Genomic DNA, 57,671 nt, shown 5'->3' on the forward strand with positions numbered 1-57,671 from the left:
GCAGACGCAGGTGATCAACCAGCAGTGGCAAGCGATCAGGCAGCAATATCAACAGCAGCAACGCCCATAAAGCGAACGGGGTAGTCGTCATGTTTTTCCGTGGCCGTGAACGTAAATTCGCTGAGGAGCTGAGTCGGCAACTGGCCGACCTGTGTGCCGGGCAGCCAACATCCTCCGTGCAAAGCACCCTGCAGGATTACCCACCGCTTGGCGTTGCGCTCGAGCAGGTGGCGAAGGTGCTACGCAGTGGCCGCGACGAGGTCGCCGTGCTGCAGCAGCAAATCCAGGCGCTGACGGCGCAGCGGGATCAGGCGTTGTTGCGTGAGCAGCAGGCGCTCGATGAGCTGTATCAGCAGCAGTTCGATGTGCAGAGCGCGCAGCAGCAGCTCGAACAGCAGGCGCAGGCCTTGAGTGCGTGCCAGCTCGAGGCGCGCGTCTGGGAGGTTGCCCAATCGACGCTGACCGAGGGGTATTGGGACTTCTCGATAGCCAACGGCAGGCTCGATGACCCGGCCAGCATGCTGCGCCTGTCCAGCCAATTTCGGGTGCTGGTCGGCTACAGCTACGCCGAACTGCCGGATGGCATGGAGAGCCAATCGAGTCTTGTTCATCCCGACTACCTGAACGCGATGGCGAGCATCTTCGAGCGGGAGATCGTCGACCCGGCGGGCAGCGGCGAGTACGTGATCGAGTACCTGATGCGCCACAAGGTGCGTGGCTATATCTGGTTTCGCGAACGTGGTCGGGCGGTGCGCGACGAGCAGGGGCGGCTGTATCGGGCGATCGGTGCGGTGCGCGACATCTCCGATGAGCGCAGCGCCCGCGCCGCCCATGAGCAGATGCTCAAGCACAACGAAGAGACGTATGGGCAGATCGCCCAGGTTGTCAGCGTCATCAAGGGCATCGCCGAGCAGACCAACCTGCTGGCCTTGAATGCGGCCATCGAAGCCGCCCGCGCCGGCGAAGTAGGTCGCGGCTTCTCGGTGGTCGCCGATGAGGTGAAGAAGCTGGCGCAGAGCACACGCCAGGCGACCCACGAAATCCAGGCGATGCTCGGCGGCGCCAAGGCGCGGGCGCAAAGCGTCGAACTGCAGGGCAAGGGCTAGGATCAGTATCGGCGCGGTAGGCACCGGGCGCGTCTTGTTCAGGTGGTTGCGCGGTTGGATTGTTTTGGGGTTGTTGCGGATTGGTGAGATTCTGCTTCGGCTATTAGTTGGCATCAGGCGAAACGCCACTGATCCTGCCGGATAAAACAAAAGCCCGATGCCAAACAGCATCGTGCTTCGCCTTTCAGGGCGGCACAATAGCCAGCTCTGTCCGCGCTTCCACCCCTATCTGCAGCCTGATGACGCTACGGCACCTGCCCCGCTTACTCATTTTTGTTTAGGGGGTTGGGTGTTCGACTGCTGGCAACCAGGTCAGCGGTGGTTCGGCAGGCTCACCGATTCGATGAGTGTGCCCGCTGGACTCTTGATGATTCGCAATATGGCAATGCCGCCCCTGTCAGGCATCGAGTTGTACTGCTCTCGGCTTATGCAGAGGTGCAGCCCAAACGCCTGATGATTTTCGGTCTTGATCTGGTAATCGCAGGTGCGATACCTGCCATATTCCGTTTCCCTGGCCTTGATCGCCTCGCTGATGACCATCTCCGTGCCGAATAGCGACGTGTAGATTCTAGGGATCACGATGTACACGTGGAGAAGGGCATACAAGTAAAACACCAGGGGAAGCAGCCAGAGTACCCATTTTTCCTTCCTGCTTTCTGGTCGCTTGGCGAGCACCCAAGAGCCGCTTTTGAACTTGCTGTAGAAAATCGCGAAAACAACGCCTGTAAGCACTGCCGTTACTATCACCGAGGGCCAATACAACTCTGGATTTGGCGCGAAATCGTGGTAGACGATGAAGTACAGGGTTCCTGTTATCGCGGGGAGCGCTGCCAGTAATACGGCAAATTTCTGATGGCGGCTGACGGGTTTTGTCATCGGGGCGAGGAGCCTGCGCAGTACGAAGCGCGCGGTAATTGGGGCACGCATTATTCCATGGCAGATTGCCTAGTGGGATAGCCACAGCCCTCGATAAGCGGCAGCGCCATCATGCGCCGCACGAACATCCTGGTGCCAGATAAAGCCAAGCCCCGATGCTGAGAGACATCGGGGCTTGATGGTGTAGTCACCGGAGCGGTTGGCGGTAGCCGGTTTTCAGCGCCTCACGCCAGATCAGCAGCCTGGTGCCGCTCGGGCACCTGCTCGGCTTCGTCGCCCCAGGTGCGATTGACCCGGCGGCCGCGTTTGACCGCTTCACGTTCGGCGATCTCGTTAGCCCAGCGTAGAACGTGGGTGTATTCGTGGGCGGAGAGGAATTCGGCGGCGCCGTACACATTGTTGCGCACCACTTCGCCATACCAGGGCCACACGGCGATATCGGCGATGGTGTAGCTGTCGCCGGCCAGATAACGATTGTCGGCGAGGCGCTGGTTGAGCACGTCCAGTTGGCGCTTGGCTTCCATGGTGAAGCGGTTGATGGCGTATTCGAACTTCTCCGGCGCGTACACGTAGAAGTGCCCGAAGCCGCCGCCCAGATAGGGCGCCGAGCCCATCTGCCAGAACAGCCAGTTGAGGGTTTCGGTGCGGCCAGCCGGGTCCTTGGGCAGGAACTCGCCGAACTTTTCCGCCAGGTACAAGAGGATCGAGCCGGACTCGAACACGCGGATCGGTGTATCGCCGCTGCGGTCGAGCAGGGCCGGAATCTTCGAGTTCGGGTTGACGCCCACGAAGCCGCTGGAGAACTGGTCGCCTTCGCCAATGCGGATCAGCCAGGCGTCGTACTCGGCGCCGCTGTGCCCCAGGGCCAGCAGCTCTTCGAGCAGGATGGTCACCTTCACACCGTTGGGCGTTGCCAGGGAGTAGAGCTGCAGGGGGTGCTTGCCGACCGGCAGTTCCTTGGCGTGGGTCGCGCCGGCAGTGGGGCGATTGGTCTTGGAGAACTGGCCGCCGGAAGCTTCCAGGTGCTGCCATACCTTTGGCGGGACATAGGTTGATTGGGTCATCGAATCCTCGCTAGCGCGTGATGGGGCAATGCATATGAACGCGAGGCTAGCCCGATTACGCCCCTTATTCGAGTACCCGCGGCGCATGGTGGGTATCGACCAGGTTGATACGTTGATGTCCAGCGCGGGACTCTTTCGTTTCGCTCGTTAGAAGCGTGAAAAGCCAGGAGTTGGACAGAAAGTTGTACAGGAATCGTCAAGTTATACCTAAAGCCGCCGACACTCGTGGGAGTGCAGCGTTTTCTGGCTAGTGCCTCGGCTGTCCAGACGCTTTCCTGTCGCTACGGCTGGCGAAATATTTTGTTGCAACGATTTCCAGAGGCAATAGTCACAGCAATACACAAATAGTGGCGTATTGCCATTTCTGGTGTGGCGACCTTTCTGCGAAGGCGCATCGAGACAGTACGAGCACAAGGCTGGTTGAAACACGAGCCGCTGTGAGCGCCATAAAACACCAAGCCGATCCTATGAGATCAGTGAGAAAACCATGATGATCCTTGCCCCTGCCATGCACCTGACCAGTCGGCTTCGCTTTCCCGTCAAGTTCGCGATTCTCGCCATAATCGTGCTAATTCCGCTTGCCCTGCTTGGGCTGCGCGTTGTCAATCAGATCAACGCCAGCATCGACAATATCCGCCATGAGCAGGTCGGCCAGCGCTACCTACTGGATGTCACGCCCATATTGCGCCTTTCGATGCTGCAGCGCGCGCTGACCAATCGTCTGCTTAGTGGCGATGCCACCGCCCAAGGCGATTTCGCCACAAACCAGTCGAAATTGCAGGAGGCGTTCACCAAGCTGGAGGCTACTGATCGTGAGTTGGGAACGGCCCTGGAAACTGGCGACCGCGTTGCTCGTTTGCGCGCAGACAGCCAGCAGCTGATTGACCAGGCCAAGGGGACTGCTGAGCAGACGGCCATGTTCGACGCATGGAACGAGCAGCTCGGTAAGGTGTTGAATTTCGTTTATCTGATCAGTGCCACCTCCGGCATGGTGCTGGACGAGGACTACGACTCGCTGTTCATGATCGACCAAAGCACCCTGCGCCTGCCGCGGCAGATCAACGTCGTCGGCCAGTTGCGCGGTCTGGCCAGCGGGCTGCGTGAAGGCCAGCCGCTGAGCGTCGGCACGCGCTCGTCCATGCGGGTCTTGCTCAAGCAGGAGTTGCAGATTCGCCAGGAGCTGCTGCAGAGCCTGACGCTGTTGCGCCGCAACGCGCCTGCGCTGACCGACCGCCTGCAAGCGCCGATCAACAGCGCATTGCAGTCACTGGACAGCTTTCGCGCGGATCTCGACCGGGTACTGGCTGAGACCGACAGCACAATCAGCGGTGTGCAGAGCCTGGCGGCCAAGGGTAATGCTGTGGTGGCCGATCTGTACAAGGCCCAGGACGTGCTGCAGCAAGAGTTGGCCGACGTCCTGGCTAATCGCACCGATGAACGGGTATCCGATCGGACGCTGATCCTGGTGATGTTCGTGTGCATGGGCTTGCTGTTGGCCTATGTGTTCGCCGGTATCTATGGCTCGATGCGCAACGCTATCGACCAGGTGCTCGCTGCTACCCGGCTAATCGCCCAGGGCGACCTCACCGCTCAGGTGCAGGTGCGCGGCAAGGATGAAATGGCCGACGTGAGTAATGGCTTCAACCACATGGTGCAAGCCTTCCGCACCTCTCTGACCCAGGTTGAGCACAGCTCCCACGCGGTGTCCGAGGCGTCGGTGCGCCTGGGGGCGTCCATCGAGCGGGCCAAACAGTCGATGAATGGCCAGCAGGGCGAGACCGAGCAGGTGGCTACCGCCATCAACGAGATGACTGCCAGCGTCGCCGATGTGGCGCAGAACACCGAAGGCGCTGCACGGGCGGCCGGGCAGGCCAGTCAGGCCTCAGCCAATGGTCTGGCGGTGATGCAGAACACGCGCATGACCATCGAAGCGCTGGCTGGCGAGGTGGAACTAAGCGCGCAGAATGTATCGGCCCTGGCAGTGCACAGCCAGGAGATCGGCGGGGTCATCGAGGTGATCCGCAATATTGCCGACCAGACCAACCTGCTGGCGCTCAACGCCGCTATCGAAGCGGCGCGCGCTGGTGAGCAGGGCCGCGGCTTCGCCGTGGTGGCCGATGAGGTGCGCACCCTGGCATCACGTACCCAGGGCTCGACCGAGGAAATCCGCCGCATCATCCAGGAGCTGCAGAGCGCCATGTCGGCTGCCGTGGAGCAGATGAAGACCGGCCAGGACAAGGCTCAGGCCTGCGTGCAGTCGGCGGATCAGGCGGCCAAGAGCTTGGGGGTGATCAACGACGAGGTCGAGCAGATCGTCGGCATGAATACCCAGATCGCCAGCGCGGCGGTGCAGCAACACGCCGTCTCCGAGGACATCAACCGCAACGTCATCGAGATTCGTAACGGCAGTGTGGTGCTGATCGACGGCATCGAGGAGAACGCTCAGACTGCCGACGAACTGTCGCGTCTGGCCGGTGAGCTGCGCACGGTGGTGTCGCGCTTCAAGATCTGACCGGCTTCGGCCATCGCGGCGCGCTCGGCAGATCAGGTGAGCGCTGCCCGCTGGCCGTGGTCTGCTCTGCACAAGGCGTAGCGAGCGCGCGCCGTTGAGGGAGAGCAGCGACGGTGACTGAAAGACGCATCAGCGCACAGCAATTGGGCTTGGCGATGGGCCTTGCTGTGGCCGACGAGAAAGCACTGTTCAAATGGTTGCTGGCGAGTTTTTTGTTCGGCAAACCTATCCAGCAATCGGTGGCCGAACGGGCCTATCGGGTTCTCGTGGAGCAGCACGGTCTGGATTCGCCTGCCAGGCTCGCCCGCTGCAGCCAGCAGGAGCTGGTGCGGCTGCTCGGTCAGGCGCGTTACGTGCGCTACGACATCTCCACTGCCGACCGCTTGCTCAGACTCAGCCGTAAGCTACTGGCCGAGTATGACGGCAGCGTTATCGCCATCTGCCGGCAAAGTTCTAACCAGCATGATTTCGCAATGCGCCTGCTGGCCTTCGAAGGCATAGGCCCAAAGACGGTGGAGATCTTTATGCGCGAGGCCGAAGTCGGGCTTTACGGACAGAGCTGATCGAGACAGTCAGGCGCGGGTGCTGCGCACATTCTTTTTCTGCAGTATTTCCGAGGCCTCGTTGTAGGCTGCCTGGAAGGTCTCGCTGCCGATCCATTGGACCGCCGCGTCTTCGCTCTCGTTGTGGAACAGGCCGCGATACACGATCAAAAGGCCCATCATGAAGTCGGTCGCCGCTTCCGGATCTTCCTCGGCGACCACCAGCTCCAGCACCGGGTACTGCAAAAACACCAGGCACAGGGCGAGCAGGCTGATGGCCTCGGCCTTGTGCATGGCCTGGAACAGGTCGTCGAAGTGTGCCGGGTCGAAGCCGTTTTCCTCGATGTCCTTGAAGTCGAAGGTGCTGAGGTCGATCTCCACGTCATCGAAGGGCTCGTCGATCAGCGGGTTGGCCAGCACCGGATGGATGACCGGCGCCTTGGGCTTGCCCATACGGTTCTGCTTGGCCTTGGTCTTGGCCCGCTGGGCGCGTTTCTTCTGCTTGTCGGGGGAGGCCATGGTGGCGCAGTCCTTGTGTGAAGCTGAAAGCGGATGCGCATTGTATGCAGTCTTGCCTGTTCCGTTGCGCAACTTTTACAGAGGCCAATATGGCGCGGTTCGCAGATAGGCGAAAGACATTGCGGGTGACTCTTGGCAAAGCCATCGCCCGGCTCTAGATTGCCGGCAGCGCAACCCGCGCTTGGCAAAGGGATTTATTCGCCATGCTCACTCGCCAGATACTTGCGATGCTCCTGCTGTGCAGCCTGTCTGCCCAGGCCTTGAGCCAGGTGTACACCTGGGTGGACGAGAACGGCCAGAAGCATTTCGGCAGCCAGCCACCGGCTGCCCAACAGGCCGAGGCGGTGACGATCAAGCCGGCATACGCCGGTGAAACGCGAGCTGCCAGCCCTGCCGTCCCCGCTCAGGCAGCATCAGCTGAGGCTGTCCCTGCCAAGACGTCGAAGCGCGAAATGTGCCAGAGCGCGATGCGCTGGACTGCCGTCGACCTCAAGAACCTGCACGAGATCGCCGAGAAGCGCAAAAGCGCCGGGCGTATCACCGCAGCCGAATACGCCCAGGCGCAAGACAACTTGGCCGGCGTGGAGCAGAGGATCAGCCTGCAGGACTGCGTCACCAGTTCCGGCGAGGATCAGCAGCGCTACGAGTGCCTGTCAAAAGGTGCTGGCGTACTGGTGTGTTCCGGGTTGATGGCGGCAGCCATGGAGGAGGCCGAGCACGGGGCCAAGAAGCGGGCCGCGAAGCCTTAGGCTGCCACGGGCAGGCTAAGGCGGAAGCGGATGGGAGCGCTGTCGCCGCGGCTGTCCAGATAGATCTCGCCATCATGTAATTCGGCGATGCGCTTGACCAGGTGCAAGCCCAGGCCAGCACCTGGGTGCTGCTGTGCCTGGCTGCCACGAAAGTATTTCTGGAATAGCTGCTCGGCCTGGTCGGCAGGAATCGCCGGCCCCTCGTTGACCACCTGAATATCGAGAAAACCCGCGTTGTCATCGAGTATCAGCTGCACGGTGGAGCCTTCCGGCGCGTGACGGTCGGCATTAGCCAGCAGGTTGCGCACGGCGATTTTCAGCAGGCCGTCGTCACAGCGCAACGTTTGTACGCGGCTGAGGTTGCTGACGCTGAAGCGCTCACTCGGCAGATCGCTGGTGATACGTTCGAGCAAGGGTTCCAGGGCGTGCTCGGCACGCCGTGCGATAGCGGCAGTGCCTTCCACTCGGTCGTTATTCAGGTAGTCGTCCACCAGCGAGAGCAGTCGTGTCGATGCGTCGCGAATGTTCTGGCAGCGTTGCTCGTTGCGCTCGGGTGATGCCGATAGGTTGCGGGCGATCTGTTGCGCCGAGGTACCGATGATGGCCAGCGGCGTACGGAATTCGTGGGATACCATGGCCACGAACTCGCGTTGCTCCTCCCGCATGCGCTGCTCCTGCAACAGCGCCTCGCGCAGCTCGGCCTCGAGCAGGGTCCGCTGGCTGATCTCCTCACGCAGCTCCAGGGTGCGTTCGGTGATCTGCTGCTCCAGGCGGACATTGTGACTTTGCAGCAGCTCCTTGAAATCGGCCTGGGCCAGGCGCTTTTCATCTTCCAGCTGCCGGTAGTGATGGATGATGCGCATGCTCATCAAAACCATGTGCAACAGGGTGCCGATAGCCAACGAGTTGTCGGTAATGAACGAGGCTGGTACCAGCCCGAGGTTGCGCAGGAAGGCCATCAGGACCCCGGCGTAATAGACGCCGAACACCAGCAGGAAGAAGCGCGCAGGGCGATGCCCTCTGAGCAGCAGCACCATGGCCATGGCTACAAGAATCACGATGGTCAGCAGTGAGCTGGTTTGTACCAGTGGTGCGCCAAATTGGTAGTGACCCGCCAGGATCGCGCCCGCGCCAAGCGTAGCGATCAGCAGGCTGATTCCTTTGAGCACCTTTCGGAAGTGGCCGAAGCCGGTTACCCGCAACTGCCGGAGGGCGAATATCAGCCCGATCGGCAGGCTCGCCGCCAGGCCACAGCCCAGCAGGCGATCGCTGATCGCCACGGGTATGTCGGTCAGCTGTTGCACTAGACCACTGCTGAGGCTTTCGATGAGTAAGCAACAACTGACGAACAACAGGTACCAGCCGCTTTCCGGTGCCGCGGTCATGCGCCAGAACAGTAGGTGAAAGATGATCAGGGCCAGATAGACGCCGAAATAAAGGCCGTAGGCCAGATATTCGACGCGCGATCGCTCGCTGAATATCGTTTCGGGCATCAGGTTGACACTGACCGACATGGCGTTCTTGGATATCAGGCGCAAAAGCAGCACCTGTGTCTGATCAGCTTCAAGCACCAGCGGAAAAGCCGGTGCGCGATATTTCATCGGCCATAACGGGCGCTCAAGCTCTTCGCCGCTGCGCAGGCGATAGAGCTCACCATCGTGCTTGAGGCTGTAAAGCTGCACGTCATCGAGCAGTGCGTTACTGAGCTTGAGCACCCAGGTGGGCGGTGTCGCTTGCCCAGCCCTGACTTGCAGCCGCAGCCAGATCACGTCGTGGGTGAAGCCGGCGTTGAGTGCCCCCGGTATGGGCCGCCAGGCATTGGAGGCCAGCGCCGCCTGGGCATCCAGGTTGCCATGGGGGTCGTCCAGCCGTTCGAGAAACCCATTGGTGCCCTGAGCGCGGGCGTCCAGTTGCACGGTGTCGGCCCAGGCCAGGCAGGGCCAGATGAAGTACAGCATCATCAGGTAGCGAAGTGGACGAATCATCGGTCAGGTCTGCGAATTCCAAGGCAATGCAGGGGATTCTAACCGGCTGTCGGGCAGCGTCGACGCTGGCGCTCAGATTCGCTCGGTTTACTTTCGAAAGCTTCGCGTATGGTGGCGCCGAATTGGCCGGGGCCCCTGGTCAGACCAGGAGTGCAGGCGCGTGGAGTGTTGCGAGAGTGCGCAGGTTGCAGCGCCGCAGACCAGACTGCTGGCGGTCGAGGCACTGGAGGGCAGCCTACAAGGCGTCATCCTGCGTTTGCAGTCGCGCCTGTGCGAGTTGCAGGTCGGGACCTGCGACAGCCTTCAGGATCTGGACGTCGTCATGCTCGCGCCACACATCGTGCTGCTGGAGGTTGGCGAACCGGGAGCCAGCGAGCTGGCCATGGCCGAACGCATGCAGCGCCTGTGGCCGGATATCGGGTTGATTCTGCTGATCGAACGAACGCGCCTCGATCAGCGTTTGCGCGGTTATGCCTTAGGGGCTGACCACTGTCTGGATCATCCGTGTGCCGAAGAAGAGCTGCTGGTTGTCATTGAGGCGCTGATGCGGCGCCTATCGATGCAGAACACCTCGGCGGGCGATTGCTGGGTCGTCGATGCACAGGCGCAGCGTCTGCATCTACCTGATGGTCGGGTTCTGGCACTGAGCCGGAATGAATGCCGGGTACTGCAATGCCTGGAGCGCGCGCCCCAGCAAACCGCGAGCCGACAGCTGCTGGCGGAGTGCCTGGGGGCCAACTACATGACGTATGACGAGCGGCGACTGGAGGCCATCGTCAGCCGCCTGCGGCGCAAGATCGCCGGTTTCGCCGGGCGCGAGGCCCCCATCCGGGCATTACGCAACAAGGGCTACCTGTTCACCGGGAACCTGCTGGCATGCCGGTGACCAACGCGCACGGCGGCTCAGGACTGGATCTGCACCCGCTCGTAGAAGCAGTACCCGCTGTTGCGCAGGGTCTTGAGCGGCAGCTCCACACCGGTGGCCAGCTCGACGTTGCGGCGCAGGCGGCGAATCTGGGTGTCCAGGCGCCGCTGATCATAGGTCAGGTAGTCCTCGTCGAGAGCCTTGACAATATCGCGTCGCGATACGGTGCCGCCTGCGTTGCGCATCAGACAGTGCAACACCAGGGCGTCCTGATGGGACAGGCGAACACCCTGCTGGTTGGGCGCGCGCAGCTCCCGCGGGGCCATGTCCAGGCGCCAGGGCAAGGCTTCGCGTTGCAGGCCGAGGCGGCGACGCAGGGCGTCGAGTACCGCGGCGAGTTCCACCAGGTCGCAGCCTTTGGGCAGGTAGTGGTCGGCCCCCTGGCGCAGGCCGATGACGCGATGTTCGGTGGTGCCACGAGCCGTGAAAGCGACGATTCCCAGTTTGCTGCCGGCGTCGCGCAGTTGGCTGATGAGGTCCAGGCCATCACCGTCCGGCAGGCCGAGATCGATAACGGCGAGCTGGTGACGACGTTCGTCGTAGGCGCTGGCAAAGGCCGCAAGGCTGTTGGTGGTGGTAATGCGGTAACCGCATTCGCTGAGGAATTCTCCAAGCTCTTCGGCGAGCACCGGTTCGTCTTCGAGCAGGATGAGGTCGATCATGGCTATCGATTCGAACGGATTTACAAAAAACGGGGCGTGCCAGCCCGATCCTCGGGTGACATTTTCCTGACAAGCCTAGCGAAAGCTAACCGATAAGCCAAAAAAAAGGCGGCCCGTTGGTAGGAATGTCAGCTTTTGTCAGTTTCGAAGAGTGGCACAAAGCTAGTATGAAGAAAGGTCGGTTTAACGCCCGGCCATTATGTTTACCAGGATGGGTGCCCCATGTTGCCACGAATCAAACCAGCCTTCCGGGCGCGCCGAGAGCTGCTCGCCGCCTGTCTCGTCGCCTGCTCGGCCAGCGCTTCGGCTGACCAAGGCTTCGCCGCCAACCTTGATCGCATTCTGCGTGAGCACCAACTGGTGCGCATGGTAGACGCGGACACCGAGACTGCCCGCGAGCAGGTCGACGTCGAGAAGGCTGCCTACTACCCCAAGCTGACCGTGAATGCAGGTGCGGGGCGCCGCAACACCCAGCGTGAAGAGGGCACCGACGGTCGTTATGACCCGGTCGATGCCAGCGTGGGGATCAACCAGCTGATCACCGACTTCGGTGCCACTTCGTCGCGTGTTCAGGCCGCCAAGGTGGTACTGAGCAAGGAAGAGGCCGAGCGTGAGCTGCAGATCCAGAACCTGATCCTGGCCGCCATCGAGGCCCAGCTGCAGGTGATCCAGGCCGAGCGTACCCAGTCGTACGCGCGTCAGTCAGAGCAGAACATCAAGCAGCAGACCTCCCTGGAGGATGCACGCATGGAGGCCGGGCGTGGCTACGCCACCGACGTGCTGCAGGCCAAGTCACAACTGGCTGGCGCCGAGGCCCGTCGGGTAATGGCCGACAACCGCATGCGCGAATCGCTGAACCGCTATCGGGTGATCTTCGGTGAAGCGCCGATCACCCCTGAGCGCCTCGATGCGCTGGCCATCCCCCGTGACCGTCTGCCGAGCTCGGAAGAGGCCATCGTGGAGAGCGTACGCCAGCAGAACCCCGACCTGCTGGCGGCGATCAAGCGCGCCGACGTCACCCTGGCCGAGCGCGATGCCGCTCGCAATCGCGAGTTGATGCCTCGGCTGTCGTTCCGGTTGAGCCAGGAGCACTATCAGGACTATGACGACACCCCCGGCTACCGCAACGACACCAAGGCCATGGTCAATTTCGATTGGCAGTTCGACCTGGGCATGCGTGCCAACTACGTGACCCGCGCCGCCGACCAGGCTATCGCCAGTGCCCAGGAAAAGGCCGACTACGTACGCATCCAGGCCATGGAAGAAGCGCGTAACGCCTGGGCTTCGTGGCAAACCTCCCGGGAGCGGGCTGAGCATCTGCGCAACCAGGTGAACATCGCCGAGAACTTCCTGAGCCTGGCGCGCAAGGAGCGCGAAATGGGGCGTCGCTCGCTGCTCGACATCCTCAATGGCGAGGTCGGCCTGATCAATGCGCAAAGCGACGCCACGGCTGCCGGCATCGACGAAATCATCGCCGCCTATCGCCTGCTGCGCGCCTCTGGCCAGTTGAACCTGGGCATCTTCCGGCAGCCGGGAATCATCGTGCCGGCTGATCGTGCGCTGCCTGTCGCCGCGCTCGAAAGCGGCGCCCCGGGCAAGCCTTGAGTCACCGCACACCGTAAATCGTTGCAACGCGCGCACCTGGATCGGGTGCGTTGGCGCTTCCACAGGATTGGCTGTAAACAGCAGGAGTAGCCGAAATGGCTGAATTGACGAGCGCACAGATCGACACCCTGGTTCGTGCCGTACAGGTGGTGACGAATTTCCTCAACGGGCGTGCGCCCGAGGGCATCGACTCGCTCGAGCAGGCGCTGGCCAGCATGAGCCAGATGCTGCGTGCGGCCGGTATCGCTCCGCAGCTGGCCGAGAGCCTGCGCCAGTCGGTTGCCGAGCAGGCGCGCGTTGCGGCCGACCAGCCGCAAGCGATCGAGGCCTCCTCCTGGCTACAGAACTGGATGGCGGATTTGGACATCCAGACCCAGCCCGTCGATGCGCGCAGCAACGAAGTGATGACTGACCCGCTGCCTTCGCTGGTCGCGCCCGTCAGCGCCGCGCCAATCACGGCGCCGGCGCCGTTCGCCAGCACCTACCGCCCGGAAGTCACGGGGTTGTTCGGCCAGGACATCGCACGAGACCAGACTCCCGCCGCCTATCAGCCGGAGCGCACCCAACTGACCGGTGATCAGACCGGTAGCGGCATGTTGCCGGCCGGTGCTCCGCCGGAGCTGGCCATGCTCAATCTCGATGGCTTCGGTCCCGGCTTGTTGGGGGGCGTTACCCCTGGCATCGGCAATGGCACTGCAGGCCAGGGCACGGGCGGCGTGGCCGGTGGTGGGCTGGGCATCTTCCCGACCTTCCGTGACGACAGCGGCCTGGGCAGCAGCCTGACGGCCGGAACCGACCGTAGCCAGCCGCTCGACAGCACGCCCGTACAGAACACCGCGCCAACGGGTAGCAGCCAATCTGCATCGGTCATCGCCGTACAGGGCACAGCTGCCGTGCTCGAAGGCGACACTGGCGACACCATGACCCTGGTGTTTACCGTGACCCGTAGCGGCGGCGTTGGCGCTGCCCAGGTGCAGTGGGCGCTCAGTGGCCTGGATGCGGCACTGTTCGGTGGCGCGCTGCCCAGCGGCGCAATCGCGTTTGCCCAAGGGCAGACCCAGCAACAGATTCGCATCGAGGTGCCAGGCGACTATCTGGCCCAGGGCGACCGCACGGCCGTGGTGTCCTTGAGCAGCCCGAGTGCCGGCAGCCAGCTTGGCCAGTCCAGCGCTTCGGTACAGATTCTCGACAACGACGCCACCGTCAGCATCCAGGCTACCCGCTTGCAGGTGTTGGAGGGTGATGAGGGCGAGCAGCAGCTACTGACCTTCGTGGTCACGCGCAGCAACGGTCGCGCAGAGGCGACCCTCGACTGGGCCGCCAGCGGCCTGGACGAAGCGGACATCGGCGGCCCGCTGCCTTCCGGCACCCTGACCTTCGGCATTGGCGAGGTCAGCAAGACCATCAGCATCCCGTTGCTTGGCGATCGTGTGGTCGAGCCCAACGAGGTGCTGCAGGTCAGCCTGAGCAACCCCAGCAGCAACCTGACCATCGTCACCGCTGACGCCACCACCACGGTGCTCAACGATGACGGTCTGGTATCGATTCGCGCCAACCAGTCGCAGGTCGTCGAAGGCGACACCGGCACCACCACGACCATCAGCTTCACCGTTACCCGTACCGATTCGCTGAGCAGCGGTTCGGTGCGCTGGTCGGTCAGCGGCGTCGATGCCGAGGATCTCGTCGAGGGCATCGACGGTGGCTTGCTGCACTTCGCGGCCGGCGAGACCAGCCGCGACATCGTCCTTACCGTGCGCGGCGATCGCGAGGTCGAAGACGACAAGACCCTGACCGTCAACCTGCAGAGCGAGCAGAGCAACCTGCGCGTTTCCGGCGGCAGTGCCAGCACGGTGATCGTCAACGACGACACCGGCGTGAGCCTGCGCGGCGTGACCATGGACGTGATGGAAGGCGGCCAAGGCCAGCAGACCGCGATCACCTTTATGGTGACCCGTTCCGAGCTACTGGATCAGAGCCTGACCATCGACTGGCGCTTCGTGCGCGTCGGCACCCATGCTGCCGATGCCAATGACTTCATCGCCGGTCAGAACCTGCTCAACCTGGCCGATGGCATGCCCAGCGGCAATGTCACCTTTGCGGCCAACGAAACGCAGAAGCTGGTCACCGTGTGGGTCAAGGGTGACAATCTGGCGGAGATGGACGAGACCTTCGGCATCGTACTCAGCAACCCGCCGGCTGGTGTACAGATCATCAACGGCGAAGCCTACGGCACCATCCGCACCGACGAGTCGGTATACAGCATCGAAGCCCTTACGCCGTCGACCGTCGAAGGCAACGGCACGGGCGGCGTGCAGGCTTTCGTCGTCAGCCGTACCGGCAACATCAGCAATGCCGGGCAGATCGGCTACCAGATCGCCGGCTACGGCGAGTTGCCGGCTGACATCAACGACTTCGCTGCCGGCCAGGCCATGAATGGCACCGTGCAGTTCGCCGCGGGCGAGAGCAGCAAGGTCATCTACGTGCGCCTGAACGGTGACACCCAGATCGAGGGCGCCGAGAGCTACACCGTGTCGCTGCAGGCTCAGGATGCCAACAGCCAGATCGACGTAGGTGCGGCTTTGGCCACGATCGATTCGGACGACCAGGCCGTTTCCATCGTCGCGCGCAATGCCAATGTGCGTGAGGGCACTACCGGCACCACGCCGCTGGAATTCGTGGTTACCCGCAGCGGTGAACTGTCGCTCTCCGGTACGGTGCAGTGGCGTGTGCAGGGCTTTGGCAACAACCCGGTGGATGCAGCCGATTTCGGCGGCACCTGGCCGTCCGGCACGGTGCAATTCGCCCCAGGCCAGAGCAGTGCGGTGATTCGTTTCAGCGCCACTCCGGACAGCCAGTTCGAGCCCACCGAAGGGCTGCAGGTGGTGATCAGCAGCACCACCCCCGGCATGACAGTGATCCAGGATCGCGTCAACGGCAGCCTGATCAATGACGATGCGCGCCTGAGTCTCGATGGCAGCGGGCTGGTAGCGGCCGAAGGCAACAGCGACATGCCGCGCTCGCTCAATTTCACCGTCCAGCGCCAGGGCGACCTGACCCAGAGTGTCAGCGTCGACTGGCGCCTGGTGTTCGGCAACGGCGCCAATTCCGCCAATGCGGCCGATTTTCTCAACGGCACGGCCTTCAACGGCACCCTTGAATTCGGTCGTGGTGTGCAGAGCCTGGTCGTGACTCTGCCCCTGTCGCCGGACAACCTGGTAGAGCTGGATGAAAGCTTCCAAGTGGTGCTCAGCAATCCGAGCCCCGGCGCGGAAATTTCCGTCGGATCGGCCAATGGCCTGATTCGCAACGACGACGTGGTGTTCAACCTGTTGTCCCAGGCCAATAGCCTGGAAGGCAGCGGCGGCGGCCACGAACTGCGTTATGTGGTCGAGCGCAGCGGCGACCTGAGCGGCAGCGACACCATCACCTGGAGCCTGGCGCCCGGCGCCACCAACGGCGTAAGCGGTAGCGACTTCGTCGGTGGCATCCTGCCGAGCGGCACCCTGGTATTTGCCGCCGGTGTCGATCGCATGGAGATCGTCCTGCCCATCGCCACCGACTCGCAGCTCGAGCCCGACGAGAGCTTCGTGATCAGCCTCGGTACCCCGGGCCCGGGTGCTACGGTAGGCAATGGCAGCGTCAACGGCATGCTGCTCAATGACGACCAGCAGTTCGCCATCCAGGCGCAGACCGCCAGCGTTGCCGAGGGCGGCGACGGCCAGATTGCACAACTGAATTTCCTGGTCAACCGCACCGGCTACCTGAACGGCAGCGGCAGCGTGGCCTGGCGCGTGGTCGGCGAGGGCGGCAACCCGGTGGACGGCGCCGATTTCGTCGGTGGCGTGCTGCCGACCGGCGTACTCAACTTCACCAGCGGCCAGACCAGCCAGACCATCAGCCTGCAGGTGGCGGGCGACTATCGCCTGGAGGCCAGCGAAGGCCTGCGGGTCGAACTCTATGACCCGTCCACGGGCGCCAGCCTGGGCAATACCTCGGCCACCGCGACCATTACCAACGATGACACCGGCTTGGCCATCGCTACCACCCGCAGCGGCCTGCTCGAGGGCGATGGTGGCAGCGTCATCCATGAATTCACCGTGACCCGCTCTGGCGTCACCACGGGCACCACTAGCGTTGGCTGGAGCCTGTCCGGCCAGGTCGATGCGGCGGACTTCGTTGGCAGCGTGCTGCCGTCCGGTACCGTCACTTTCGGCCCAGGCGAGACCAGCAAGGTCATCCAGATCGCCGTGCGCGGCGACCGCGACGTGGAGGGCGACGAGTCCTTCACCGTGACCCTCGGTAACGCCAGCGGTCATGCCGACATCGTGGTCGGTGAAGCCCATGGCAGTATCGTTTCCGATGACGTTGGCATCAGTATCCAGGCCGAGCAAGCCGCGGTGGATGAGGGCGCTGCTGGCGAAACCCAGGTGCTGCGCTTCACCGTGACCCGTAGCGGCGACCTGTCCGGCCCGGTCAGCGTGACCTGGGCCGCCAGCGGCCTGCAGGCCGATGACTTCGTTCTCGGCACTGCACTCAACGGCCTGGTGGAATTCGCCGCCGGCGAAACCAGCAAGGTGATCGAGCTGACACTGGCCGGTGATGCCGTGCTGGAAAGCGACGAAACCCTGACGCTGACGCTGGGCAATCCGCTTTCCAACCCGGCCCATGGCCAGACCCAACTGCTCACCGACACCGCCAGCACCCTGGTGCGCAACGACGACCAAGCGCTTTCCATCGGTGCCGACCAGGCCAGCGCCACTGAGGGCGATGCCGGTCAGGAGCGCAGCTTCACCTTTACCGTGACCCGCAGCGGCGATCTGCGTGCCACCAGCGTCGACTGGAAAGTCGCGGTCGGGCAGGGCGTCGATGCCGCCAGCCTGGCCGACTTCGTTACCGGTCAGGATGCACTCGGCGGCAACGCCGGTCTGCCGTCCGGCACCGTGACCTTTGCCGAAGGCCAGGCCAGCGTGCAGATCACCGTGCGCGTGGCGGGTGATGGCCATATCGAGCTGGACGAAACCTTTGCCGTCGAACTACAGGCCCGCGATGGCAACACCGAACTGACGGTGGCCAGTGCCGAGACCCGTATCGACAATGACGACATGGGCTTCTCCATCACCCCACTGGCCGCCGACAAGGCCGAAGGCCACAGCGGCACCACCGCATTCACCTTTACCGTGACCCGCGCCGGTGATCTCGGCTCGGCAGCCCTGGTGGACTGGTCTTTGTCCGGCATCGCCAATGCCGCGGACTTCGCTGCCAGCAGCGGTACCCTGAGCTTCGCCGCCGGAGAGGCGAGCAAGACCCTGACCATTCAGGTCAACGGCGACCTGCAGGTCGAAGCCGACGAAGCCTTCACCGTGACCCTGAACAATGCCCGCCTGGAAGACGGTACGCCGCAGGCGGTGGTCGATGGGACGGCCGCTGGAGTGATCCGCAACGATGATCAGGGCTTCTCGGTTAATGCCCAGCAGGCCAGCATCAGTGAGGGCAACAGCGGCAGCAAGACGGTGATCTATAGCATCGTACGCAGTGGCGACCTCACCGGCAGCGCCACGGTCGACTATCAGGTTACCGGCAGCAACGGTGGCGACGCGGCCGACACTCTCGGTGGTCTGCCGACCGGCAGCCTGACGTTCGCTCCTGGCCAGTCCGAGCTGACCGTCAGCTTCACCTTGCGTGGCGACACCCGCGTGGAGGCCGACGAAGCCTTCACCCTGACCCTCAGCAACCCCAGCGCCGGGATGCTGGTCAAGGCCAGTGACAGCACGCTGGTCACCAACGATGACACCAACTTCAGCATCAGCGCCCCGGCGGCGCAGAACGAAGGCGCCTCGGGCGATGTCAGCGAATTCACCTTCACCGTTACGCGCAGCGGCGTGACCACCGGTACAGGCTCTGTGCAGTGGCGCCTGGATCCGGCCACCGGCATCAATGCCAGCGACTTCCAGGGTAGCCAGGACGCCCTTGGCAGCAACGCCGGGCTGCCCAGTGGCACCGTCAACTTCGCTGCCGGGCAGACCAGCCAGACCATCACCATTCGCGTGCGCGGTGACAACACCGTGGAGAGCAGCGAGTCCCTGCAGGTGTCACTGTTCACTCCGGTTGGCGGCACCATCGAGGCGGGCGAGGGCACGGCCAGCACCCAGGTACTCAATGACGACGCCAGTTTCAGCATCGCCGCCAACGCCACGACTCAGGCTGAGGGCAACACCGGCGAGCGCGACGTGTCCTTTACCGTCACCCGCAGCGGTTCGCTCAGCGGCGCCCGGGACATGACCTGGACGCTGAGCGGTGGCTTGAACGCCAGCGATCTCGGTGCGGGCCAGACGTCCAGCGGGACGCTCAGCTTCGCCGATGGCCAGAGTACCGCCACCGTGGTGATTCGCGTGCGTGGCGACTCCAACGTGGAGGGCGACGAGGCCGTTACCGTGACGCTTTCCAACCCGTCGGCGAATGCCAGCATTGGTACCGCCAGTGCCACCACGACGCTGACCAACGACGATGCGTCGCTGAGCATCAGCGCGTTTTCGGCAGACAAGGGTGAGGGCAACAGCGGCTACGTCGAATTCACCTTTACCGTGACCCGCGCCGGCTATACCAGCCAGGTCAGCACGGTCGACTGGCGTGTCGACCCCAGCGTCGCCAACTCGGTGAACGCTGCCGACTTCTTTGGCAGCCAGGCCGCTGGTGTGTTGCGCGATGTCGACGGCATCCCGTACGGCAGCGTGACCTTCGCCGCCGGCGAAACCAGCAAGACCATCACCCTGCGCGTGGCGGGCGACAGCCAGCTCGAAGGCAACGAAACGCTGCGGGTGCTGCTGGAAAACGCCTCGCCGGGCAACGAGATCGCCACGGCCAGTGCCGATGGCGTGGTGCGCAACGACGATGCCGAGCTGAACATCACCGCTGGTACTACCAGCAGCAGTGAAGGGGATGCAGGCAACAGCGGCCCATCATTCACCTACACCGTGACTCGCACCGGCAATCTGGACCAGACCAGTACCGTCAACTGGGCCGTGCAGCATGTCGATACCAACAGCCTGGACTTCAGCTCCTTCATCACGCCAAACGGCACGCTTACCTTCAACCCGGGCGAGAGCAGCAAGACGGTTACCGTGCGCGCCTATGGCGACAGCGGTGTGGGCAGCGTCGAGGGTGACGAGCGCTTCAACCTCGTGTTGAGCGGCGCCAGCAGCGGCACCTCGGTCGGCAGCAATGGCAGCTACCAGAGCACTATCATCAACGACGATACTCTGGTCACCATCGAGTGGGCGCAGGCCCGTCAGGCCGAGAAGATTGACGGCGAGACCACCACCTACACCATCACCCTGACCCGCAGTGGCGATACGGCCAAGGCTTCTAGCTTGAGCTGGAACCTCAGTGGCCAGGATGTCTATGACTACGGCAACGGGCGTTGGGAGTATTCGGCCGACGGTGCCGACTTCGTCGGCGGCACCTTGCCCTCGGGTACGGTCAACTTCGCCAATGGCGAGACCAGCAAGACCATCACCATCAGCGTGCGTGGCGACAACATCGTCGAGGACGACCAGTGGTTCAAGGTGCAGTTCACCAATACCGGCGGTATCGATGAGCTGCGCGCCCCGCAGACCGGCAGCCAGAACATCTACACCTCCGATACCACGCTGCAGAATGGTACCAGCGCGTCCACCGTCTACCTGTTCGGCGAAATCCAGCGCGACGAAGCCGAGTTCTACATCCAGGACACGCCCACCACCGGGCGCAATCGTTTCGAGGGCGATACCGTTGCCGATGGCGGCAGTGCGGCCGACGGCTATATCGAGCACACCTTCGCCGTCTATCGCACCATTTCCACCGCCGGCCCGGCGTGGGTCGACTGGGCGGTGCAAACGGGCGTCAGCGGTTATACCGCGATGGACACCGATGATTTCGCGCCGGGTGAAGCGCTGTCCGGTCGCCTGTCCTTCGCCGATGGGCAATCGGTTGGCTATGTAACCATCCGCACCCGTGTGGACGATGTGGGTGAGTACGACGAGGCCTTCCGCCTGTACCTCAACCAGGCCAGCCCGGGCAGCAGCATTCAGCCTGGTTCCACGGCAAGCCCACCCGGTGGCGCCAACAACTATACGGTGGTGAAGAACGACGACACGCGCTTCGACGTCAGCAGCGAGCATGTTGCCGAAGGCACCGACCTGGTTTTTACCATCACCCGTGCCGGCGACCAGCGCGGCAGTGATTCTGTGGACTGGAAGATCGTCCTCGACGGTTCGGAAAGCGGCAACGAATCCAACAACGTCCGCAGCGACTGGTACAAGCTCGATCCGGCCGACCTGGACATGAGTGCGATCCTGGCCAATAACCCCGGCCTGTCGTGGGATGCCGCCACGCGCACGCTCAGCGGCAGCTTTACCTTCCTCGATGGCGAGCTGACCAAGACCGTCACCCTCTATACCGTCAACGACACGCTGACCGAGACCTGGCGTGAAGAAGTGAAGATGGAGTTGAGCAACCCGCAGAATCTCGATGGCGACATCGAGACGCCGACGCTCGGCTACAACCAGGGTGGCTGGGTGCTGAACGACGAGCCGGCTGCACTGCTCGGCGTGACCCGCAGCGCCAGCGAGGTGTTCGAAGGCAACACCGGCACGACCAGCGTCACCTTCACCATTTCCCGTACCGCTCAGCCGGGCGGCAGTGTGGACTACGCCAGCAGCGTGGCCTGGCAGATCGTCGGCAACAACATCAACTCGGGCGGCAATGGTGGGGCGCAGGTCAGCAACTACGGTGGCAATGCCGCCGCGGTGACTTCGCCATACTCCAACACCACCTATGGCGTGGTGAACTTCGCCGCCGGCGAGACCAGTAAGCAGGTCACGGTGACCTTCCCGGGCGATACCGTGATCGAGCCGGACACGTTGCTGAACTTCTCGCTGATCTCGCCGAACGACGCTTACAACCATCCGTTCATCAGTTCGCAGTATCGTGACGAGTACGGCCCGACCGGCCTCGACCCGGCGCAGAGCAGCACCAGCGCCACGCTCAAGAACGACGACATTCGCCTGTGGGTGGGCGGCTGGGGCAACACCAACCCCGTCGCCAGTGGTTACGAGGGGCAACCGCTGAACTTCAATATCGTGCGCAGCGGGCGCATGGATAACGCGCTGACCATCGGTTACACCCTGACCAACGGCACGACCAGCAACGCCGATTTCGTCAGCCTGAGCGGCACCTTCGCCTTGCCTGCCGGGACGTCCAGCTACAACGTCTCGCTGCTCGACCTGCTCAAGGCCGATGGCATCATCGAGAACACCGAGGGGTTCACTCTTACTCTCAATGCGCCGGCCGACACCACCGGCTCCACCGTGCGTTTTGGCAGCGATGGTTGGAGCGCCAGCAACGCCACCAGCATGAACGTCACCGGCACGCTGCTGGAAAGCGATACGCGTTACACCGCCACGCCAAGCACGGCCAGCCAGAGCGAAGCTGATAGTGGCCAGAGCACCACCTACTCGCTGACGGTCAACCGCACCGGCTACACCGGCTATGGTTCGGTGAAATGGCGTGTGGAAGGTGTTGGCGCGAATCCGGCCGATGCCGCGGACTTTGGTGGCAGCTTGCCCAGCGGTACCTTGACCTTCGCCGACAGCGTTATGACCGGCAACATCAACATCGTCGTGCGCGGCGATGGCCAGGTGGAGAACAACGAAGGCTTCCGCGTGGTGTTCTACGAGGAGACGCTCAACAGCGCCGGCATCGCCAACCGACCAGTCAGTGGCCAGAACAGCCCAGACCTGACCATCGTCAACGATGACACCGGCATTAGCATCGCCGATGCCTCGATCACCGAAACCGATGCCAACCAGACCCTGACCTTCACCGTCACCCGTTCGGGCGTCATCAGCGGCACCTCCAGCATGAACTGGTCGCTGCTACACGACACCACCAGCGCCGCTGACTTCAGCGGCGCCACAAGCGGCGTGGTGAACTTCGCCGCCAACCAGACCACGGCGCAGATCACCGTGACCGTGGTCGGCGATGTCACGCCGGAGCAGGTGGAGAACTTCCGCATTGCCCTGAGCAACTTGAGCAGCGATATCAGCGACCCGATCCGCACCACCGCCAACGGCACCATCCGCAACGATGACGCGAGCTTCTCCATCGCACCGTTGCAGGGTGCCAGTAGCGAAGGCCAGGCGCAGACCTTCGTCATCACCCGCAGCCACAGCACCGAGCAGAACCAGACCATCAACTGGCAGGTGCTGTTCAACGGCACGGCCAACAACGCCGACCTCAGCGGGCCGCTGTCGGGCTCGGTGACCTTTGCGCCGGGCGAACTGACCAAGACCATCAGCGTGCAGTCCAACCAGGACGCCGTGGCCGAGGCTGACGAAACCTACAGCGTGCAGATCACTCTGGGTTCGGGCACCACAGGCGATACCATCACCCAGGCCACGGCCGAGGGCACCATCCTCAACGATGATGCGGCCTTCAACATCGTGGCTGGGCAGACCGAGCTGGCCGAAGGGCATAGCGGCACCACGGCGTTCACCTTTACCGTGCAGCGCAGCGGCGACACCAGCGGCAGTGCCAGCGTCAACTGGCGCCTGGGTTCGGCTCTGGCTGGCGTGGCCGATTTCGCCACGGCCGATCAGTTGGGCGACAACAGCGGCCTGCCGAGCGGCAGCCTGACGTTCGCCGATGGCGAGTCGAGCAAGACCATCACCGTGCTGGTCAACGGCGATACCCTGGTGGAGGGCGACGAAGCCTTCCAGATCGTGCTGGGCAACCCGGTCGGTGCGCAGATCCAGACTGGCAGTGCCAGCAGCACCATCGTCAATGACGATGCCAGCATCAGCATCACCGCCACCGACGCCAGCAAGGCCGAGGGCAACAGCGGCACCACCGCGTTCACCTTCACCATCACCCGCAGTGGCTCGCTGGACCAGCCGAAAACCGTCGACTGGGCCGTGATCGGCAGTGGCGCGCACCCGGCGGACGGCAGCGACTTCGCCCTGGGCGTGCTGCCGTCCGGCTCGCTGGTGCTGCCGGCGGGGCAAGCCAGCGTCACCCTGACCATCAACGTGCGCGGCGATGTGCTGGCAGAGTACGACGAAGGTTTCAGCGTGGTGCTGAGCAACCCGTCCAGCGGCCTGGTGATCAGCCAGGCCAGCGCCGACGGCCTGATCCGCGCCGACGACGTGGTGATCGACGTCGCCGCACCGGCCACCCAGGCCGAAGGCAATGACGGACAGACCACCTGGTTCGACTTCGTGCTCACCCGCAGCGGCAAGCTGTCGGGCACCGAGACCATCAACTGGAGCGTGGCCGGCATTGGCGCCAATCCGGCCTCGGCGGATGACTTCCTGCAGACCAGCGGCAGCGTGACCTTCACCGCCGGCCAGGAGCAGCTGACCATCCGTGTGCCGGTGCGCGGCGACTACAGCGGCGAGGCCAACGAGGACTTCCGCCTGAGCCTGAACAGCACCGATGGCGTGGTGTTCACCCAGGCCACGGCCGATGCCACTATCGTTAACGACGACGTGTCGCTGACCCTGGTGGCCACCGATGCGCGTCACGTCGAGGACCATGATGGCCTGCAGACCGTCTACACCTTCACTGTCAGCCGCAGTGGTAACCTCGACCTGGCCACCAGCGTGGACTGGAGCCTGCAGGGGCTGGCCGACGCTGCCGACTTCCTTGGTGGCGTGCTGCCCAGCGGCACGCTGAACTTCGCCTCCGGCGAAGCCGGCAGCCAGACCATCAGCATCACCGTCATCGGTGATCGCCTGGTCGAGCCGGACGAAAGCTTCCAGGTGGTGCTCGGCAACGCTTCGGCCGGCTCCGACATCAAGGTCGGCAGCGCCACTGGCACCATCGTCAGCGATGACGTGCACTGGAATATCGGCGTGGCCGCCACACCGGTCGAAGGTGACAATGGCGCCACGGGTTACCAGTTCCTGGTCACTCGCACCGGCAGCGGCCTGGCCACGACCCTGGCCTGGAGTGTGGCCGGCAGCGGCGTCAATCCGGCTTCGGCGGACGATTTCTTCGGCGGCCAGTTGCCGTTCGGCGACCTGACCTTCGCCGAAGGCCAGATGAGCCAGACCATTACCGTCTGGGTCGCCGGTGATAATCAGCTGGAGCCCGACGAAGGCTTCACCGTCAGCCTGCAGGCGCCGAGCGACAGCCTCAGCCATACCTTCGCCAACCAGCAGGTGAGCGCGCTGATTCGCAACGATGACGACGTATTCGCCATCGCCCCGCGCGCCGCCGATAGCGTCGAAGGCACCACGCTGACCTTTACCGTGACCCGTACCGGCAGCACCGAGGGCACTTCCACGGTCAACTGGCGCATCAACCATGGCGACACCGATGTCAGTGACTTCTTTGCCACCAGCGGCACGCTGACCTTCGCCGATGGGCAGAGCGAAATGGTGCTGAGCATTCCGGTGCGCAGTGATCGAGACGTCGAAATCGACGAGCATTTCAGTGTCGAGTTGTACCAGCCGGGCGCTGGCAGCACCGTCGATGCCGGCGCCGGCAGTGCCGCCGGGGTGATTCGCAACGACGACATCGACCTGACCCTGGCCAGTGTCGTCGCGCAGGTTCACGAGGGCGATAACGGCACACCGGGGCGCCTGCATTTCACCGTGACCCGCAGCGGTGATACCAGTGGTCAGACTTCGGTCGATTGGCAGGTGCAAGCCGGCTCGGCCAACGCAGCCGATTTCTCGGGTGGCGTGCTGCCGTCCGGCTCCGTAGTGTTTGCCGCCGGTGAAACCCACAAGGACATCTACATCGATGTGCTCGGCGACGGTTTCGACGAAGGCGACGAGTCGTTCACCCTGCACCTGTCCAACCCGACCGGCAACACCGACATCGTCGGCAACGATCAGGTCGGCACCCTCGTCAACGACGACGACAGCCTGGCCCTGAGCGTGGTGACCCGCGAGTTGGTCGAAGGCGACAGCGGCCTGACCCTGTTCACCTTCCGTATCGACCGTACCGGCAGTGCCGTGGGCACCGCCAGCGTCGACTGGCGTGCGGCCGGCATCGGCGCGCATCCGCTGAGCGACGCCGAGTTCGCCGCGCTTACCGGCACAGTGCAGTTCGCCGACGGCGAGACCAGCAAGACCTTCACCGTCGCCGTGCGCGGCGACGAACTGGGCGAGGAAGACGAGAGCTTCGCCGTGCAGCTGGAAAACCCCAGCTACGGCTCCACCATCACCACCGGCCCGGTCAGCGCCGTGGTGCTCAACGACGACCCCGTGCTGTGGATCAGCGCCGACGCCGCCACGGTGGTGGAGGGCAGCGACGGGCTGCAGACCCCGGTGACCTTCACCGTTACCCGCGGTGGCGACCTGTCCGGCCCGGCCAGCGTGCTCTGGGAGGTGCTGCCGTCAGGCGCCAACCCGGCCAACGCCGAAGACTTCGGCGGTATCTACGTCAGTGGTGTGGTCGCCTTCGGGGTGGGTGAAACCAGCAAGACCATCACCGTGTGGGTGGATGCCGACACCCTCGGCGAGCAGGACGAGACCTTCTCCGTGGTGCTCAGTGACGCCGAAGGCGCCACCATCCTCACCGGCGAGGCGAGCGTCACCATCCTCAACGATGATCGTGGCCTGAGCATCGCCGCCCTGGGTAGCGACCGTCAGCGCGAAGGCGATACTGGTGACATCACCGAATTCGTCTACCGCGTGGAGCGCGTCGGTGACAGCGCCGGCAGCGTCAGCGTCGACTGGTCGCTGCGCGGCAACGGCACCTACCCGGCTAACGCCGGCAGTTTCGACGGCGGTGTACTGCCGTCCGGCTCGCTGGTATTCGCCGATGGCGAAACGCACAAGGACATCGTCATTCGCGTGCGTGGCGACGACGTACTCGGCCCGGATCAGGGCTTCGAGGTGGTGCTCAGCGACCCGCAGGGCATCGACCTGATCAACGACCGTGCCACTGGCACCATCGTCAACGATGACAATCAGTTCGCCATCCGTGTGGTGGACAGCGTGTTGGCCGAAGGCAACGGTGGTGCCACCACGGTGTTCCGCTTCACCGTGACCCGCAGTGGCGATACCGCCTCGAGCGCCAGCATCGACTGGTCGGTGGCCGGCAGTGGTGCCGCTCCGGCGGACGGCAGCGACTTCGTCGGTGGCGTGTTGCCCACCGGCACCCTGCAGTTCGCCGCTGGCGAGACCAGCAAGGTGTTGGAGATCGCCGTCAACGGCGACGACCTGGGCGAATCCGACGAGCAGTTCACCGTACAGCTGTCCAGCAGTGGCGGCGGCAGCAGCGTCAACCCGCTGCAGGGCAGCGCGCGGGCGACCATCCAGAGCGACGACGTCGCCGTGACCGTGCTGGCGCTGGACAACAGTCGTCTGGAAGGCGCTCCGGGTACCACCACGCCGCTGACCTATCGCATTCTGCGCGCCGGGCCCGATGGTGCGGCACTGACCATCGGTTACAGCATCGTCGGGGCGGTGGACGCCAACGATTTCACCATCCCGCTGACCGGCACCATCACCCTGGCAGCCGGTGTGTCGGAGATGATTTTCAACCTGCCGATCCGCGGTGATTCGCTGCGCGAGGGCGACGAGTCGTTCAACCTGACCTTCAGCCACCCGGCCATCGCAGGCGGCGCTACCACGCTGGGCGGCACCATCCGCGACGACGACCTAGGCCTGGCCATCACCGGCCCGGACAGCCTGGTGGAAGGCGACAGTGGCCTGCAGACGGTCACTTACCAGCTGACGCGCAACCCCACGGGCAGCGCCGAAACCTTCTACTGGAGCGTCACCCCGGGTGCGGGGCAGGGCGTGGACGCCGATGACTTCGGTGGCACCCTGCCAGCCGGTAGCGTCACCTTCGCCGCCGGCAGTACCACGGCCAGCTTCAGCTTCCAGGTCAGCGGCGACCGTGCCGTGGAGGCCGACGAGCTGATGTCCATCGTGCTGCGCGCCACGGCCAACAGCCCGTACGTGCTGATCAGCAAGGACGTGGTGCTGCGCAACAACGACCAGGCCGGGGCGGGCGACGACCTGCTCACCGGGACGGCGGGTGCCGACAACCTGTCCGGCCTGGGTGGTAACGACCAACTGTTCGGCGGTGCCGGCAGCGATGTGCTCAATGGCGGCGACGGCGACGATCTGCTGGTCGGTGGCGCAGGGGCCGACGTGCTGAGCGGCGGGGCGGGGGCGGATCGCTTCCACTACAGCTCGCCAGCCGATGGCATGGACGCGATCCTCGACTTCCAGGCCGGGGTCGATCACCTGACCTTCGACCCTACCGCATTCGGGGGCCTGAACAGCCTGACCTCGGTGTCGCAATCCTTCACGGGCGACATCATGGACACCCTGGCGCAGCTGGCCGGGCAGGGCAACGCCGATGTCTATCGCGTCAGCTTCGCGCCCGGGCAGTTCCAGTTCGGTACCGGCAGCAATGGCCACCTGGACGAGCTCGAAGCGGCGATCAGCGGTAATGGGCAACACAACGGTGCTGCCTTCTTCCTGATCTCCAATGGTGATGTCACGCGGCTGTACTACGATGCCGATACCGCCAGCGGTAGCGATGGCAGCGGCCTGGTGGCACTCGCCGAGCTGGCCAACCAGCCCGACGCGCACAGCCTGCCGCAGGACATCATCCAGCCCTACACGGTGTAACCCCTTTCCCTGCGCGGTCGCGCGCAGGGAGCTTTTTCCCGAGTGTCACGATGAACGAGTTTCTCCGCCGCATCGCCCTGCAACCCAGGCTACGCCTGGAGCTGTGGCTGTCCTCGCTGTTGATCAACCTGCTTGGCCTGGCCAGCTCGCTGTACAGCATCCATGTGCTCAACCGCTACCTGGCGCTGGGTGTGGATGCGACCCTGGTGACCCTGACCATCGGCGCCGTCATGGCGGTGGGCTTCGAGGTCTTGCTGCGCAACGCGCGCCTGCGCCTGGCCCAGTGGCTGTGCGCGCGGGCGGATACCGAACTGGGCGAGACGCTGTTCGAGGGTGCCGTGCGGGGCCAGTACGCCCTGGTCGAGCAACTGCCGCATACCGCACGGCGGGAAATCCTTTCCGGGCAGAGCACCGTGCAGCAGTGCTTCGGCGCGCCCAACCTGGTGACCTTGCTGGACACGCCGTTCGCCTTCGTGTTCGTCGTGGTGCTGGGCATGCTCAGCCCGTTCCTGGCCTGTATGGCCCTGCTGGTGATGGCCGGTGTGACGCTGGTGTCGTTGTTGGCCCAGCGCCGCCTGCGTGAGCCGATGGAGGCGCAGAGCCGCATCGCCATGCAGATGGCCGGCTACCAGCACAACCTCACCGCCGGTGGGGAAATGGTGCGGGCGTTTTCCGCCGCCGATGTGTTGAAGGAAAAGTGGCGGGCCTGCGCCGACGAGCAGGCCGAACAGCGTGCCCAGCTCAATCGCCTGCAGAACACCATGCAGAACGCCAGCTACGCCGGCACGCTGATTCTCAGCATGGTGATCATGGGCCTCGGCGCCCGCGAAGTGCTGGCCGGTAACCTCGACATCGGTTCGTTGATCGGCTGCAACATCCTCGCCAGCCGGGCCCTGGCGGCCCTGACCCGTGCCCTTGGTCTGGGTGAGCAGATCGGCCGTGGTCAGCGTGCGCTGGAGCTGGCCCGCCAGCTGTGCGCCATTCCTCGCGAGCGCGGCGAAGGCGTGCGCCTGGGGCAGACCCGCGGCAGCCTGCGTTTCGAAGACCTGGCCTTTGGTTACCCCAAGCAGGCCGTGCCGGTACTGGAACACTTCGATTACCAGCTGGAGGCTGGCAAGGTGCTGGCCTTCACCGGTGCCAACGGCAGTGGCAAGACCACCTTGTCGCGCCTGCTCGTCGGCCTGCTGGAGCCCAGCCGTGGGCACCTGCTGGTCGATGGCATGGACTTGCGCCAGGCCGACCCGCAATGGTGGCGCCGGCAGGTCGCCTACCTGCCGCAGGAGCCGCAGTTCTTCGACGGCACCCTGCGCGAGAACCTCTGCGTGCTGGCGCCGGAAACGACCGATGCGCGGGTCCTGGAGGTGTGTCGTGAATTGGCGGTTGGCGCCTTCGTCGAGGGCGGGGCCGAAGGCCTGGGGCTGACCGTGCGCAACGGCGGTGGCAGCATTCCACTGGGGATCCGCCGACGCCTGGCGCTGGCGCGTGCCGTCATCGGCGGTGGCCAACTGGTGGTGCTGGACGACCCTACCGAGGGTGTCGATGCCGAGGGCTGCAAGGCCATCGCCGCCTTGCTCAGCCGCCTGGTACGCGAAGGCCGTACGCTGGTGGTGATGAGCAACGAGGGCTTCATCCTCGGCGCTGCCGATACGGTGATCGACCTCAACCACAAACCGGTACCACGCGTGTTGCGTGACGGGTCGCGCGAGCCTGCTCAGGGAGGTGCCGACCATGGCTGAGCACGATATGCCTATCAATGACGCACCGAGTCGTATGGGGCGCCTGGGTGACCGGGTCCTCGGCACCTTCGAGAACCACCCGCTGCTGAGCCGTTTCGCCGGCTTCTTCCTGCCCGGCAAGACCGACCCGGCGCTGCCCGGTGACGAACTGCTGGGCAGCCGCCTGACCATTCGCCTGTTGGCGCTGATGCTCGGCGCCATGCTGCTGTGGTCACTGTTCTTCCCGCTGGACATCGCCAGCCACTCGACCGGTGAAGTGACGTCGCTGGGGCAGACCAAGCTGGTGCAGCACCTGGAAGGCGGCATCGTGCGGCGCATCCTGGTGCGCGAAGGGCAGCGCGTTGCCGCCGGCGAGCCGCTGGCGGAAATCGAGCGCGTCGCCATGCTGTCCGAAGGTCGCGAGACCGAGGCACTGCTGGCCGCGTTGCGTATCCGCGCCTTGCGCCTGGAAGCGCAGTTGGCTGGCGCCGCCGATATGACGGTGCCGGAGGAGTTGGCCCGTGACTTTCCCGAACAGGTCAAGGTCAACCGTGATTTGTTCATCGCCCAGAAGAGCCGCCTGGACAGCCGTTCCGAGGAGCAGCAGCAGAAAATCCAGCAGCGCCGGGCCGAGGAAAAGGAGCTCAAGGCGCGCATCGGTCACGTCAGCTCCAAGCTCACGTTGCTGCGCGAACAGATCGCCATCAGCCAGAAGCTGATGACCGAGGGCCTGGCCAATCGCTACGAACACCTGGAACTGCTCAAGGACGAACAGCAGTTGCGTGGCACCCTGCAGGAAACCGAGGCCTCCCTGGGCCGCGTATACGCCGGTCTGAAGCAGGAGCAGGCCGCCCTCACCAGCCTGGATTCGGGTGGCAACGAGGAGTTGCAGAAGGAACTCGCCGAGGTGCGCCGGCAGATCACCGAACTGCAGGAGCGCCTGACAAAGTTTTCCGACAGCCGCGAGCGTCAGGTGGTGCGTTCGCCCATCGAAGGCGTGGTGATGACCCTGCAGGTGGTCACCGAAGGCGGTGTCATCCAGCCCGGTGGCACGTTGATGACCCTGGTTCCGGCGGACGAGCCGTTGATGATCGAGACGCGCCTGCCGGTCGGTGACATCGGCATGGTCACCCCAGGGCAGCCCGCCCGTATCCAGCTGGTATCGTCGATTGCCCGCGGCTTCCAGCCGATCGACGGCGAAGTGATCGACATCAGCCCGGACTCGGTGCTCGACGAGCAGCGCGTACCGTACTTCCGCGTGCGTATCCGCCCTGCGCAGGACGCCTTCGAGCATGCCGGCACGCGCTATCCACTGCTACCCGGGGTACCGGTGAGCGTCGCGATCCTCACCGGTGAGCGTTCGCTGTTCGACTACGTTGCCGGCCCCCTCACCGATGGCATGCATCGCTCCTTCAGCGAGCCTTGAACCTTCTGCCATCGTCTGCCTTGTCCTGAACGCATCGCGTCGCAGGGCGGGGCGGCTTCGTCCGATGTCAGCTTTTGTCAGTTTTGATGGGATGTCATATGGCTATCATTCGGTAGCGGCTCCGCGTGCCTGCCAAGGCGCCGGGCCGCGCTCACCGATATAGCCAGAAAAAGACGGTGAGCCGCCACGCTTGTGTGGCTCGGACCAGCCTCTGCCCTCATTTCCATCGAGCGATCAACTATGCGTTCAACCGCCCCTGCGCAGCGTCGTGCGAGCCGCCCGCACAGCCACTTCTCCCATGCCGTCGTAATGCTCGTGTTGGGCGCCGCGTCGGGCCTGAGCCATGCCCAGACGCCCGGTGACATCGAGGCAGCGGCGCGCCAGGCCGAGCAATTGCAAAGCCAGCAGCGCGAGTTGATCGAGCGCCAGCGCCAGGAGGACATTCGCTCGGATGCGCCACCGACACGTCTGCAAGTGGCCCCGCGCCCGTTATCCGAACGGGTGTCGACGAACTGTCGGCAGATTGAAAACATCAGCGTTTCCGGTGTCACGCTGCTGCGCCAGGGTCAGTTGGACGACTTGCTGGCGCCCTATCAGGGGCAGTGCCTGGGCGTTGCGGAAATCGAGCGGATTCTCGGCGCCTTGACCAATGCCTACATCGACAAGGGCTACGTGGCGGCACGGGCCTATCTGCCGGCGCAGGATCTGAGCCAGGGCACGCTGCTGATCCAGGTGGAAGAGGGCCGCCTGAAAAGCATCGTGGTCGAGGATGGTGGGCAGGGCTCGCTGTGGTTGCCCAACCTGACCCCTGGGATGCTCGATCGCCCTCTGGACCTGCGTGATCTCGAACAGGCGCTGGACCAGATCAACCGCCTGCGCTCGAACAGCGCCACCATGGACATCGCGCCCGGTCAGGCGCCCGGCGACAGCGTGGTGACCTTTCGCAATGCGCCATCGCGTCGCCTGCACCTGGGCGCCACCTACGACAATTACGGCCAGAAGGCCACCGGGCAGAACCAGCTGGGCGCCAACCTGGCGCTGGACAACCCGTTCGGCCTCAACGATTTCGTCAGCTTTACCCACCGGCGCTCGCAGCCCTACGACACGGGGCGTCATTCGTCCTACCTGAGCAACCTGTCGTATGTGGTGCCGTTCGGCTACAGCACCTTGAGCCTCGGTGCGTCGACCTCCGAGTACGCCAGCATCCTCGACGCGCCCAGCGGCGCCGAGCTGGAAACCTACGGCAATTCCAAGAACTACTCGGCCCGTCTGGATCACGTCGCCTGGCGTGGGCAGGACTCGATGTGGACGCTGTCCGGCAGCCTGACCAAGAAAAAGAACGAGAACTATCTGGAAGGCGTCCTGCTGGAAGTCAGCAGCCGCAGCCTGACCGTGCTCGATCTAGACTCGTCCTTCACCACCCGGGTGCTGGGCGGCGCCCTGACCCTGGATGCCGGCGTCGCACGGGGTCTGACCTGGTTCAATGCCCTCGAGGATGCCGACAATCTGCCGGACTGGGCGCCGCGCGCGCAGTTCACCAAGTTGAAGTACGGCGTGAGCTTCTACCGGCCGTTTCAGGTCGCTGGTGAGAACCTGTCGTTGAACAGCGCCTTCTCTGGTCAGCACGCGTTGGACACCCTCTACGGCTCCGAACAGATGTCCATCGGCAGCCCCTTCACCGTACGCGGCTTCGCCGAAACGCCACTCAGCGGCGACCACGGCCATTACCTGCGCAACGACCTGAGCTGGATAAAGCCCGTGGCCCTGCTCGGCAGCCAGACGCTGACCCTGCGGCCATATCTGGGCGCCGATTACGGCCGGGTCTGGAACCGTGTGGCGGACGTGCCCGAGGGTGAGCTGAGCAGTGTCTCGGTCGGCATCGGCGTTTACCTGGGCCCGCTCAGCCTAGACCTGCTGCATTCGCATCCGCTGAGCTCGCCGGGCTTCATGGATGACGACGCCCGCGGCGATTCGACCTTCTTCAACATCAGCCTGGCCATCTGAGGGAAATCACCATGAACCATGTATTCCGGATCATCTGGAGCTTTTCCCGCCATGCCTTCGTCGTCGTTTCCGAGCAGGTAAGCGCGCGTGGCAGGCAAGGTGGCCGCGGGGCGCTTGCGGTCGGCAGCCGCCCAGGGCTCTTCTGGCTGACGTCGATCTGCGCTGCGCTGGCCGCCAACACGGCCTGGGCGGCGGGAGTCGAAGTGGCCAGCGGCAATACCGCGGTATTCAACGCCCCCAACGGCGTGCAGGTGATCGATATTGCCACAGCCAACGGTGCCGGCGTCTCCCACAACCGCTACATCCAATACAACGTCGACCCCAGCGGGCAGATCCTCAATAACAACTCGGCATTCACCCGCGCCGGTGCGTTGCAGTCGCAGCTGGGCGGGCAGATCGTGCCCAACGTCAACCTGACCAACGAAGCCCGGGTGATCCTCAACGAAGTGGTGGCGCCCAACCGCTCCTCTTTGCGCGGCTACACCGAGGTGGTGGGCGGCAAGGCCGACGTGATCGTCGCCAACCCCTATGGCATTACCTGTTCGGGGTGCGGCTTCATCAACAGTGATCGGGCCACGCTGACCACGGGCGTACCGACCATCGGTGCCGACGGCCGGGTAGCCGGCTTCACCGTCAACCAGGGTGACATCCTGGTGGAAGGCAACGGTATCGACGCCAAGAACCAGAAGGTGCTCGATCTGGTGGCGCGTTCGGTGAAGATCGACGGCCAGCTCAACGGCCAGGATGTCGCGCTGGTGGCCGGCGCCAACGACTATGGCTACGCCAACCGCGAGACCACGGCACGCGCGCCCAGCGGTGACACGCCGCTGTATGCCATCGACTCCACGGCACTGGGCGGCATGTACGCCAACCGCATCAAGATTCTCGCGACCGAGGGCGGCGTTGGCGTGCGCATGCGCGGCGAAGCGGCGGCGACTGGAGATGACTTCACGCTTAGCGCTTCAGGCAAGATCGAGATCAACACCCGCCTCAGTGCCGAACGTGATCTGGCTCTGAGCAGCTCGACCAGCGGTGACGCCATCGTCGTCGAAGGTGCGAATACCCAGTTGAGTGCCAAGCGTGACCTGGCGCTGAGCGCCAGCAGTGGCGCGACCAGGCTCGATGAGGCGACCCTGACCGCGAACCGTGACCTCAACGTGACCGCCGCCGCCCTGAGTGATACCAGCAGCACCGGCAAGAAGCGCTATGCCGGACGTGACACCAGGATTCAGACTCAAGGGGCAACCACCCTGGCGGGAACTACCTGGGGGGCGGGCAACGACCTGTCGGTGCAGGCCGGTAGCCTGACGGTGACCAACACCGGCAACCTCTACAGTGGCGCCGATGGCCAGGCAGCGAGCAAAGCCCTGACGCTGCGCACCACCAGTGGCGATCTCAAGCTGACGGATTCCAACGTACAGAGCACGGGCGCGCTGAAACTGGATTCGGCCGCTGCGTTGTCCGTTGGCAGCGCTACCACCATCAAGAGTACGGGCGACTACGAGCTGAAGGCGGCTCGCTCGATCGACAACGCCGGCAAGGTCAGTGGCTCGGCCGGCGGCAAGGTCAACGCCGGCACGACGCTAAGCAACAGCAACCTGTTGCATGCCAATGGCTCGTTAGCGGTCGAGGCTGCTTCGATCGGCAACAGCAGCACTGCGGGCATGTCCTCGCTCAATGAGTTGAGCCTGAAAGCCAACACCAACATCGACAACCACGGCGCTCTTTATGCCGCCGAGCATCTGAATCTGCAGGCTGGTGGTCAGTTGAGCAACTACGCCAGCGGTACGCTGAGCGCAGCCAACAAGCTCGATATCCGGAGTGCCCGTCTCGTCAATAACGGCGGCATCGTCAGCTTCGGTGATGCCTACATCAAGACCACCCAGTCATTCGTCAACGAGACACTGTGGAGTGGCGGCACCTTGACCAAGCGCGACGGTGCGGTTGCTTACGGCGGTGTGATCAGCGAGGACAAGATCGCCAACGAAGGTTCGTTCGACAAAGGCATGAACGCCTGGCTCTACGACGAGAAGTATAGTTTTGACGAGCAGTTGGTGGGCCTGACGCTGAGCGAGCTGCAGAACCTGCAGAAAGCGCAGATCATTGCCTACGGTGCCGGTAGCAAACTGACGCTCGACTATGGTTCCAGCGGCCTGAACCGGGTTGGTGTGATATCCGCATCCAATGTCGAGATCACCGGTACCGGCACCTTTACCAACCAGGAGTTGGCGCTTTACCACTACGAGAAAACCCTGCGCTGGATTCGTATCGATGACGAGTCGAGCGGTGATGATGACTTCATCGCCTGGGCGCGCACGGATTCCACTGTCTACTGCTATAACGGTGCGCCTGCCAATTGTTCGGGCCGTGATGATGACCTGCCCAACAGCCCGGATGACGACGACTACAACTGGGACGAGTGGAGCCCGGGCGCCGGCTGGACCAAAACCCGGCACCTCTCGGGGGGCGGCTTTCCTTCGGTATTGGGTGACGAGGCCAGGGAAATGGCTATACAGGGCGGCGTTTTCCGCGATGCCAGCGTTATCGGGCGCAGCGGCGCCGGCATCTTTGCCACCAACCTGAGCATCATTGGTACAGGCACCCTGGTCAACGATGGCTCACCGTGGCCAGACGATCAGGCGCGGGTGGCCCAGACCACGCTGGTCACTGGCTCGGCCAACGGTCCGGCCGGTGGCGCATCGACCATCAATTTACCGAGCAACCCCAATGGCGACTTCGTCACCAGCAAGAACCCGAATAGCAAATACCTGGTCGAGACCAACCCCAATTATGGGGTCGGCTCAAACTTCGTTGGCTCGGACTACTTGGCCAAGCGTTATGGCTTCAACCCGGACGACGTACAAAAGCGCCTGGGTGACGCCAATTACGAGGCCTACCTGATTCGTCAGCAATTGATCCAGAAGACCGGCAGTAACGTCATCAACGGCTACGCCAATGAGGTCGATCAGATGCAGCGCCTGATGGATCAGGCCTATGGGGAAGGCCAGAAGCAAGGCCTGCAGTTTGGCAAGCCATTGACTGCCGAACAGGCGGCGAACCTGACCCAGGATATCGTCTGGATGGAAGAAACCGAGGTCCAGGGGCAGAAAGTGCTCGTGCCTCGGGTCTACCTGGCAGCCTCCACCGTTGCCGCCATCGCCAGCGGTGCGGTGATCGCCGCGGACAATCTGGATATCGCCGGCGGCGGTCTGAAGAACACTGGCGGTACCATCGAAGGGCGTGATTCGCTGAGCGTGAAGACCACCGGTGACATCACCAACACCAGTGGCACCATCAAAGGTGGCAACGTCAGCCTGACCTCGACCGAAGGCAGCATCCGCAATGAAACCCTGGCGGTCGGGCAGGGCGATGGCACGACCTATACGACGGCTATCGGCAAGACCGGTACGATCGAGTCGAACAACAACCTGAGTTTGGATGCGGCCAAGGACGTGACCGTGCTCGGTGCCGACGTCAAGGCAGGTGGCGACGCCTCCATCGCTGCAGGCGGCGACGTGACCTTCGACACCATCGTCGACAAGAACACGGCCACTAGCTACACCGAACGCGGCGGCTTCCTGGGCGGCAGCAGCACACGCACGTCGGTCAGCACCGAGAAGAACCTCGGTTCGAATCTGTCCACTGGCGGCAACCTGACGGTCAAGAGTGGTGGTGATACCACTATCGCCGGCAGTAACGCTGATATTGGCGGCAACCTAGACGCGCAGACCGGCGGCAGCTTCAAGGTCGTGGCCCGGCAGGACAAGGAGACCGTGGAAACCCAAACCAGCACATCGGGTGTCGGTGTCGGCGGCGGTCTCTACGGTAGCCAGAAAACCACGGTGAACGATTTCACCGGCACCAACAAAGGCTCGACCCTGAATGTCGGCGGCAATGCCAACGTCAAGTCGGACAAGGCCATCGTTCTGCAGGGCTCGGATGCCAACATCGGCGGTGACGCCAACCTCGAAGGCAAGGAGGGCATCGCCATTCTCGATGGCCTGGACGAAAAGCGCACCAGTACGCGTGTCGAGACCACCACCTTCCTCAAGGTAGACAGCTCCAGCGGCGCCGAAGCCAAGGCCCAGGCCAGTGCCGTCGGCCTGCAGTCGGAGGCTTCTGCCGAAGCCAGCGCCAAGGCGTCGGCCAACCTCAAGCTGGCGGAAACCAGCGTCACCACTACCAAGGAGGGCAAGAACACCAGTGTCGCCTCGAACCTGAAGGTCGGCGGCAACCTGGGCATGAAGAGCGACGGCACGGTTACCGTGCAGGGCTCGAACGTGGAGGCCGGTGGTGACCTGGCGATCGATGCCAAGGACGTTCAGGTACTGACCGGGCGCAACGAGGAATGGCGCGAGAGCGAAACCACCACGACCTCCGTTGGTATCTACAACGATGCCGAAGCCAAGGCGGGTGCGTCGGCCTCGGCAGGTGTGAGTGGCGGCGGCGTGGCCAGCGGCCAGGCGCAAGCCGGTGCGGATGCCGGGTCGACCACGACGGCGGGGGTGCGCCACGAGCATTCGCAGGAGTCCAGCTATAGCCTGACTAACTCGTCCTCGACCCTCAAATCCGGCGGCAACATGAGCGTGACCGCCAAGGATACCGCGACCTTCCAGGGCGCCAATGTGGAGTCTGGTGGCGACATGAACCTCCAGGCCAAGGACATCAGGAATGTCGCGGCCCAGGATGTCAGCCGCTCCAGCAGCTCGGCCGAAACCCATACGGCCGGCGTCTATCTGGGCACCGGCGCATCGGCCCAGGCCAGTGCCAATGGCAATTCCCAGGGGCAGGGCGATGCGTCAGCCAGTGCCTCGGCCGAGGCCAGTGCCGGCCTGCGCTATGCCTACGAATCGGAGAAGAACAGCGAGGGCTCGATCACCCAGGTGACCAACAGCTTCAAGTCCGGCGGCAACTTCACCCGCCAGGCACAGGACACCATCGTCGATCAGGGCACCCAGGTGGAGGCGGCGGGCAACATCACCCAGTCGGCGCGGGTGATCCGCGACGAGGCGGTCTCCGATTCCAGCTGGTCGAGCAGCGATGCCCAGAGCCATGACGCCCGCGTTGGCGTGTATGCCGGCGCGGAAGCCAACGCCAGTGCCAGCGGGGGCGCCGATGCCAGCGCCGGGGTTGGGGTCAAGGCGTCGTACCAGGGCTCCATTTCCAGCGAGAGCGAGCAGCAGAGTACGGCGGTCACCAGCCGCTTCAAGGCCGGTGGCGACATCAGCTCGACGTCGAAGGAGCAGACGACCCTGGTCGGTACCCAGTTCGAGTCGGGTGGCGACACCACCATCGACGCCGGTTCGCTCGATTACCAGGCGGCGAAGGACACCTCCAGCGCCAAGGGCAGCAGTCACGACATCAATGTCGAGGCCAAGGTCGCCATCGCCGGAAACGACGCCAGTCTCGACGCAGGCTATGACATGGCCAAGAGTTCCGAGAGCGCTTCGACCGCGCGCACCGGCAGCATCCAGAGCGGAGGCAACCTGACCATCCGCACCCGCGGCGATGCCACGTTCACCGGCACTGAACTATCGGCTGGTGGCAAGACCAGCATCGACTCCGGCGGCAACGTGACGTTCAACGAGGCGCGTGACACCGCCAACAGCTCGTCCCTCGACCTTTCCGTCGGCGTCAGCGCGTCGTCGAGCAAGACCGACACCGGTGGCAAGGAAAACGAAGGTGAGCTGGGGCTCGGTGTCGGCTACGGCACGGCATCGAGTTCTACCGCGCGGGTTGGCAGCATCAGCGGCGGGCAGGGCGTGAGCATCAGCAGTGGCGGTAATACCACGCTGGTGGGAACGCAGATCGAGTCAGGGGCGCAGACCGACATCAGTGCCGGGGGCAAGGTCAACCTGCAGGAGGCCGTCAGCACCTCGTCGAACTTCGCCGTTCGGGCGGAAACCTCGGTCAGCGGTAGCAGCAGCTCGGAGCCGGCCAAGCCAGCTAGCGAGGGGGCCTCCAAAGGTGCTGCGAAAAAACCGGCAGAGGATGCCGGCGAGGACGACGATGGACCGATCGGTGCCTCAGGGCTGGAGCTCGAGGTGGGCAGCAGCCGTGAAGCCACCAAGGTCAATATTCAGTCAGCTGGCGGCACCAGCATCAGGCAGGGGCAGCGCTGAGCAGCGAGGGTCTAAGGCATAAAAAAGCGCCTGGGCATTAGTGTCCAGGCGCTTTAGTTTTAGTCTGTTGCCGCCAGAGTGCTTACACCTTGAACTGATCCATCAGTTTCATCTGCTGGTTGGCCAGGCTGTTGAGTTGGCTGCTGACTTTCGCCGACTCGGTGGCTTGTTCGGTCAGGGTTTCGGTTACGGTGCGGATGGCGGCGACGTTGCGGTTCACTTCTTCGGCCACGGCGCTCTGCTCTTCGGCTGCGCTGGCGATCTGCAGGTTCATGTCGCTGATCACAGACACAGCATCGCTGATCCGGCCCAGGGTCTGGGCGGCGTTCTGGATCTGCTCGACGTTGGCCTGCGCATGCTGGTGGCTGGTGTGCATGGTGGTCACCACGCCGCGGGTCGCGCCCTGGATGCGCTCGATGACCTGGCGGATTTCTTCGACCGAATCCTGGGTACGGCGGGCCAGGTTGCGTACTTCGTCGGCGACTACCGCGAAGCCGCGGCCGCTGTCGCCTGCTCGGGCTGCTTCGATGGCGGCGTTGAGGGCCAGCAGGTTGGTCTGCTCGGCGATACTGCGGATCACTTCAAGTACCGAGCCGATCTGTTCGCTGTTGACCGCCAGGGCTTCGACTTCGGTCACCGCCTTGCTGATTTCATCGGCCAGGGTACGGATGTCCTGGCTGCTGCGCTCGATGATGGTGCGGCTCTGCTGGGCCGATTCATCGGCGCCGCGGGCCGCTTCGGCGGCGTTGGAGGCGCTGCTGGCCACTTCCTGAGCGGTGGCGCTCATTTCGTTGGAGGCAGTGGCGACCTGATCGACCTCACGGAACTGTATCTGCATGCCGTCGCTGGTCTGGCTGGCGATGTGGGAGGACTGATCGGCGGTGGCACGCGCCTCGGTGATGCTCTGCTTGATCTGCGCGATGGTCGGCTGCAGCTTGTCGAGAAAGCGGTTGAACCAGCTGGCCAGCTCGCCCAGCTCATCGCGCTTGTTGTAGCGCAGGCGCTGGGTCAGGTCGCCTTCACCGCTGGCGATGTCCTCGAGCATATGGGCCACGGCGTTGATCGGCCGGGTCACGCCTGAGGCGGTCAGCCAGATCAGGATCAGACCCACCAGGCCGGCAATCAGCGCCACGCTCAGTGCCTTGATGGTGCCGCTGGTCTGGGCTTGGTCGAGCAGGCCCTGCAGTTTCACCGCGTCGGCCAGCAACACCTTTTCGGGCAGACCGATGGACACGCCCCAGGGTTTGGCATTGGCGATGGGGCTGACCGGGTAGACAGCGTATATGAAATCGCCTTGCTCGAGGGTGCTCGGCGCGCTGTTGCCCACCGCCGCGAGAATCTTCTTGCCTTCGTCGCCCTGGGCTTCTTCGATACTCTTGCCGATCTGGCTATCGTCGGTGCTGTAGGCGGCCAGGGTGCCGCTGGGGGAGACGATCAGCACCCGGCCGGCGTCGTCGAACAGCCCGTGCTGGGCTTCCCTGGCCGCCGCCTGCAGCGAGGCCAGCTCCAGATCGACGCCCAGCGTGGCAACGACCTTGTCACCGTCCATCACCGGGATGGTCAGTGAAGTCATCAGCAGGCGCTTGCCTTCAAGGGTGTCGGCGTAGGGTTCCAGCAGGCAGGCGGTCCTGCGCTCGCGGGGGCAGGTGTACCAGGCGTTGTAGGGTGTGCCGCTGATGCTCAGCTCGGTTTTGTTGATGTCGGCTTCGGTGATCATGATGTTCATCGGCTGCGGCGTACTACGCGTCCAGGCACTGGAGAAGCGGCCGGTTTCATTGGAGCCGCGAGCGCTGTCGTTGACGAACTCACCGTCGCGACCATCCAGGGCATTGGGCTCGAATACCAGCCAGACGCCCAATACCTTGGTATTGCGCTCGAAAGTGGTCTTGATGCTCTGGTTGATCGCTTCGCGCAGGTCGCTGGTCGGCATGTCGACCTTGGTGGCCAGGGTGCGCAGGTCATGTACTTCATCGGCCAGACTGGTGGCCACCACCAGGGTTTCGCTGAAGGTGCGCTGCAGCCTGACCGATTGTTCGGCGGCCCGGGCTTCGAGCAGATTTTCGACGCTGTCAGTCAACATCTGGCGGCTGGAGGTGCTGGTCAGTTGGTTGTTCTGGCTGCTTTGATAAAGGTTCATCCCCACGATCAGGGCGATCACACCAAGCAGGCAAAGCCCGGAGAGCAAAACGATTTTCAGCCGAATCGACATCGAGTTGAACATGGCGCTATCTCTGAAGTACGCGGTTGCTCAGCGCTGCTGAGCAGGCACGAGTGGGGTCTTTCGGGGTATCGGCGCGGCGGTTCTTTTCATGAGCGGGTACCCTTGAAAATGCTGCACCGTTGAGCGCTTCGCTAGCTGTCATATAGACACTAGTCGACTCGGCGGTGACCGCCATGTTTCTAAGGGCTGCTTGCCCGAAGTTTCTGCCAGGTGCTGTCCAGTGCTGATTTCTGGGCGGCGCTCAAGGACTCCAGCAGGTAGCTGGCGCGCCGTTGCTTAGCGTTCATCACCTGCAGTGGATAATCGGCTGCGAACTGCAGCATGGCAGGTGAGTCACTTGGCAGCGGCGGGTAGAAATGCGTGGCCTGGGCATTGCGAATGGCGTTTTGCGGGGTGATCAGAAAGTCGATGAAGCGGTAGGCCAACTCCGGGTTGGGCGCATTGGCAGGGATGGCCAGGGTATCGATGTACATCGCGGCGCCCTCATCGGGAATCACATAGCTCAGCGCCGAATTTCTTTCGATCGCCCGCAGGGCATGGCCGCTCCAGCTCATGGCCAGGCACAGTTTGCCTTGCGCCAAGGCATCGATGTACGCCCAGTTGTTCAGTTCGGCGAACTTGGGCATCAGGGGTTCCAGGGGTTGCAGTGCCTTGGCGATTTGGCGCGGGCTGCTGACCGTCGGATTACGACCCTTGTAGTTGAGCATCAGCGAGGCCACTTCCTGAGGGGCATCGATCAAGCCAACGCCACAGCTGAGCAGGCGCGACACCTGCGGGGGCTCGAACAGCAGGCTCCAGCTCGTCGGCAATGGCGTCCCGTAGGCGGCCTGGGCCAGAGTGGCGTTCACCACCATGCCAACCGAACCCCACAGGTAAGGCACCGCATGTTCCTTGGCCGCTGGCTGGCCGGCCAGCATCGACAGCAGCCAGGGATCGAGCTGTTTGTAGTGGACCAGGCGACTGGTATCCAGCGGCGCCAGCTTGCCGCCAGCGACCAGCTCCTTGAGCATGAAATGCGACGGCACGATGAGGTCATAGGCCGTGCCTGACTGCATCGCCTGCATCAGCTCCTCGCTGGTAGTGAACCCTTGATACTCCACGCGTACGCCGGTGCTGCGTTGAAAGTCCTCGATCACTGCAGGGTCGAAGTAGTCCTGCCAGCTCAGGAAACGCAGTACTTGTTGGGCGTGCACGCTGTTGCAGGCGAGTAGGGTTATCAGGCAGACCAGGGCTTTCATGGCGTCGCTCCTTGGCTCAAGGGCACTCGGATGAGGCGGGGTGTTTGGGGCAAGGAGCCGCAAAGGCTGACGAGGGCATTGGGCATGCCGGAACGAGACCTACCGCAATCGTTGCCGGGGGCGAGAACGAGGTTATCGGTGCGGGGCTCGATCCGGTGCAGATCGCGTTCATTGGCATCGAAGGTGCTGATCTGCTGCCTCGGATCATGGTGAAGCCCTTAGCTGCATTCTTATTCTTCTTGTCGTGACGGGCAGGGCGAGATGAGGCTGCTGCCGATCCGGTCTTGTCGCGATGATAGGGGCGGCCAGCAGGCCGACGTTATCCCGAATTGGCAAGGGGGACAGATACCCGCGCACAGGTGTGAACCATCTTGGAAACAGGGTTTTTTTGGCTGCCAATATGGGATAACGCCACTTGGGGGAAGGGCCTAGGATCACTTTCGACAGCCAATAACAATTGCGTTCCGGTCGGCCAGGAGGGCGCGTCGCCTTCTTCCGACCCTTGCAAACTGCCTCATAAAATAAGGTCAAGAGAATGAGCGTATCCACGAGTGTGCCTGCAGGCTCGAACGAGCTGCGGCGCGGTGCCCTGAGCGTTGGTTTCATCATCTTTTTCGTGGTGTCGGCGGCCAGCCCCCTGAGCGTACTGGCCGGCGGCTTCCCGATCGGCATCATGCTGGGTAGCGGTGCCGGTACGCCGGCGCTGCTGGTGATCGCCCTGCTGGTGCTGCTCGCGTTCGCGGTGGGTTACACCACCATGGCGCGGCACGTCACCAATGCCGGCGGCTTCTATGCCTTCTCCTCGCGCGGCTTGGGTGGGCTGGCGGGCGGGGCGGCGGGGATGCTGGCGATGTTCGCCTACAACATCCTGCAGGTTGGTCTGTATGGCATGTTTGGCGGTGTGATGGCTGGCACCATGTCCAGCGTGTTCGCCATTGACCTGCCCTGGTGGTCGTACTCGCTGATGGCCATGGTCAGCGTGGCCATTCTCGGCTACCGCAACATCGATCTGTCAGCGCGGGTGTTGTCACTGATCGTGGTTGCCGAGTACCTGGCCATCCTGGTGCTGGACATCGCCATCCTGCGCAGCGGTGGCGACAGCGGGGTGAATTTCGACTCCTTCAAGGCCGAGCACGTGTTCAGCGGCAATCCGTCGATCGGTCTGCTGTTCTGCTTCGCAGCGTTCATCGGCTTTGAGGCAACCACCATTTATGGTGAGGAGGCGAAGAACCCGCAACGCGCCATCCCTATCGCCACCTATGTGTCGGTGCTGCTGATTGGTTGCTTCTACGCCATCTCGATCTGGTCCATGGTCATTGGCGTGGGCACCGACAAGATCGTGCCGACCCTGCAGGCGCTGACCGACCCGACCACCTTCATCTATGGACTGTCCGATCATTACGTCGGTGCCCATCTGACCCAGGTGATCCGCGTGCTGTTCGTGGTGAGCATCTATGCCGGCCTGCTGGCGTTTCACAATTCGGCGGCGCGCTACTTCTACGCCATCGGCCGTGACGGCCTGCTGCCCAAGTCGCTGGGCCTGACGCACCGCATTCACCAGAGCCCGCACATGGGGTCGGCCCTGCAGAGCCTGATCGCTGCCGTGGTGGTGCTGATTTTCGCGGTGATGGAAGCCGATCCGATCCTGCAGCTGTTCGCCTGGTTCTCCAGCCTGGCCACGCTGTGCCTGCTGCTGCTCATGGCGCTGACCTCGGCCGCGGTGCTGATGTACTTCAAGCGCAATCCGCAACTGAAGCTGGGTCTGCTGCGCCGTCTGATCCTGCCAGCGTTCTCCTGTGCGGCCTTGGGCATTGTTCTGGTCATCGCAGTCATCCATTTCGACGTGCTGACCGGCTCCAGCAAGGCGATCTCCTATGCGCTTTGCGCGGTCATCCCCGCGGCCCTGATCGGTGGTGTGCTGTTGGCCATGCGCCTGCGTCGCAAGTCGCCGGAATGCTTCGCCAAGCTGGGTAGCCACAAGCTGTAAGCCATTTTCCTTCTCTCTGCGCCAACCCCGCCTTACAGCAGTGCTGCCGACGGGGTCATGAGCGAGCAACCCAATCTATCCGCAACAGTCTCCGGCGGGCGAAGGTGGCCCAATCGCTGTATTGCGATTCGCCGGTGGCGGCAACAACGATAAATGGACGTGAAAGGAGCATCACCATGGAATATCGCAAAGCGGCAACACGCCTTTCCAGTGGCGGCCTGGCCCTGAGCCTGGCCATCGGTCTGACTACACCAGCAGGCGCTTATGAGCTGTACAGCGACGATGACAGCCATCTCAACGCCGATGTGCTCGCTGTATTCGGCATGATCAACAGCCGCAAGAACTACGATGGCACCAGCGGCGGTTCGACCTGGCGTGAAGGCTTCATCAAGTACGGTGTGAGCGGTGATCAGGGCCTCGGCGCCGCCGGCACTGCCTACGGTGCCTTCAATCTGGTGAGCTCGGCGACCTGGGGCGATGGCGACCCGGCCGGGCTGACCGACGGTAGCGAGCGCACCACCAAGATCGAAGAAGCCTACCTGGGCTGGCGCTCGGGGGATCTGTTCCCGGCGCTCGGCAAGGATGGCGTGGACTTTTCCGCCGGCCGTCAGGTGGTCAAGCTGGGGCGTGGTTTCCTGATCAACGACGATGGCACCAACCTGGGCAAGGGGCCGGCTGACGGTGCCCTGAACCGTGGCGGTGCCTACTACATCGCCGCCCGCCATGCCTTCGACCGCACGGCGGTGTTGCGTCTGGGCGGCGAGGAGGGCGTGCACGGCTCGGCGGTATGGCTCAAATCCGACAACCGTGCCCAGGCCGAAGTCGAACTGGCCGCCGGGACCCTGGATTACACCAACGACACCGGTACCCTGGGCCTCACCTGGGTTCATGGTCTGGATGTGAACAAACGCTGGGCCAGCCCGATTCAGGCGCAGCGCGACAATATGAACCTCTACAGCATTCGCGGCGAGGGCAGTGCCGGCATCGAGAATGCCAACTTCGCCTTCGAATACGCCTGGCAGGACGTCGACACCGGCGTGGAGAAGGCTTGGTACACCGAGGCCGGTTACACCTTCGCCAACGCGCCTTGGGCGCCGAGCCTGACCTACCGCTACACACGCTTTTCGGGGGAGTGGGATTCGCTGTTCACCGGGCTAAGCACCGGTTATGGCACCTGGTTCCAGGGTGAGGTGGCAGGCAATTATGCGGGGCCGTTGAACACCAATACCGGCATCCATCACGTGGGCCTCAAGGCTACGCCGGTGGAGGGGCTGACCCTGGGCGCGCTGTTCTTCGACTACACCACGTTGCACGACCGCGACACCATCAACCGTGATGCCCGTGAGCTCGATCTGTATGCCGAATGGGCGGTCAGCGACCACCTGATCATCACGCCGCTGGTGGGGCTCTACAAACCCGGCAAGAGTGCCGAGGATGGGGTCGGCAACCAGGTCGGCGGCAATGGAACCAATGTCTACAGTCAGCTGATGGTCGTTGTGCCGTTCTGACGTTTCAGCTAACCCTCTTGGCGACCTGCTCCACGCACTTGGTCGCACGACTGCCCGCTTGCGGGCAGTCGGTTTTCCTTTTCCCTCATCCCTCTCAGGCAGTCGGTATCGAGCGCTGCGCGTGGATGTTCTGAGCGATGCGCCTGGTGGTGTCGATCAGCATGTCGAGCACCGTCTCCTGACGCAGCAGCCGGAAATTGGCCGTGGTGCCCACCGCGGAAATACTGCCCATCACTTCCTTCTCATCGACGCTGACGATGGGCGCCGCGATACCGGTGTGTCCGGTGTTCAGTTCGTCGTGGGTGATGCTGTAACCGTCCTTGCGGATCTTCTTGGCCATGCGCGCGAACTCCGACCAGCTGCAGGTGCTGTACGGATTGCCGGGGTCGCAGGCAATTTCCTCGTGCAGCTTTTGCAGGCGTTTGCCCTTTTGCGAGGCCACCAGCACCTTGGACTGCGCACCGCGAAAGAGTGGCAGCGGGTGGCCGCGGCCGAAGGCGAAGTGCGAGGCATCGTGGGATTCGGTGATGTAGGTGTTGATGATGTGGCCGTCGTAGAAAACGCTGGCGAACACCGCCAGGCCGGTCTTGTCGGCCAGCTCGTGCATCAGCTCACGGCCGGCGCTGAGGATCGGGTCGTACTGGCGCATCATCCAGTCCAACTCGATGATCCGCGGCCCCAGGCCGTAGCTGCCGGCGCCGACGCGGGTCAGCAGGCCCGCCTCGCAGAGGTCCTTCACGTAGCGGTACACCGTGGCCCGGGAAAGCCCCATGCGCGCGGCGATGGTCTCCGGATCCACCTGCAGTTGCTCGGGGCCGAACAGGTCCAGCACGCCCAGGGTCTTGCTCAAGCTGCTCATGTCACTCCTTGTGCGGCCGCTACCTGCCGCTTTGCGTTTGCACCCACTACTGGCCCTGACGAGCGCTGCCCGCATGCACAGATGATGCAGGTGAGGGCAGAGAATCTCGCAGGCTGAGAAATGCTTGTCAAATTACCCTTAAAAATCTCATTTGTCTCGTATTTTGAGTAAATCATTAAAAATAGCTTGGCGGTTTTTTTGAATGATGGAATAAATCTCAAAAAACAACGCAAGCCTGCGAGGGCAGACGAATGAATGGTGCCGAATTACTGATCGAAGCTGCTGCCGCCAGCGGCGTCGAATACTGTTTCGCCAACCCGGGAACCACCGAGATTCCCCTGGTGGCCGCGATCGCGAAACATCCTGCGCTGACGCTCAAGCCTGTGCTGTCGCTGTTCGAGGGTGTGTGCACCGGCGCCGCTGACGGTTACGGACGCATTGCCGGCAAGCCAGCCATGACCCTGACCCACCTCGGCCCAGGCTTCGCCAACGGCATCGCCAACCTGCACAACGCCCGCCGCGCCAACACGCCGATCGTCAACGTGATTGGTGATCACGCCTCCTGGCACGTCAACTACGATCCACCTCTGGCCAGCGACATCGAAGCTCTGGCCGGTGCGGTGTCCGGCTGGGTGCGTACCTCACGTAGCGCCGAGCGGGTCGGTGAGGATTTCCAGAGCGCCGTGCAGGCCGCCTGGCAGCCACGCGGGCAGATCGCCAGCCTGATTCTGCCGATGGACCTGCAGGCCAACGAGGTGTCGGCTGGCGCCGCGCGCTTCGCGCCGCTGCAGGCACCGGTTCGCCGCCTGGCCGGCGACAAGGTCGAGCAGGTGGTAGCGGCCCTCAAGGCCGGCAAGCGCCTGGTGTTCATCGTCGGCGACAGCGGCCTCACGGCTGAAGGGCTTCAGGCCGCTGGCCGCCTGGCTCACCTGCCGGGTGTGCGGTTGTTCGCCGAGACCTTCCCGCGCGTCAGCCACCGTGGTGGTGGCCTGCCGGATCTCGACCGCCTGCCGTACTTCCCGGAAGTGGCCATCGAGATTCTCGACCAGTACGACCTGGTGGTATGCGCCGGTGTGCCGGAGCCGATCAGCTACTTCGGCTACGAAGGCATCGCCTCGCGGCTGGCCGAGCGTGATCGCCTGCTGTCCCTGGCCGAGGTCGGCGACGACGTGGTCGGCGCGATCAGCGCGGTGGCCGACGCCCTGCAGGCACCGGCCCATGTGCCTGTGCCTCAAGGCATCGAGATGCCGCCGGCCGAAGACGCACTGTCGCCGCAGTCGATCGGCAAGGTGCTCTCCGCTGCCCTGACTCACGACTGCATCGTATCCATCGAGGGCGGCACCTGCGGTTACCCGTTTTTCACCGCCTCGGCCGGCGCGGCCCGCCACCGCGTGCTGACCAACACCGGCGGCGCCATCGGCCAGGGCATTCCGGCCGGCTTCGGTGCGGCCCTGGCCGAGCGTGGCAACACCGTGTTCTGCCTGCAGTCGGACGGCAGCGCCCAATACACCATCCAGACCCTGTGGAGCATCGCCCGTGAGCAGCTGCCGGTGATCATTCTGATCGCCGCCAACCACCGCTACGCGATCCTGCAGAACGAGCTGCGCCGTTACGGCGTGACCGACTTCGGCCCGCAAGCATTGGCCCTGACCGAACTGGATCGCCCGCGGGTGGACTGGAAGGCCCTGGCCAAGGGCTACGGCGTACCGGCCAGCACCGTGCGCACCAACCTTGAATTGCGTCAGGCCCTGGCGAATGCCATCGCCAGCGCGGCGCCCTGCCTGATCGAAATGGAGCTGTGAGCCATGAGCGAGATTCAACTGCTACCTGCTGTCCGTGAATTCCTTGCCACACCCAAGCGCCTGCTGATCGGTGGTCAGTGGGTGGAGGCAGCCAGTGGCAAGCGTTTCGCCGTCGAGAACCCAGCCACTGCCACTCAGCTATGTGAAGTCGCCGAGGGAGAGGAGGCCGATGTCGACGCCGCCGTCGCCGCTGCCCGTGCCGCCTTCGAAGGCCCGTGGCGCTGGGAAACCCCGGCGCGCCGCGGCTACCTGCTGTTTCGCCTGGCCGAGTTGATCGACGCGCATCGCGAAGAGCTGGCGCAACTGATCACCCTGGAGAACGGCAAGACCATTGCCGCCGCCCGCGGTGAGGCCACCAGCGCCGCCAACATCGTCCGCTACTTCGCCGGCTGGCCGACCAAGATCGAAGGCAGCACGCTGCCGGTGTCGCCGGCCAGCGGCGCGCCGATGCTCAACTACACCCTGCGCGAGCCGGTGGGCGTGTGTGCGCTGATCGTGCCGTGGAACTTCCCGCTGAACATGTGCGTGTGGAAGCTCGGCCCGGCCCTGGCCACCGGCTGCACCGCGGTACTCAAGCCCGCCGAGCAAACGCCGCTGGTGGCCGTGCGCCTGGTGCAACTGATCGAAGAGGCGGGCTTTCCCGCTGGCGTGGTCAACCTGCTCACCGGCTTCGGCGCCCGCACCGGCGCGCCGCTGTCCCAGCACGCCGATGTCGACAAGATCGCCTTCACCGGCTCGACCCACGTTGGCCGCCTGATCGCTCAGGCTGCTACCAGCAACATGAAGAAGGTATCCCTGGAGCTGGGCGGCAAGTCGCCGAACATCATCCTGCCGGACGCCGACATCGTGCGCGCCGCCAAGGGCGCGGCCGACGGTATTTTCTACAACCAGGGCCAGGTGTGCACCGCCGCCTCGCGCCTGTACGTGCATGAATCGGTGCTCGATCAGGTGCTCGAGGAGCTGCGCAAGCACGCCGCCGCCCACGTCATCGGCTCCGGTCTGGACAGTCGCAGCACCCTCGGGCCGCTGGTGTCCGAGCGTCAGTTGAACACCGTGAGCGGTTACCTGCAGCGCGGCGTGCAGGACGGTGCCGAGCTGATCTGCGGCGGCAAGCGCCCGGCGCATCTGGAACAAGGCCACTTCATCGAGCCCACGGTGTTCTTCGACCGCGCCGAGCAGGCCTGTGTGGCCCGCGAGGAAATCTTCGGCCCGGTGCTCACGGTGATGAGCTGGAACGACGTCGACGAACTGGCCCAGCGCGCCAACGACTCGCCCTACGGCCTGGCCGCTGGCCTGTGGACCCGCGATCTGCGCTCGGCGCATCGCCTAGCCGCGCAGCTCAAGGCCGGTTCGGTATGGATCAACTGTTGGAACGTGGTCGATCCGGCCTCGCCCTTCGGTGGCTACAAGCAATCCGGCTGGGGCCGGGAAATGAGCAAGAACGTGATCGACGCCTACACCGAGACCAAAAGCGTCTACGTCGATCTCGCCTGACCGCACGACAACAAGAGGAATCATCATGGATCTGCAACTCAAAGACCGCGTCGCCATCGTCACCGGCGGCGGCATGGGCATCGGCAAAGAAGTCGCGCGCTTTCTCTCCGAGGAAGGCTGCAAGGTAGTGATCTGCGCACGCCGCATGGAATATCTGCGCGCCGCGGCCGAGGAAATCACCGCGCAAACCGGCAACGAAGTGCTGCCGCTGTTCTGCGACACCAACGACATGCAGGCCGTGTCGACCATGGTGCAACAGGCCAAGGATCACTTCGGCCGCATCGACATCCTGGTCAATGGCGCCGCTGCGCCGTCCGGCGTGGTGCGCAACGACATCGAGCACGCCGGCGACGACGAGCTGCTGTCGGACCTCAACACCAAGGTGATCGGCTACTTCCGCTGTGCCAAGGCGGTGACTCCGCACATGAAGGCCGCTGGTTTCGGCCGCATCATCAATATCGGTGGCCTCACCGGTCGTGGCAGCAAGGTGCTGTCGGGCATGCGCAACCTGGCCATCACCCACATGACCAAGACCCTGTCCGACCAGCTCGGCCCGTCGGGGATCACCGTCAACCTGATTCACCCTGGCGTGGTCGACACCCCGCACATCCACGAGCTGTACGAGCGTGAAGGCGTCAAGCAGGGCAAAACCCCTGAGCAGGTCGAGCAGGCCTACATCGATGCCACGCCGATCCGCCGCACCCTGCAGCCGATCGAAATGGGCTGGCTGATCGGCTTCCTGGCATCCCCAAAAGCGGCCGCCGTTACCGGCGAGTCCATCGGTATCGATGGCGGCCTGACCCGCGGCATCTTCATCTGAGGAGGCAATCATGAGCAACGGAACCCTGTTGGTGGCCACCGTCGGCCAGGCGGTGATCCGCAGCGCCGACGACGGCAAGACCTGGCATCGTCTGGGCCTCGGCCAGGCCATCGAGTTCGACGCCATCACCCGCTCGTTGAGCGTCAGCCCGCAAGCGCCGGAAGTGATCTACGCCGGCACCGATGTCGGCCTGTGCGTAAGCCATGACACCGGCGGCAAGTGGACCCGCGTCGACTCGCCGTTCAATGGCGAAACCGTGTGGAAAGTGGCGGTCGACCCGAAAGACGCCAAGCGCATCTTCGTCGGCACCGGCGCGCCATCGCGCGCCGTGCTGTGGCGCACTCTGGACGGCGGCGCCAGCTGGTACCGCGTGCCGGTGGAGATTCCCGAGTTCTGCGAGGGCGTCAGCAAGCCGCGCCTGCTGGCTTTCGCCTATGACCCGACCGACCGTAACCAGGTGTGGTTCGGCCTGGAAGAGGGCGGCCTGTTCCACAGCCGCGATGGCGGCGACACCTTCACCCGCGTCGATGACCGCCTGCTGTGGGACTACAACTCCGATGTGCACAACATCGTTGTGCTGCCCAACCACGGCAAGAAGGTCATCGTGGTGGTGTGCGTCAACGCCGTGTACCGCAGCTTCGACGAAGGCGCGACCTGGACCGGGATCATCGGCGCCGAAGCCTTCGGCCTGTATTACGTGCGCGTGCTCAATGCGCCGGTGGGCAGCGAAGACACCTTGTACCTGAGCATCTCCGACGGCACCCCGGGCACCACCAGCAAGGTGCTGGTATCGCGCGACGCCGCGGCGACCTGGGAAGTGCTGCCGCTGTCGCAGCAACCCAACTCCTGCGTCTGGGCCATCGCTTTCAACCCGGCCAACCCGCAGCAGATCGTCGCCGGTACCAAGTACGGCCACCTGTTCACCTCGGCGAACGGCGGTAACGGCTGGCAGAAGCAGTGGCGCGAATTCAGCGAAATCGCCGACGTGCTGTGGACGCCTGCGGTCGCGCAGATCAAGGCCGGGCACACGTCCGTCATCAAGAAGTGAGGGCCCCGCGATGAAAATCGACATTCTCCGCACCCATATCTCGCTGTTCGTCACCGACCCGGACGCCTCGGCGCTGTGGTACGCCGATGTGCTGGGCATGCACGAAAGTGCCCGGGGCGAAGCCTGGGTGATGATGGCCTTCGGCAGCAAGCACCACGACATCGCGCTGATCAAGGCCGAGCCCGGCGCCCACCAGGGCGGGCTGGGCCTGCAGCACTACGGCCTGGAAGTGGCCGGCGACATGACCACGCTGCGCGAGCTGTACGGCATGTTGCTGAGCAAGGGTGTGGAGATCGTCAAGATCACCGATCACGAGATCGGCAACGGCCTGTACTTCCATGATCCGGACGGCAACCGCCTGGAATTCTTCTTCGAAACCGAACACGACGACGCGTTGGCCAAGGCGCGTTTTAAGGCGGCCGGCGCGCCGAGCCGCAACTTCACCGTCGACCCCCTCTGAGCAAGGAACACCTTCATGAAAGCCAAGAACTTCGCCAGCTACCACATCCGCAAGTGGTACAGCTTCACCGAGGAAACCCACGCCAATGAGACCGGCCAGTTGGCCGACGGCGAGCCGGTATTCAAGTACGTGATCGCTGCCGCCATCCACAATCCCTATGCCGGGCGCTTCAGCGAGAACCTCGATGAGCTGATCAACGATTCGCCGCTGCTCGGCAAGGAGTTCGGCCGTCGTATCAACGAGCTGGCCGCCGGTCGCAGCGTGATCAGCTACGGCAAGGCCTGCCTGGTCGGCAGTGCCAGCGAGTACGAGCACGGCAACGCCTTTTTGACCAACCCGGCCGCCGATCCGATTCGCGTTGCCCTGGGTGGCGGCAAATCCTGGGTGCCTTCTACCGGCAAGCGCGGCGCGCCGGGCGTGACCATCGATATTCCGCTGGCCCACAAGGACGCCCTCTACGTGCGTTCGCACTACGACACCGTGTCTGCCTCCTTTGGTGACGGCCCGGCGCCGGATGAAGTGATCATCATCTGGGCCTTCGCCACCCGCGGCCGCCTGCATGCACGTCTGGGCGGTCTGACCGCCGACGCCATCAAGGGCGACAACGGGCTGACCTGATTGGGAGATTCACCATGTCCAACAGTCACTTCTTCCACAACCGCTCGAAGCTGCCGCTGCACTTTCTGCAGTGGGGCAACCTGGACGCCACGCCGGTGATCCTGCTGCACGGCCTGCGCGCCTATGCGCAGACCTGGCAGTCGCTGGCCGAGTCCCTGGGCGACGCGTTCTGCTGCTACGCACTCGACCAGCGCGGGCGCGGACTGAGTGACTGGGCCGACAGCCACACCTATTGCACCGAGCACTACGTGCGCGACCTCGAAGATCTGGTCGAGTACCTGCACCTGGATCGCTTCATGCTGGTGGGCCATTCCCTGGGCGGCGCCAATGCCCTGGAATACGCCCGCCAGCATCCGGGCCGGCTGTCGGCCCTGGTGATCGAAGACATCGGCCCGGGCTCGTCGAGCGCGGGTGACGGCGCCGAGCGGATCCGCCGCGAGATGCGCGAAACCCCGCTGTATTTCACCGACTGGGAGCAAGCACGGGCCTTCTGGCAGCGCTCGCGTCCTGGTCTGTCCAGCGAAGGGCTGGCATCGCGGCTGGCTCATTCGATGAAGGAAACCGAGCAGGGCATCACCTGGCGCCATGATCAACAGGGCATCGCCGAGGCGCGCCTGAGCATCACCCCGACCGACCTGTGGCCTGCGGTGCATGCACTGGACTGCCCGACGCTGTTCATCCGTGGTGGGCGCTCGGATTTCCTGCCGCTGCAAACCCTGAGCGCGCTGGAAAGCGCCAATAGCAACATCCAGACAACCGTGATCGCCGACGCCAGCCACTACGTGCACGACGACCAGAGTGCCGTGTTCAACGAGGTCGTCGGCGACTTCCTCCGGGCACAACGAAGCTAGCCCGAACTACACCAAAACCTACAAGAAGCAGGTGAAAGCATGAAACGCGAGACGACTCAGGTAGTCATCGTCGGCGGAGGCCCGAATGGCATCGCCATGGCCCACTACATGGGCCTGCACGGCATCGAATGCGTGGTGCTGGAGCTGGCAGAGGGTGTGCTGCCCTATCCGCGTGCGGTGGGCATGGACGATGAGGCGTTGCGCGTGCTGCAGGGCATCGGCATCGCTGACACCGCCATTCGCGACATGATTTGTGACGTGCCGCTGCGCTACTACAACGCCCGCGGCGTGTGCTTTGCCGAAGTCAAACCGACGGTCGCCGAGTACGGCTGGCCGATGCGCAACATCTTCATGCAGCAGCTGCTCGAAGGCACGCTGCGCGATGCGTTGCCAGGCCGGGAGAGCGTCGAGCTGCGCCTGGGCCACGAGATGCTCGACCTTAGCCAGAACGAGGAGGGCGTGACCCTGCAGGTCAAGGGCGCCGACGGCGAATCCTATGAGCTGCATGCGCAATACGTGGTTGGCGCCGACGGTGGCCGCTCCTGCGTACGCAAGAAGCTCGGCATTGAATTGCTGGGCATGACCCATCCGCGCAAGTGGGTGGTGGTCGACGTCACCAACGATTCGCTGGATGCGCCGTACACCGCACTGCATGCCGACCCCGAGCGGCCGTTCGTGTGCATCTACCTGCCTTACCGCCAGCGCCGCTGGGAGTTCATGCTCAAGGAGGGTGAGGACGAGGCGAAGATGTGCGAGGAATCCACCATTCGCCAGCTCATTCGCGGCCATATCGGCGATGCGGTGGACGAGCTGGAGATCGTGCGCATCCGTGCCTACACCCACAATTCGCGGGTCGCCGCGCGCTTCGTCGAGGGCCGTGTGGCCCTGGTCGGCGACGCCGCACATATCTCGCCGCCGTGGGCCGGTCAGGGCCTGAACTCCGGCCTGCGTGACGTCGCCAACCTGGCCTGGAAGCTGGTTGCCGTGCTCAAGGGCCGCGCCTCGCCGAGGATCATCGCCAGTTACGACGTCGAGCGCCGTGGTCACGCCACCGACCTGATCAGCCTGGCCGACAACATGGGCGCCGTGCTGGGCCTGACCAATCCGCTGATGGCCGGCGTGCGTGACTGGCTGTTCCAGGCGGTGAACACCGTCGACAACCTGCGCTCGCACCTGCTGGAGTTCAAGTTCAAGCCGAAGGCCACCATCATCAAGGGCCTGGTGCACCACGAGCGTGAAGAGCTGCGCGAAGGCGATCTGGTCGGCCAGCTGTTCGTGCAGCCCTACATCGAAGACGGTGAGCGCAATCGCCGCCGCCTCGACGAGGTGCTCGGCGACTCCTATGCGGTGCTCGGTTATCGGGTCAACCCGACCGCCGAACTCAGCGAGACGACCAAGGCTTATTGGGCGCGCTGGAACACCCAGTTCATCCAGGTCAATCGCTCGCGCAGCGGCAGCCGCAACCAGCCGCTGAGCGCCGACGGGGTAATCAGCGTGGAAGACGTCGACAACAAGCTGGGCAACTGGTTTTCCAAGGTGCGCGACTGCGTGGTGGTGGTGCGTCCGGATCGCTTCGTCGCTGCCATCACTACGCCGGAGCGGCTGGAAAGCGTGCTGGCCAAGCTGCAGGGGCAACTGTCATGAGTCAGGCCAATCTGGCCCAGCGCCTGCTACAGGCGACTCGCGAGCGGGTGGCTCTGCCTCGTGAGCAGGGCGACGGTCTGAGCCTGGCCGCCGGTTACGAGCTGCAGCGTCTGGGCGTGCTGGTGCGCGAGGCGCGGCATGAGCGCCTGAACGGCTGGAAAGTGGCGTTTGCCGGCGCCGCGGCGCAGCGCCGTTTTGGCCTCAGCGAGCCGGTGTACGGGGCGCTGACCGATGCCATGGCGATTGCCGAAGGCCAGGCGGTGGAGCTTACCCTGCTGATCCAGCCCAAGCTGGAAATCGAGCTGGCCCTGGTGCTCGGCCAGGATCTGAACCCTGGCTTTTACAGCGATGAAGAATTGCTCGCTGCCATCGGTGAAGTGGCCGCCGCCTTCGAGATCGCCGACTGCCGCTGGCAGGCATGGAGTTTCGAAGCTGGCGCCTTCGTGGCCGACAACTCGGCCGCTGCGGCCTATTGCCTGTCCGCCCGGCAGCCTTTCGATGTACGTCGTCATGCTCAGGTCGAATACCGCCTTGTCCATGAAGGCCACGCGCTGGGTGGAGGGGGCAGCAGCCTGGGCGAGGAGTCGCCGCTCGCCAATGCCTGCTGGCTTATCCGCCGGCTGTTGGCTGATGGGCATCGGCTGGCTGCCGGGCAGGTCATCCTGTCGGGGGCGCTATTACCGCCTATCGGAATCGAGCCGGGCACCTACCGGCTGAGCATGCTTGGCATGGAATTGGCTCTGGAATTCAAAGCAGGACAAAGGCCGGAGAGCCTGTAGTGGCATATCGCCGTTTAACGCGCGGATGCGCAAAACAATAAAAGTGGCCGGGAGGGGAAAATGCGCGTTTCGCTACAGCGCCTTTCGCCGCCAGAGCCATGTGTGGCTAAGCGTTACACACAAGCCGTGGAGTGCAGTGATCATGTTCGCAGAAGTCCGTTCCTTCAATGACCCACAACAACACGCCGGCTCGATTCTCGGCTGGCGCCAGGTGTATGACCAACTCGGCCGTGGCAGCCTGAGCACGCAGTTGCAGCAGGTGTCTTCCGAGCGCTTCCAGATCTTTCAGGAAGTGCTCGACAAACGTGTGGTGCAGCACGGCCACGCGCCAAAAGGGCGCCTGTGTCTGGCCCTGGTGCTCAACTCGGCCTGCGCACCGGTGGTGCAGAAGCACGAAGTGGGCGCCCATAGTGTGGTGCTACTACGTGATGGTGAGGAGTTCCTGCTGCACGCCCCGGAAGGCACGCATTTGCTCGCGGTGACAGTGGATACCGTACGTTTCGCCAAGCTGGCGGCGCTGGAGTTGCCGCAGCAGCAGCTCGATTTGCTCAAGAGTGCGTCGCAGATCGCCGTACCGGATGCGGCGCTTAAACGCTTTCAGCAGCATGTCTATCCGGTGTTCCAACACCTGCTGCACAAGGCGGACGAGGTCAGTGAGGCGGCCGAGCGGCTGCTCGAGGACGGCCTGATCGATGCCCTGCTGGACCTGTTCGGCAGTGCCCAGAGCGAAAGCCGCGGCCGTCACGGTAACCTGGCGGTCAGCTCGTACCTGGTGAAGAAAAGCCAGGAGCTGGCCCGCGATTGTGCCGACGAGCCGCTGAGCGTGCTGGATCTGTGCGAGCGCCTGCGCGTCAGCCGCCGCACCTTGCAGAACAGCTTCCATGTGGTGGCTGGC

Annotated in this window: 31 protein-coding genes and 4 pseudogenes (2 of these 35 running past the window's edge); 26 read left to right on the plus strand and 9 right to left on the minus strand. The window is 63.8% G+C overall.

What is annotated here, in order from left to right:
• The 3 genes and pseudogenes from PVA39_RS19530 to PVA39_RS23545 form a co-directional block, all read left to right on the plus strand.
• Nucleotides 1–70, plus strand: partial view of an extracellular solute-binding protein gene (locus PVA39_RS19530; RefSeq protein WP_274125453.1) — the 3' portion only. It extends 1,001 nt beyond the left edge of the window; only the last 70 of its 1,071 coding nucleotides appear in the window; its start codon lies beyond the left edge, outside the window; the stop codon is at nucleotides 68–70.
• Between the two features lie 448 nt (nucleotides 71–518).
• A pseudogene (locus tag PVA39_RS19535) lies at nucleotides 519–779 on the plus strand (PAS domain-containing protein); the annotation flags it as partial.
• Nucleotides 780–869: 90 nt separating this feature from the next.
• Nucleotides 870–1,023, plus strand: a pseudogene (locus PVA39_RS23545) (methyl-accepting chemotaxis protein); the annotation flags it as partial.
• A gap of 395 nt (nucleotides 1,024–1,418) precedes the next feature.
• Here the strand turns inward: PVA39_RS23545 and PVA39_RS19545 are convergent.
• Nucleotides 1,419–2,033: a hypothetical protein gene (locus tag PVA39_RS19545; protein ID WP_274125454.1), complete on the minus strand. Its 615-nt coding sequence runs from the start codon at nucleotides 2,031–2,033 to the stop codon at nucleotides 1,419–1,421.
• A 173-nt stretch (nucleotides 2,034–2,206) separates the two neighbouring features.
• Nucleotides 2,207–3,046, minus strand: coding sequence for a glutathione-dependent disulfide-bond oxidoreductase (gene yghU / locus PVA39_RS19550; RefSeq protein ID WP_274125455.1), 840 nt, complete (start codon nucleotides 3,044–3,046; stop codon nucleotides 2,207–2,209).
• A gap of 1,525 nt (nucleotides 3,047–4,571) precedes the next feature.
• Here yghU and PVA39_RS23550 point away from each other — a divergent pair.
• The 3 genes and pseudogenes from PVA39_RS23550 to PVA39_RS19560 form a co-directional block, all read left to right on the plus strand.
• Nucleotides 4,572–4,700, plus strand: a pseudogene (locus PVA39_RS23550) (HAMP domain-containing protein); the annotation flags it as partial.
• Between the two features lie 153 nt (nucleotides 4,701–4,853).
• A complete protein-coding gene (locus tag PVA39_RS23555) occupies nucleotides 4,854–5,558 on the plus strand; it encodes a methyl-accepting chemotaxis protein (protein WP_372239537.1) in 705 nt (234 codons plus the stop codon).
• A gap of 155 nt (nucleotides 5,559–5,713) precedes the next feature.
• Nucleotides 5,714–6,121: a DNA methylase gene (locus PVA39_RS19560; protein ID WP_274125541.1), complete on the plus strand. Its 408-nt coding sequence runs from the start codon at nucleotides 5,714–5,716 to the stop codon at nucleotides 6,119–6,121.
• Between the two features lie 9 nt (nucleotides 6,122–6,130).
• Here the strand turns inward: PVA39_RS19560 and PVA39_RS19565 are convergent, their stop codons facing one another.
• A complete protein-coding gene (locus tag PVA39_RS19565; protein WP_274125457.1) occupies nucleotides 6,131–6,619 on the minus strand; it encodes a hypothetical protein in 489 nt (162 codons plus the stop codon).
• 203 nt (nucleotides 6,620–6,822) lie between these two features.
• On the opposite strand from PVA39_RS19565, the gene PVA39_RS19570 reads away from it, so the two are divergent.
• Nucleotides 6,823–7,368, plus strand: a complete 546-nt coding sequence (locus PVA39_RS19570; protein ID WP_274125458.1) for a DUF4124 domain-containing protein — start codon at nucleotides 6,823–6,825, stop codon at nucleotides 7,366–7,368.
• Here PVA39_RS19570 and PVA39_RS19575 read toward each other — a convergent pair.
• Nucleotides 7,365–9,353, minus strand: coding sequence for a sensor histidine kinase (locus tag PVA39_RS19575; RefSeq protein WP_274125459.1), 1,989 nt, complete (start codon nucleotides 9,351–9,353; stop codon nucleotides 7,365–7,367). The genes PVA39_RS19570 and PVA39_RS19575 overlap by 4 nt on opposite strands.
• Before the next feature lie 160 nt (nucleotides 9,354–9,513).
• Between PVA39_RS19575 and PVA39_RS19580 the strand changes: the two genes are divergently transcribed.
• The gene (locus PVA39_RS19580) at nucleotides 9,514–10,239 is read left to right on the plus strand and encodes a response regulator transcription factor (protein WP_274125460.1); all 726 of its coding nucleotides are present in this window, start codon (nucleotides 9,514–9,516) and stop codon (nucleotides 10,237–10,239) included.
• 17 nt (nucleotides 10,240–10,256) lie between these two features.
• Here the strand turns inward: PVA39_RS19580 and PVA39_RS19585 are convergent, their stop codons facing one another.
• Entirely contained in the window at nucleotides 10,257–10,940 is a 684-nt protein-coding gene (locus PVA39_RS19585) for a response regulator transcription factor (RefSeq protein ID WP_274125461.1), read from the minus strand.
• A gap of 222 nt (nucleotides 10,941–11,162) precedes the next feature.
• Between PVA39_RS19585 and PVA39_RS19590 the strand changes: the two genes are divergently transcribed.
• The 6 genes from PVA39_RS19590 (at nucleotide 11,163) to PVA39_RS19615 (ending at nucleotide 39,447) form a co-directional block, all read left to right on the plus strand.
• Complete coding sequence (locus PVA39_RS19590) at nucleotides 11,163–12,545, plus strand: TolC family protein (RefSeq protein WP_093502279.1); 1,383 nt, start codon at nucleotides 11,163–11,165, stop codon at nucleotides 12,543–12,545.
• Between the two features lie 95 nt (nucleotides 12,546–12,640).
• Entirely contained in the window at nucleotides 12,641–28,180 is a 15,540-nt protein-coding gene (locus PVA39_RS19595) for a Calx-beta domain-containing protein (protein ID WP_274125462.1), read from the plus strand.
• A 50-nt stretch (nucleotides 28,181–28,230) separates the two neighbouring features.
• On the plus strand, nucleotides 28,231–29,916 hold the full coding sequence (locus PVA39_RS19600) for an ATP-binding cassette domain-containing protein (RefSeq protein ID WP_274125463.1): 1,686 nt from the start codon (nucleotides 28,231–28,233) through the stop codon (nucleotides 29,914–29,916).
• Nucleotides 29,909–31,321, plus strand: a complete 1,413-nt coding sequence (locus PVA39_RS19605) for an HlyD family type I secretion periplasmic adaptor subunit (RefSeq protein ID WP_274125464.1) — start codon at nucleotides 29,909–29,911, stop codon at nucleotides 31,319–31,321. The genes PVA39_RS19600 and PVA39_RS19605 overlap by 8 nt, the downstream gene beginning before the upstream one ends.
• 240 nt (nucleotides 31,322–31,561) lie before the next feature.
• Nucleotides 31,562–33,325, plus strand: a complete 1,764-nt coding sequence (locus tag PVA39_RS19610) for a ShlB/FhaC/HecB family hemolysin secretion/activation protein (RefSeq protein WP_274125465.1) — start codon at nucleotides 31,562–31,564, stop codon at nucleotides 33,323–33,325.
• A gap of 11 nt (nucleotides 33,326–33,336) precedes the next feature.
• Nucleotides 33,337–39,447 (plus strand): hemagglutinin repeat-containing protein, encoded by a 6,111-nt coding sequence (locus tag PVA39_RS19615; RefSeq protein WP_274125466.1) that lies wholly within the window; start codon nucleotides 33,337–33,339, stop codon nucleotides 39,445–39,447.
• Nucleotides 39,448–39,529: 82 nt separating this feature from the next.
• Here PVA39_RS19615 and PVA39_RS23560 read toward each other — a convergent pair whose 3' ends face one another.
• The 3 genes and pseudogenes from PVA39_RS23560 to PVA39_RS19625 all read right to left on the minus strand — a co-directional run bounded on the left by PVA39_RS23560 (nucleotide 39,530) and on the right by PVA39_RS19625 (nucleotide 42,906).
• Nucleotides 39,530–40,285, minus strand: a complete 756-nt coding sequence (locus PVA39_RS23560; RefSeq protein ID WP_443200990.1) for a methyl-accepting chemotaxis protein — start codon at nucleotides 40,283–40,285, stop codon at nucleotides 39,530–39,532.
• A gap of 102 nt (nucleotides 40,286–40,387) precedes the next feature.
• Nucleotides 40,388–41,668: pseudogene (locus PVA39_RS23565) on the minus strand (HAMP domain-containing protein); the annotation flags it as partial.
• A gap of 179 nt (nucleotides 41,669–41,847) precedes the next feature.
• A complete protein-coding gene (locus tag PVA39_RS19625) occupies nucleotides 41,848–42,906 on the minus strand; it encodes an extracellular solute-binding protein (RefSeq protein WP_274125468.1) in 1,059 nt (352 codons plus the stop codon).
• Between the two features lie 535 nt (nucleotides 42,907–43,441).
• Here PVA39_RS19625 and PVA39_RS19630 point away from each other — a divergent pair.
• Both PVA39_RS19630 and PVA39_RS19635 read left to right on the plus strand, forming a co-directional pair.
• On the plus strand, nucleotides 43,442–44,893 hold the full coding sequence (locus PVA39_RS19630; protein ID WP_147175097.1) for an APC family permease: 1,452 nt from the start codon (nucleotides 43,442–43,444) through the stop codon (nucleotides 44,891–44,893).
• A gap of 176 nt (nucleotides 44,894–45,069) precedes the next feature.
• Nucleotides 45,070–46,401, plus strand: coding sequence for an alginate export family protein (locus tag PVA39_RS19635; protein ID WP_274125469.1), 1,332 nt, complete (start codon nucleotides 45,070–45,072; stop codon nucleotides 46,399–46,401).
• Between the two features lie 94 nt (nucleotides 46,402–46,495).
• Here the strand turns inward: PVA39_RS19635 and PVA39_RS19640 are convergent, their stop codons facing one another.
• Nucleotides 46,496–47,260, minus strand: coding sequence for an IclR family transcriptional regulator (locus PVA39_RS19640; RefSeq protein WP_274125470.1), 765 nt, complete (start codon nucleotides 47,258–47,260; stop codon nucleotides 46,496–46,498).
• Nucleotides 47,261–47,511: 251 nt separating this feature from the next.
• Between PVA39_RS19640 and PVA39_RS19645 the strand changes: the two genes are divergently transcribed.
• The 10 genes from PVA39_RS19645 to PVA39_RS19690 form a co-directional block, all read left to right on the plus strand.
• A complete protein-coding gene (locus PVA39_RS19645) occupies nucleotides 47,512–49,062 on the plus strand; it encodes an acetolactate synthase large subunit (protein ID WP_274125471.1) in 1,551 nt (516 codons plus the stop codon).
• Nucleotides 49,063–49,065: 3 nt separating this feature from the next.
• Nucleotides 49,066–50,556, plus strand: coding sequence for an aldehyde dehydrogenase family protein (locus PVA39_RS19650; RefSeq protein WP_274125472.1), 1,491 nt, complete (start codon nucleotides 49,066–49,068; stop codon nucleotides 50,554–50,556).
• A 25-nt stretch (nucleotides 50,557–50,581) separates the two neighbouring features.
• Nucleotides 50,582–51,376 carry an SDR family NAD(P)-dependent oxidoreductase gene (locus tag PVA39_RS19655; protein ID WP_027910200.1) on the plus strand — a complete coding sequence of 265 codons (795 nt, stop codon included), beginning with the start codon at nucleotides 50,582–50,584 and terminating at the stop codon, nucleotides 51,374–51,376.
• 10 nt (nucleotides 51,377–51,386) lie between these two features.
• Entirely contained in the window at nucleotides 51,387–52,424 is a 1,038-nt protein-coding gene (locus tag PVA39_RS19660) for a WD40/YVTN/BNR-like repeat-containing protein (RefSeq protein WP_274125473.1), read from the plus strand.
• 10 nt (nucleotides 52,425–52,434) lie between these two features.
• The gene (locus tag PVA39_RS19665) at nucleotides 52,435–52,884 is read left to right on the plus strand and encodes a VOC family protein (protein ID WP_027906094.1); all 450 of its coding nucleotides are present in this window, start codon (nucleotides 52,435–52,437) and stop codon (nucleotides 52,882–52,884) included.
• Between the two features lie 15 nt (nucleotides 52,885–52,899).
• Nucleotides 52,900–53,502, plus strand: a complete 603-nt coding sequence (locus PVA39_RS19670; protein WP_075931145.1) for an amino acid synthesis family protein — start codon at nucleotides 52,900–52,902, stop codon at nucleotides 53,500–53,502.
• A gap of 14 nt (nucleotides 53,503–53,516) precedes the next feature.
• Complete coding sequence (locus PVA39_RS19675; RefSeq protein ID WP_274125474.1) at nucleotides 53,517–54,353, plus strand: alpha/beta fold hydrolase; 837 nt, start codon at nucleotides 53,517–53,519, stop codon at nucleotides 54,351–54,353.
• Between the two features lie 39 nt (nucleotides 54,354–54,392).
• Nucleotides 54,393–55,997, plus strand: a complete 1,605-nt coding sequence (locus tag PVA39_RS19680) for a bifunctional 3-(3-hydroxy-phenyl)propionate/3-hydroxycinnamic acid hydroxylase (protein WP_274125475.1) — start codon at nucleotides 54,393–54,395, stop codon at nucleotides 55,995–55,997.
• Nucleotides 55,994–56,776, plus strand: a complete 783-nt coding sequence (locus PVA39_RS19685; RefSeq protein WP_274125476.1) for a 2-keto-4-pentenoate hydratase — start codon at nucleotides 55,994–55,996, stop codon at nucleotides 56,774–56,776. Before PVA39_RS19680 ends, PVA39_RS19685 begins: the two co-directional genes overlap by 4 nt.
• Before the next feature lie 142 nt (nucleotides 56,777–56,918).
• A protein-coding gene (locus PVA39_RS19690; RefSeq protein WP_093502245.1) for a helix-turn-helix domain-containing protein crosses the window boundary here: on the plus strand, nucleotides 56,919–57,671 show its 5' portion. Its footprint extends 195 nt past the window's final position; only the first 753 of its 948 coding nucleotides appear in the window; its start codon is at nucleotides 56,919–56,921; its stop codon lies beyond the right edge, outside the window.

The organism is Pseudomonas sp. CNPSo 3701 (assembly GCF_028674975.1).
GTDB classification, from domain to species: Bacteria; Pseudomonadota; Gammaproteobacteria; order Pseudomonadales; family Pseudomonadaceae; genus Aquipseudomonas; species Aquipseudomonas straminea.

Excerpts from the sequence above, each read along its gene's own strand:
- PVA39_RS19545 (WP_274125454.1), bottom strand. The coding sequence starts at position 2,033 with ATGCGTGCCCCAATTACCGCGCGCTTCGTACTGCGCAGGCTCCTCGCC.
- yghU (WP_274125455.1), bottom strand. The coding sequence starts at position 3,046 with ATGACCCAATCAACCTATGTCCCGCCAAAGGTATGGCAGCACCTGGAA.
- PVA39_RS23555 (WP_372239537.1), top strand. The coding sequence starts at position 4,854 with ATGACTGCCAGCGTCGCCGATGTGGCGCAGAACACCGAAGGCGCTGCA.
- PVA39_RS19560 (WP_274125541.1), top strand. The coding sequence starts at position 5,714 with ATGGGCCTTGCTGTGGCCGACGAGAAAGCACTGTTCAAATGGTTGCTG.
- PVA39_RS19565 (WP_274125457.1), bottom strand. The coding sequence starts at position 6,619 with ATGGCCTCCCCCGACAAGCAGAAGAAACGCGCCCAGCGGGCCAAGACC.
- PVA39_RS19570 (WP_274125458.1), top strand. The coding sequence starts at position 6,823 with ATGCTCACTCGCCAGATACTTGCGATGCTCCTGCTGTGCAGCCTGTCT.
- PVA39_RS19575 (WP_274125459.1), bottom strand. The coding sequence starts at position 9,353 with ATGATTCGTCCACTTCGCTACCTGATGATGCTGTACTTCATCTGGCCC.
- PVA39_RS19585 (WP_274125461.1), bottom strand. The coding sequence starts at position 10,940 with ATGATCGACCTCATCCTGCTCGAAGACGAACCGGTGCTCGCCGAAGAG.
- PVA39_RS19590 (WP_093502279.1), top strand. The coding sequence starts at position 11,163 with ATGTTGCCACGAATCAAACCAGCCTTCCGGGCGCGCCGAGAGCTGCTC.
- PVA39_RS19595 (WP_274125462.1), top strand. The coding sequence starts at position 12,641 with ATGGCTGAATTGACGAGCGCACAGATCGACACCCTGGTTCGTGCCGTA.
- PVA39_RS19600 (WP_274125463.1), top strand. The coding sequence starts at position 28,231 with ATGAACGAGTTTCTCCGCCGCATCGCCCTGCAACCCAGGCTACGCCTG.
- PVA39_RS19605 (WP_274125464.1), top strand. The coding sequence starts at position 29,909 with ATGGCTGAGCACGATATGCCTATCAATGACGCACCGAGTCGTATGGGG.
- PVA39_RS19610 (WP_274125465.1), top strand. The coding sequence starts at position 31,562 with ATGCGTTCAACCGCCCCTGCGCAGCGTCGTGCGAGCCGCCCGCACAGC.
- PVA39_RS19615 (WP_274125466.1), top strand. The coding sequence starts at position 33,337 with ATGAACCATGTATTCCGGATCATCTGGAGCTTTTCCCGCCATGCCTTC.
- PVA39_RS23560 (WP_443200990.1), bottom strand. The coding sequence starts at position 40,285 with ATGCAGATACAGTTCCGTGAGGTCGATCAGGTCGCCACTGCCTCCAAC.
- PVA39_RS19625 (WP_274125468.1), bottom strand. The coding sequence starts at position 42,906 with ATGAAAGCCCTGGTCTGCCTGATAACCCTACTCGCCTGCAACAGCGTG.
- PVA39_RS19630 (WP_147175097.1), top strand. The coding sequence starts at position 43,442 with ATGAGCGTATCCACGAGTGTGCCTGCAGGCTCGAACGAGCTGCGGCGC.
- PVA39_RS19635 (WP_274125469.1), top strand. The coding sequence starts at position 45,070 with ATGGAATATCGCAAAGCGGCAACACGCCTTTCCAGTGGCGGCCTGGCC.
- PVA39_RS19640 (WP_274125470.1), bottom strand. The coding sequence starts at position 47,260 with ATGAGCAGCTTGAGCAAGACCCTGGGCGTGCTGGACCTGTTCGGCCCC.
- PVA39_RS19645 (WP_274125471.1), top strand. The coding sequence starts at position 47,512 with ATGAATGGTGCCGAATTACTGATCGAAGCTGCTGCCGCCAGCGGCGTC.
- PVA39_RS19650 (WP_274125472.1), top strand. The coding sequence starts at position 49,066 with ATGAGCGAGATTCAACTGCTACCTGCTGTCCGTGAATTCCTTGCCACA.
- PVA39_RS19655 (WP_027910200.1), top strand. The coding sequence starts at position 50,582 with ATGGATCTGCAACTCAAAGACCGCGTCGCCATCGTCACCGGCGGCGGC.
- PVA39_RS19660 (WP_274125473.1), top strand. The coding sequence starts at position 51,387 with ATGAGCAACGGAACCCTGTTGGTGGCCACCGTCGGCCAGGCGGTGATC.
- PVA39_RS19665 (WP_027906094.1), top strand. The coding sequence starts at position 52,435 with ATGAAAATCGACATTCTCCGCACCCATATCTCGCTGTTCGTCACCGAC.
- PVA39_RS19670 (WP_075931145.1), top strand. The coding sequence starts at position 52,900 with ATGAAAGCCAAGAACTTCGCCAGCTACCACATCCGCAAGTGGTACAGC.
- PVA39_RS19675 (WP_274125474.1), top strand. The coding sequence starts at position 53,517 with ATGTCCAACAGTCACTTCTTCCACAACCGCTCGAAGCTGCCGCTGCAC.
- PVA39_RS19680 (WP_274125475.1), top strand. The coding sequence starts at position 54,393 with ATGAAACGCGAGACGACTCAGGTAGTCATCGTCGGCGGAGGCCCGAAT.
- PVA39_RS19685 (WP_274125476.1), top strand. The coding sequence starts at position 55,994 with ATGAGTCAGGCCAATCTGGCCCAGCGCCTGCTACAGGCGACTCGCGAG.